Origin of the sequence: Natronohydrobacter thiooxidans, from assembly GCF_001884735.1 — a bacterium.
GTDB lineage: Bacteria > Pseudomonadota > Alphaproteobacteria > Rhodobacterales > Rhodobacteraceae > Roseinatronobacter > Roseinatronobacter thiooxidans_A.
In genome coordinates this window covers 170262-225360 of sequence record NZ_MJAP01000012.1, presented here as the reverse complement: position 1 = coordinate 225360, position 55099 = coordinate 170262, and the positions used below count along the sequence as shown (strand labels likewise).

Genomic DNA, 55099 nt, shown 5'->3' with positions numbered 1-55099 from the left:
ACGACCGTGCCCCCCAGGCCGGGAATGGCCCCGATCAGCGCGCCGATGCCGGAACAGCGCAGCGTCAGCCACCAGTTGCGGGCCACATCGCGGATCCCGTCGAACCAGCCCGCGCCAAGCGTCGTATGCTCCGAGATCGAGCGGTCGCGGCGCAACAGATCCACGATCTCCGGCACGGCAAAAAGTCCGAGGCCGATGATGACAAGCGGGATGCCATCATAGAGATAGTCCACCCCGAAAACCATGCGGAACTCGCCTGTGGCCGGTGCCCCGCCAATCGAGCCGATGATCAGCCCGAGCGCACAGGCGGCCACGCCCTTGACCAGCGATTTGCCCGCGAGCACGCCGACCATGGACAGGCCAAAGACCGAAAGCATGAACAGTTCCGCTGAACTGAAGGCAAGGATCACAGGTCGCGCGATCAGCACGAACCCGGTCAGAACCACCGCCCCGATCAGCCCACCGACAAGCGAGGCGAAAAAGGCTGCCGAAAGCGCGCGAGCAGCCTCGCCGCGCTTGGCCATCGGGAAGCCATCCAGAACTGTGGCCTGAGAAGCCGAGGAGCCGGGTATCCCCATCAGTACCGAGGCGAAAGTATCCGAGGTCGGGATCACCGCAACCAGCCCGATCAGCATGGCCAGCGCCATGGTTGTTTCCATTCCGTACAGGAACGGGATCATCAACGAGAGCCCCGCAATCCCGCCGAGGCCCGGAAAGACCCCGATCATCAGACCGACAATGACGCCGATCATCATGTAACCCAGATGTTGCAGGGTCAGGATATTGGCGAGAGCTGTAAGGAAGACATCAATCATGGCTGGCCCCTGCCGTCAGAAATGGGACAGGCGCGGGCAATGGCCCTGCGCGGTCACGGGAAGGAAGAAAATGCCCCCGGAACACGATGGCTCCGGGGGCGTGGGACGATTACTCGCCAAGGCGCACGTTATACTCGGTGGCCAGCATATCGACCACCATTGCCCGCACTTCCGGGTCGATCGTGGTGCCTGCCTGGAACAGGGCGTCAGCCGCACCATCCGTTACCTGCTCATAGCTGCCAAGCGCGGCCTCGAATGTCTCCAGATATTCGGGATCGTTGAACACATCGCGCCAGGCCTGACGATAGGTCTCGACCAGCTCATCCGACGCGCCTTCGGGCAGGGCGACCATTTTCTGTGCCGCGAAACCAGCGATGTTGAAGGCGCGGTAAGCGTCATACATCGGGCCGGACGGGGCCTCGCCATGCACCATCTCATAGACTTCCTCCAGGATCGGCAGATCCGGGAAGGTCGGGTCACGCTGCATGACACCATCGGCATCCAGAACACCCCAGGACATCAGCGGAACGGCTTTGCCTTCCTCGACCAGCGGGGTCACGTTGTTGATGAAGGCCGAAGAGGTCTGGTAGTCGATATTGACCTCGCCGCGCTCGAAGGCCAGCCGCCCGTCACCGCGCCCGCCAAACCCGAACACATAGTTCACGTCGAAACCCAGCAGCCTGAAGGCCAGCATCGGCACCAGATCAAGCGAGGTTGCGCCCTGACTTGCATAAACCAGCCGCTGACCCTGCAGCTTCGCGACATCCTCGATGCTTTCCACCCCGGTCGAGGGCGAGACATAGGCCACGCCGCCCGTCGGGCCGACCATGACCACCGACCAGTCCTGATATTCGTAGCGTACACGCGGATCGCCCAGCAGATAGGGGAATTGCGTCGATCCGGAGGTGCCAAGGATCGTCAGCCCGTCGGGCCGTGCGCGCTGTGCGAAGAGATTGGTGCCGCGCGTCGAGCCGCCACCGGGTTCATTGACCACGACCACCGTCGGATTGCCCGGAAGATGCCGCGACAGGAACGGAGCATTGAAGCGCGCCCATGTATCAGAGCCGCCACCAGTTCCGAACGGAATGATCCACTCGATGGTCCGCCCCGAGAAATCCACCTGAGCCTGTGCGGGGGCGCCCAGCGTGAGGGTTGCCGATGCCGCCGCGAATAGTCCCAGCGCCCCGCGCCGGGTGAGTGATTTTACTGTCATGTTGACCTCCCAAGTCATATTGCGCACAGTGAACTCAGAGCCTCCAAACCCTGCCATGCACTGTGCGTATAGCAGCGGAACCTGTCAACAAGCTGTCAGGACCGAAAACCAGTCCGGCTCTGTCGGGGAATGCCGGTGCGAATTGTACTGATCGAAGACAATGCGATTCTGGCACGCGCGCTGATTCAGGCGCTGCAGGAAGCCGGGCATGCCGTGGACTGGCTTGAGGACGGGCAGGATGCAGATCGTTTTCTGGCCCAGACCGGGGCCGATCTCGCGATCCTCGACGTGAACCTGCCCAGCCTGGGAGGGCTGGAGGTTCTGCGTCGGCTGCGCGCGCGCGGCGACACCTATCCCGTGCTGATGCTGACGGCGCAGGGGCAGGTTCAGGACCGGGTTGCGGGGCTGGATGCCGGGGCCGACGATTATCTGGTGAAACCCTTCGAGATCTCCGAACTCCATGCCCGCCTGCGCGCGCTTGCGCGCCGCCCGTCAGAGGCGCGGCGGGATATCGAGACCATCGGCGCTGTCAGTTTCGACCGCGCCGCGCGCAGCTTGTCCGGCCATGACGGGGTCATCAGCCTGTCGCGCCGCGAATTGTCCCTCTTCGAGGCCTTCGCCGACAATCCCGGACGCGTGCTCTCGAAAGAGCAGCTCGGGGAACGGATTTATGGCGTTGGCGCCGATATCGACGCGAATGCCGTCGAATTGCTGGTGTCGCGGCTGCGGCGCAAACTGGACGGGCATGGGCTGACCATCCGCACCCTGCGCGGGCTGGGTTACCTCGTGCAGATCGGGGACGCATGAGGCGCGGCAGGCTGACCCCCCGCAAGCGCTTCGCCGGGTCGCTCCGGCTCCGGCTCTACATCCTTGTCATGTTGCCCTTGGTGCTCGTCGCGCTGATGGCGGGCGGAATTCGCTACTGGCAGGCGCAGGATATGTCGCGGATGCTCTATGACGATGCGCTGAAGGTCGTGGCGCATGCCGTCGCGCGCGAAGTCATCATCACCCAGGGCGATGTTGTCTCGGATGCGCTGCTGAATTCGCTGGTGGGCGTCATGGGCGATCCGATCTTCTACAATGTCTCGGCAGCCGATGGGCGCATTCTGGCGGGCTATACCGACACGCCCGAAGATATCATCCCCGATGATCTGCGCGGCGGCGAGCCGTATTTCTTCGACTTCACCTATATCGGCAAACCCGTCCGCGCGGTCGTGCTGCGCGAATTCATTGCCGATCCGTTCTTTGACGGCTGGACGACCGTGCTGGTCTGGCAGACCACGACCCAGCGCCGCGCCCTGAGCATGGTCATATTGCAGCAGGCACTGGCCATTCTTGCGGTGGTTCTTGTCACCGCCTCGGTTGCGGTCTGGCTCGGGATCACGCAAGGCTTGCGCCCGCTGATCGACCTGAAGGAAGCGGTTTCCCTGCGCAGCCCGTCAGAGCTTGGCCCGATCCGGCGCACCGTGCCCAATGAAGTGCGGCCTCTGGTGGCAACTATGAATTCGCTTTTCACGCGGTTGCAGACCGAGATGCAGCGCCGCAATGCCTTCATCGCCAATGCCGCGCATCAGATCCGCAATCCGGTTGCGGCCATCCAGTCGCAGGCAGAAACCGCACTGACGGCCCGGACAGAAGAACAGCGACAGGCGCGGCTGCGAGATCTCTACGAATCCGCAAGCGATCTGTCGCGCCTCAGCCAGCAACTGCTCAGCCTTGAGGTCGCCGACCATGTGAGCAGTGAAAATAACGACATCGTGGATTTCACCACGCTTGTGGCAGAGATCGCGCGCAGATTCGCCCCCAAGGCGCTGTCTGAGGGGGTCGAAATTCACCTCAGCGCGCCGGAACAGCCCCTATGCGTCTCCGGCAATGCCATCCTGCTGCGCGAAGCTACCGAAAATCTCATCGACAATTCCCTGCGCTACGGCGCTGTCAGGGATGGCGAGATCCGCCTGACACTGGAGCGCGACGCGCAGACCGTCACTCTGCTGGTCGAGGATGACGGGCCGGGCATCCCAGAGAAGCTGCCGAACAGGTGTTTGAACGTTTCGTGCGCCTGCCGCAACAGGGCGGGCAGAAGGTGCAGAAATCCGGCTGCGGTCTGGGGCTGGCCATCGTGCGTTCCGTTGCGGCCACACATGGCGGAACGGCTTATGTCCGGCACAGCGACACCGGATGCTGTTTCGCGCTGGTCCTGCCGCTGGCGCCGCAGCCTTCGGGCGAGCGCGGCCCGGCAGATGCGGTTTCCGAAGCGGTCTGAACCCCCGGGCCGCCATAACTGCCCGAAATTTGGGCATTCGCTTCGCCGGTCCGACAGAAGAACCGGGCATGCTCTTGTGCACCCGCCCGGAACGTGGCCCTCGTGGGTGCAGAAAGGCGACAGCAGATGAAACTCCATATTGTCATTGTCGAACCGGATGAAACCCGCGCGCGGCTTGTGATCGACAGTCTGCAACCGCTGGGTCATCGTGTGACGATCATCAGCGAAGGGGCGGGGCTCGCGCGCCGCGTGCGCGAGATCGCGCCGGATATCGTACTGATCGACATGGCCAACCCGTCGCGCGACACGCTGGAGGAAATGGCCCTTGCCGCAGGCCCGATGGATCGGCCCGTGGCCTTTTTCGTGGATCGCACCGATGGCGATCTGACGCGGCAGGCCATCGAGGCGGGCGTCTCGGCCTATGTCATCGACGGGCTGCAGCCAGAGCGCGTGGCCGCCGTGATGGATGCGGCAATCGCGCGTTTCCAGATGTTCCAGCGCATGCGGCTGGAACTGGAAACGACCCGCCGCGCGCTGGAAGAACGCAAGCTGATTGACCGCGCCAAGGGCATCCTGATGAAAGCCCGCGGGATCAGCGAGGATGAAGCCTATGCGCTGATGCGCAAGACAGCGATGGATCAGGGCCGCAAGGTCGCCGATGTTGCGGGCGCGATTGTCACGGCAGCGGGGCTCTTGTCATGAATGTCATGCCCCTGCGTCTGGCTTTCGTGCCGCTTCTTGACATGGCCCCGCTCGCGATTGCCCATGAACTGGGCTTTGCCCGCAGCGAGGGGCTGGCGCTAGAGCTCATCCCGGCCCCCTCCTGGTCCAGCCTGCGCGACATGCTGCTCTGGGGCCAGATCGAGGCCGCGCATATCCTCGCGCCCCTGCCGGTCGCGATGGCGCTGGGGCTGGGCGGGGCGGTTGCGCGGGTCGATATCCTGCAGAACCTGTCGATGAACGGTGTCGTGGTCGCGGTCTCGGCAAAGCTGGCGGATGCGTTACGCGTGGCAGGGCATGGGTTCGGATTCGAAGATGCCCGGATCGCGGCCGCAGATCTGGCACAGATCGCCCCGGCATGCCTGCGGATCGGGGTGCCCTTTCCCTTCTCGACACAGGCGATGCTGGTTGATTACTGGCTGCGCGGCACCGGGATCGGCTATGAACTCTGCACCATCCCGCCCCCGCGCATGGCCGATGCCCTTGGCGCCGGAGAGATAGATGCCTTCTGCGTGGGTGAGCCCTGGGGCTCGGTCGCCGTCGAAACCGGTGCCGGGGCGCTCTTGCTGCCCAGCCGCGCAATCTGGGCAGCCGCCCCGGAAAAAGTGCTTGCCGCGCGCCACGACTGGATCGAGGAAAACCCCGCAGCGACGGGCGCGCTGATGCGCGCGGTCTGGCGGGCGGGGAAATGGCTGGCCGATCCCGGCAACCGGCAGACCGCGTCGGAACTTCTCGCGCGGCCCGAATATGTCAACGCCCCGCCCGAATTGCTCGACCGGGCCCTGCGTGGCGAAATGATCGTCACGCCGCGCGGCGAGTTGCGCAAGGTCTCGGGCATGATCCGCTTCCATGAAGGCGCGGCCAGTTTTCCATGGCGGTCGCAAGCGGCATGGTTCGCCACGCAACTGGCGGAACGCCACGGGCTGGAACCGGGCGCGAGCATGCGTTCCGCCAAGGCGATCTGCCGTACCGATCTCTACCGTCAATACCTGCGCGGGGTCGGGGCCGATCTACCCGGCGCGTCCGAAAAGCTGGAAGGTGCGCTTTCCCATCCCATGGCCGTTGCATCCGAACGCGGCACGATGATTCTGCCCTCGGATCGTTTTTTTGATGGTCAGGTTTTCGACCCGACCCTGCCTGAACGCTGAAATTCTGGGCAGATCGCGCAACCGTTACGGAAATAATGCTGCATCTGCAAAGAGCCTTTGACCTGCGGCGCAAAGCAGCGCATCACTAGGGCATCCGGCAAAGGGGTCGGATGACACGAAGGACGGAAAGCTGCGCCCGCCGCGCTTTGCCATCTGACTTCGCACTGACGCGATTTCCCACATCGTCATGACAGATGCGCTCTCACGCGCTGTCCCATCCGTTGACCCCGTTGCAGGCGCTGGCCTGCCCATGTCGGAGACCACCTGAAATGCCGAATTCCCCCAAGTCGTCCATCCTCTCCCGCCGCAGCTTTCTGCGCGCCACGACGGGCGCTGCGGCAACACTCGCTGCAGCCAAAGCCCTGATCCCCGGTGGCGCATGGGCCACCAGTGCTGCCCCCGAAGTGCGCGGCGCGACGCTGGGCTATATCGCGCTGACCGACAGCGCCCCTCTGATCATCGCCGAGGTGAAGGGCTTCTACCAGAAATACGGTCTTGATCAGATGAAGATCGAGAAACAGGCAAGCTGGGGTGCCACGCGCGATAATATGGCGCTGGGATCGGCACGCGGCGGCATCGATGGCGGCCATATCCTGCGGCCCAAGGTGTTTCAGTACTCCCTTGGCACCGTGATGCAGAACAACCAGCCGACGCCGATGTACAACCTGCTCAGCCTCAATGAGGATTGTCAGGGCATTTCGGTCGCGCAGGAATATGCCGATACGCAGGTCGCACTCGACAGCGGCGCGTTGCGTGACGCTTTCGCGGCCAAGCGCGCGGCGGGCGAAGAGGTGACGGCGGCCATGACCTTCCCCGGTGGCACGCATGACCTGTGGCTGCGCTACTGGTTGGCTGCAGGTGGCATCGACCCGAACACTGATGTCAGCGTGATCGTTGTGCCGCCCCCGCAGATGGTGGCCAATATGCGCGTGGGCAACATGGATTGCTTCTGCGTGGGCGAGCCGTGGAATGAGCAACTGGTCAATCAGGGTATTGGCTTCACCGCCCTGACCACCGGCGAATTGTGGGCAAACCACCCCGAGAAGGTTCTGGGGATGCGCGCCGATTGGGTCGATGCCAATCCCAACGCGACCAAGGCGATCCTGATGGCGGTGATGGAGGCGCAGATCTGGTGCGACGACATGGCCAACAAGGAAGAACTGGCCCAGATCGTCGGGCGTCGCCAGTGGTATAACGTGCCGCCCGCCGATATTCTGGGCCGCCTGCGCGGCGATGTGAATTACGGCAACGGGCGGATGGAAACCGAAACCGGTCTTGAAATGAAATTCTGGGGCGAGAACGGGGCGACGTCTTTCCCGTGGAAGAGCCTCGACAAGTGGTTCATCACCGAGAATATCCGCTGGGGCTATCAGCCTGCCGATCTCGATATCGCTTCGGTGGTCGAGAATACCAATCGCTCGGATCTGTGGCTGGACGCCGCGCGTGAACTTGGTGTCGATACCGCCGGTCTGTCCGACAGCCGCGGGGTGGAGACCTTCTTCGACGGCAAGAGCTTCGATCCCGAAAACCCGTCCGCCTATCTCGACAGCCTGTCGATCAAGGCCATGGTGTAAGGAGGCGAAATCATGTCAGCAGTCACCCAAATGAAACCGCAGGCGCCTGCGCCCAAGGCCAGTGCGACGATTTCCACGCTGCCAGAGCGGCCCCGCAAGGGGCTGGCTCTGCCGGGCTGGGCTAACTCGCTTGCGGTCAATACCCTGCCGCCGCTGGTGGTGGTGCTTGTCATCCTCGCCGTCTGGCAGATCGCCTTTTCGGCTCCGGGCTCCAATCTTCCCACTCCCACCACTGTCTGGGCGGAATCCTCGGATCTGATCCTGGAGCCCTTCTATGTCTATGGCTCGCAGGATATCGGTCTTGGATGGCGGGTTCTGACCTCGCTGGAGCGCGTCGCCTATGGCTTCGGCTTTGCGGCCCTGATCGGGATCGTGGTGGGCGCGGTCATCGGCCAGTCGGTCTGGATGATGCGCGGGCTGGACCCGATCTTTCAGGTGCTGCGCACGGTGCCGCCGCTGGCATGGCTGCCCATCAGCCTGGCGGCCTTCATGGACAGCCGCCCCTCGGCCATTTTCGTGATCTTCATCACCGCAATCTGGCCCGTCATCATCAATACCGCTGCCGGGGTGCGCAATATCCCGCAGGATTATCGCAATGTGGCGCAGGTGCTGCGGCTCAACCATATCGAGTTTTTCTTCAAGATCATGGTGCCCGCCGCCGCGCCCTATATCTTCTCGGGGCTGCGCATCGGGGTCGGGCTGTCCTGGCTGGCCATCGTCGCCGCCGAGATGCTGACCGGCGGTGTCGGTATCGGCTTCTTCATCTGGGATGCGTGGAATTCCTCGCGCCTGACCGACATCATCGTGGCGCTGGTCTATATCGGCGTGGTCGGCCTGCTGCTGGACAAACTGGTTGGCTTCATCGGGCGCGTTGTCACCCGTGGCACATCGGAGGCATGAACATGGGCTATCTGAATATCTCTCACGTCGACAAGACCTTCGTCACCGGTTCCAAGCGCGCCGAAGTGCTGCGCGACATCCGGCTGGATATCGCGCAGGGCGAGTTTGTCAGCATCATCGGCCATTCCGGTTGCGGCAAATCCACATTACTGAATCTGATCGCCGGACTGACCGATGTGACCAAGGGCGGCATCAAGCTTGACGGGTTCGAGGTCAAGGCTCCGGGGCCGGATCGGGCGGTGGTTTTTCAGAACCACAGCCTGCTGCCCTGGCTGACAGTCTATGACAATGTGAAGCTCGCCGTTGAAAAAGTATTTCGCGGAGTGAAAAACAAAGCCGAACGGCATGAGTGGATCTTGCACAATCTCGATCTTGTGCAAATGCGCCATGCCGCCGACAAACGGCCCGGTGAAATCTCTGGCGGGATGCGCCAGCGGGTTGGGATTGCGCGGGCCTTGGCGATGGAGCCGAAAGTGCTCTTGCTCGATGAACCCTTCGGCGCGCTCGATGCGCTGACACGGGCGCATCTGCAGGATGCGGTGATGGATATTCACGCCCGCCTTGGCAATACGATGATCATGATCACCCATGATGTGGATGAGGCCGTGCTGCTGGCCGACCGGATCGTGATGATGACCAACGGCCCCGCCGCCACCATCGGCGAGGTGCTGGACGTCAACTTGCCGCGCCCGCGTGAACGCATCTCTGCCGCCACCGACCCCACCTATCTGAAAGCCCGTCAGGCGGTGCTGCGTTTCCTCTACGAGCGGCATCGCTTCGTGGAAGCGGCGGAGTAAGGAAGATGTTGAGTTACAATGGCTTAGGCGCAGATCTTCAACTGCGCAACGGAAGCGGCTACTCTGCCGCCATCCCGGCTGCCGAGGCGATCTGCCGGAAAGCGGACTCGACCCGTGCCTCAAAACCCGGCTTGTTCGGAGCGAAGGGGGTGAGCATTTCCTTGGTCACGCCTGCGGCCTGTGCCGCGCGGAAGATGCGCTTGCGGCGCAGCAGGAATTGCGATGCCGCAACCGGATCGCCAAAATCGGCCACGTTGACGGCCCATGCGCTTTCATACGCCGTCCATTCGGGGGAAAGGGCGTCAGGGGTGTCGTCAAATCTGTGGTCGTTCGGCGGCATATCGCTTGCATTCTCGGGCGTTGGCTCTTCTCAGAGATATAACCCGCAAGCGGTCGTTTCGCAAAACATAAACGAGGATGTGAAGCCGACCGTCCAGAAATCTGCGCGTCCTGAATCTTTCTTCACCGTAATCATAGCGGTCATCAAGGAACACTTGCGCGGTCGTCCAGTCGAACCTGGCAGCATCAGCGAAATGCAATCCGCGCGAAGCGAGGTTCAGCGTGGCTTTTTCCTCGTCCCACTCAAGAATTGGCGTCATGCGCGCTCTGTCCCCACTACAATTAGTGCAGTTTACCACGCGGCGTCATTGAGTCGCAAATTGTATAACCATGTAGGTATGTTGGGGATAAACCCACGCACCATGCCCCAATGGCAGATGCCGGGAGCGATCCAATGAAACAGAAACTCGTCATCATCGGCGCGGGCATGGCCTCGGGCCGGGCGCTGGAGCATATCCTTGCGCAAGACCCGGATGGCTGGGACATCACGCTGTTCAATGCAGAGCCGCGCGGGAACTATAATCGCATCATGCTCTCGCCAGTCCTGTCGGGCGAAAAGACCTATGCGGAGATCGTCACCCATGACGATGATTTCTACGCGCAGCACAACATCACCTGCCGCTTTGGCGAAAGCGTGGTGCGGATCGACCGCGAGAACAAGATCGTCCATTCCAATGCGGGTGATGCCGCATATGACAAGCTTCTGATCGCCACCGGTTCCGCGCCCTTCATCATTCCGGTTCCGGGGCATGATCTGCCCGGCGTGGTGAGCTATCGCGATCTGGACGACACCAATGCGATGATCGCGGCCTCGGACAAGCCCGGCAGGTCAGCGGTTGTCATCGGCGGCGGGCTACTGGGGCTGGAGGCGGCGGCGGGGCTACGCTTGCGCGGTATGGATGTGACGGTCATCCATCTGATGGGCCATCTGATGGAGCGCCAGCTTGATCCAGCGGCGGGCTATCTGCTGCAGAAGGATCTGGAAGCGCGCGGGATCCGCGTGCATTGCAAGGGCGCGACCAAGGCCATTCTGGGCAAGGATCGTGTCGAGGCGGTGCTGCTGGAGGATGGCACCACCTATCCCGCCGATCTGGTCTGTATGGCCGTGGGTATCCGGCCCGAAACCCGCATTGCCACCGATGCCGCGCTGGAAGTGGCGCGCGGGGTGGTGGTGAATGATCAGATGGTGACATCGGATCCCGATATTCTGGCCGTGGGCGAATGTGTCGAACATGACAGCCAGCTTTTCGGTCTTGTGGCCCCGCTCTATGATCAGGCGAAGGTCGTGGCGGCCTCGCTTCTGGGGCAGGATGCGGCCTTTCAGCCGGTGCAGACCGCGACCAAGCTGAAAGTGACCGGCGTCGATCTGTTCAGCGCGGGCGATTTCGCGGATGGGCCGGGGCGCGAGGATATCGTGTTCCGCGACCCTGCGCGCGGGGTCTACAAACGGCTGGTCATTGAAAATGACCGCTTGATCGGGGCAGTCATGTATGGCGACACCGCTGACGGGTCGTGGTTCTTCGGGCTGATCAAGGATGGCACCGATATTGCACCGATGCGCGACACGCTGATCTTTGGCCCCGCCTATCAGGGAGGGACCAGCGCGGACCCTCTGGCAGCCGTTGCAGCCTTGCCGCCTGAGGCGGAAATCTGTGGCTGTAACGGCATTTGCAAAGGCACGATTGTTGCGGCCATCGAAGGCGGTGCCAGCACGCTGGCGGATATCAAGGCGCAGACCAAGGCGAGCGCCTCCTGCGGCACCTGCACCGGGCTGGTGGAGCAGGTGCTGGCCAGTACGCTGGGCGATGACTTCCAGATGCCTGCGGCGCAACCCGTCTGCGGCTGCACCGATCTGACGCATGAGGATGTCCGCCGCCTGATCAAGGCGCGCGAGCTGAAATCCATGCCGGCGGTGATGCAGGAACTGGGGTGGAAAACCTCTTGCGGCTGTCATGTCTGCCGCCCGGCGCTGAATTTCTACCTTCTGGCCGACTGGCCGCTGGACTATACCGATGATGCGCAAAGCCGGTTCGTGAACGAGCGCAACCATGCCAATATCCAGAAGGACGGCACCTATTCCGTGGTCCCGCGCATGTGGGGCGGCATGACCAACCCGCGCGAATTGCGCGCGATTGCCGATGCGGCAGAGAAATACGATGTGCCTGCGGTGAAGGTGACGGGCGGGCAGCGGGTCGATCTCTTGGGCGTGAAGAAAGAAGACCTGCCGCATATCTGGGCCGATCTGAACGCGGCGGGGCTGGTATCCGGCCATGCCTATTCCAAGGGGCTGCGCACAGTGAAAACCTGCGTGGGCACCGATTTCTGCCGCTTTGGCACGCAGGATTCGACCGGTCTGGGGATCAAGCTGGAACAGCGGCTCTGGGGATCATGGACGCCGCATAAGGTGAAGCTGGCGGTATCCGGCTGCCCGAGAAATTGCGCTGAGGCCACCTGTAAGGATGTGGGCATCGTCTGCGTGGATTCGGGCTATGAAATCGGCGTTGGCGGGGCCGCCGGGATGGACCTGAAAGAGGTCGAGCGACTGGCCAAGGTGGCGAGCGAGGAAGAGGCCATCGATCTGACCGTGGCCTTTGTCCAGCTTTACCGTGAACACGCCAAATATCTGGACCGGCCCTATAAATGGCTCGCCAAGGTCGGGCTGGACTGGGTGCGCGCGCAGGTCGTCGAGGATCTGGAGAACCGCGCGGCGCTGATCGCACGCTTCGATCTGTCGCAATCGGTCTATCAGCGCGACCCCTGGGCAGAGCGCGCGACGCCACAGGCACAGGCCGGTTTCGCGGCGCTGGCCGATCTGACACGGGAGGCTGCGGAATGAGCTGGCTGGATATTGGCGCACTGGAGGAGATCCCGCAACGTGGCGCGCGTGTGGTGAAAACCGTGCATGGCTGCGTCGCGGTGTTTCGCACCGGCGATGATCAGGTCTTTGCGATCGATGACCGCTGCCCGCATAAGGGAGGGCCGCTCTCGGAAGGGATCGTGCATGGCAATGCGGTGACTTGTCCCTTGCATAACTGGGTGTTCTCGCTGGAAACGGGTCTCGCGCAGGGCGCGGATGAGGGGGCAGTGAACACCTATCCCGCGCGCGTGGAGGGGGGGCGTATCCTGCTGGAGGCGGCGCGGCTGATCCGGGGGGCTGCTGCATGAGCGTGCGCTCTACCTGCCCCTATTGCGGTGTGGGCTGCGGGATCATTGCGGCACCCGACGGGGCAGGGGGGGCGCAGATCACCGGCGATCCGGAGCATCCGGCCAATCTGGGGCGGCTTTGCTCCAAGGGCTCGGCGCTGGCGCAGACATTGGGGCTGGAGGAGCGGGTGCTTGCGCCCCTGATCGGCGGGCGGGTGTCAGATTGGGACCGCGCGCTGGATCTGGTGGCGGACCGGTTCACTGATGCGCTGGCGCAATACGGGCCGGATTCGGTTGCCTTTTACCTGTCGGGGCAGATGCTGACCGAGGATTATTACGTTGCCAACAAGCTGATCAAGGGCTTCATGGGCAGCGCGAATGTGGATACGAATTCGCGGCTGTGCATGGCGTCTTCGGTGGCGGGGCACCGCCGCGCCTTTGGCAGCGATACCGTGCCGGGCAGCTATGAGGATCTGGAAGAGGCCGATCTGGTCGTGCTGGTGGGCAGCAATCTGGCGTGGTGCCATCCGGTGCTCTATCAGCGGCTGGTGGCGGCCAAGGCCCGGCGCGGCACCCGCGTTGTGGTCGTGGATCCGCGCCGCACGGCGAGTTGCGATATTGCGGATCTGCATCTCGCGTTGCGGCCCGGCTCTGACGCGGCGCTGTTCAATGCGCTTCTGGTGGCGCTGGCGGATCGCGGCGCCGTGGATCGCGACTATGTTGCACAGCATGTCAGCGGGTTTGACGCGGCGCTGGCAGAGGCGCGAGGATCAAACCCTGCGCTGACCGGGCTTGCGCGAGGCGATATCGAAACTTTCCTTGACTGGTTCACCAGCACCGAGCGCGTGGTGACGGTCTATTCTCAGGGGATCAATCAGTCCGAGAGCGGCACCGACAAGGTGAATGCGATTCTGAACTGTCATCTGGCCTCGGGGCGGATCGGGCGGCCGGGGATGGGGCCGTTTTCGGTGACGGGCCAGCCCAACGCGATGGGGGGGCGCGAAGTGGGTGGGCTGGCCAATATGCTGGCCTGTCATCTGGAGATCGAAAACCCTGTGCATCGCGCGGCGGTCCAGCGGTTCTGGGACAGCCCGCGCATGCCGCAGGCGCCGGGGCTGAAAGCGGTCGAGATGTTTGACGCGGTGGCGCGAGGCCAGATCAAGGCGCTGTGGATCATCCACACCAACCCGGCGGTGTCGATGCCCGATGCTGATGCTGTTGCCCGCGCGATCAAGGGCTGCGATTTCGTTGTGGTCAGTGACATCACCCAGACCGATACGACACGTCTGGCCGATGTGGTGCTGCCCGCTGCCGCATGGGGCGAGAAATCGGGAACGGTCACCAATTCCGACCGCACCATCAGCCGCCAGCGTGCGTTTTTGCCTGCCCCCGGACAGGCGCGGGAGGACTGGCGGATGCTGGCGGATGTCGCGCGGCGTATGGGCTGGGCGGATGCCTTTGGCTGGCAGGATGTCTCTGAGATTTTTGCCGAATATGCCGCGCTTTCCGGTGTGGCGGGCGCCTTGGGGCGCGATTTCGACATTTCGGGGCTGGCGGATGCTGATTATGACCGGCTTGAGCCGACCCGCTGGCCGGTCAGCGCGCGCAAACAGGGGGGGCGCTTCTTTGCCGAGGGTGGGTTCTACACCCCGGATGCGCGCGCGCGGATGCTGCCGGTCCTGCCGCGCCTGCCGGTTGCGAAAACCGCACCGCGCTATCCTTTCGTGCTGAACACGGGCCGTATCCGTGACCAGTGGCATACGATGACGCGTTCGGGCCTTGCGCCCCGGCTGAACCAGCATATTGCCGAACCCTTTATCGAGATAAACCCTGCGGACGCTGCGGCGCAGGGGCTGGAGCCGGACACGCTGGCGCGCGTCACCAGCCCGCAGGGGCAGGCGATCCTGCGGGTTGCGATCACCGACCGGGTGCAGCGCGGACAGGTTTTCGCGCCGATGCACTGGACCGGCGAGACCGCGCCCATGGGCCGGGTCGATGCGCTGGTCGCGGCGGTCACCGACCCGATCTCGGGGCAGCCCGAGAGCAAGGCATCCGTCGTCGCGCTCGCGCCGCTGGCACCGGTCTGGTACGGGTTTGCGGTGTCTGCGCAGCCCCTGACCCCGAAAGCCGCCTATTGGGCGCGCGCCCGGACCGAGGGGGGGTGGCGCTGCGAACTGGCAGGGACAGAGGCGCCCTCACAGTGGGAAGCCTATGGGCGCGCGCTGTTCAACCTGCCCGACGCCACCTGCCTGAGCGTCGAGGACCGTATCCGGGGCACCTATCGGCTGGCCTTCATGGACGGGCGGGGGGTGCTGGCGGCGCTGTTTGTCGCCCCGGACCCGGTGACGCTGGCGCGGGGGCATGTGGCCGCACAGATCGGGACCGAGGGGGCGGGGCTGCTGGCCGGTCGGCCCGCGCAGGGCATGGCCGATCCCGGCCCCACGGTCTGCGCCTGTCTGAATGTGGGGCGAAACACCATCTGCGACGCGATTGCCACGCAGGGGCTGAGCACGGTTGATCAGATCGGCGCGGCCTTGCAGGCGGGCACAAGCTGCGGATCGTGCAGGCCGGAACTGGCGGCGCTCTTGGCAACCCGGCTGGAGGCGGCGGAATGAGTCTGGCGCCCTATATCCATGCCATGGGGCGCGGGCCGGGGCGGGCGCGCAATCTGGATGCGGCCGAGGCCGAGGCGGCGATGCGCCTGATCCTGTCGGGCAGGGCGGATCCGCATGCCATCGGTGCGCTGTTGATGCTGATGCGCTACCGGGGGGAGACGCCGGGTGAGATCGCGGGCTTCGCCCGTGCTGCGCGCGCGGTTTTGCCCGTATTGCCGCAGGTCGATCTGGACTGGCCCAGCTATGCCGCCGGGCGCACGCGCGGGCTGCCCTGGTTCCTGCTGGCGGCGCGGCTGGTCGCGCAGACCGGGGCGCGGGTGCTGATCCATGGCTGGAATTCACACCAGTCGGATGGGGCGGATGTGCGCTCTGCGCTGGCCTTGGCCGGGATTGCGCGGGCGGAGAGTCTGGACGAGGTGGGGGCCTTGCTGGAGCGCGACGGGATTGCCTATCTGCCGATAGAATGTTTCGCGCCGCGTCTGCTGGAACTGCTGCGTCTACGCGAGGTGCTGGGGCTGCGCTCCTGCATCAACACGGTTTGCCGGATGCTGAACCCGGCTGCGGCGCCGGCGGCGGTGCAGGGGGTTTTCCACCCGCCCTATCTGGGGCTGCAACAGGCGGCGGGAGCGGTTCTGGGCCAGCCCCGGCTATGTATCCTGAAAGGGGGCGGGGGCGAGTTCGAGCGCAACCCGTCCAAAGCCGTGACGCTGCATCGGCTGAGAGATGCGCAGCCCAGCGAGACCGTGCTGGCCCCGATCCTGCCCGAGGCGCAGCGCCTGTCGGATTTGCCGCATCCGCCGCAGGCGCTGGCGGAACTGTGGTCCGGGCGCCTGCGGGATCCCTTTGCGCAGGCCATTGTGACCGGAACGGCGCAGGCCGCACTGCTGGCGCTGGCGTCGGGCGAGGATGCCGAAACACTCTGGAAAACGCGCCCGCCTTCTCTTGCGGCCTGAACAGGAGCACGCCGATGAAAACCTTTCCCATGTTTCTGCAGATGGCCGGGCGCCATGTCGTGATTGTTGGCGGTGGCGAGCAGGCGGCGCAGAAAGCGCGGTTGATGCTGAAGACCGAGGCGCGGCTGGTGCTGGTGGCGCCTGAACTGGATGCGGAGCTTCAGGCGCTTGTGGCCGAGGGACGGGCAGAGCAGGTGAGCGCCCTTTCGGTCGAGGTGTTTCGCGGGGCCGCGCTGGTTTTTGTCGCGACGGGCTGTGTGGGGCTGGATTATGCCGCGCATGCTCTGGCCAAGGAAGCGGGCGCGATGGTCAATGTGGTGGACCGGCCCGCGCTTTGTGATGCGACCACGCCCTCGATCGTGGATCGTGATCCGGTTGTGGTCGCGATTTCGACCGAAGGCACGGCGCCGGTGCTTGCACGCCAGATCCGCGCGCGGATCGAGACCATGCTGGAGCCCTCGCTGGGGGAGCTTGCGGCGCTTGCCGGTCGGCTGCGCGGGCAGGTCAGCCGCCAGATCCCGCAGCGCGCGCGGCGGTTCTTCTGGGATTGGGTGTTCAATGCGGCGCCGCGTCAGGCCATGGCGCGGGGCGCGGGGCGCGAGGCGTTGAGGCTGGTCAAGGAGCGGCTGAACGGGGCGGGCGCGGGTTCCGTGCAAGGGGCGATTGCGCTGGTGGGGGCCGGGCCGGGGGCGGCGGATCTGCTGACTCTGCGCGCGCTGCGGCTGCTGCAGGAGGCCGATATCATCTATTATGACCGCCTTGTGGACCCGGCGGTGCTGGAACTGGCGCGGCGCGATGCCGAGCGGGTCTTTGTCGGCAAGGACGTGGGCGCGAATTCCTGGCCGCAGGACCGGATCAATACGGTGATTGTCGCGGCGGCGCGTCAGGGGAAACGGGTCGTGCGGCTGAAATCGGGCGATCCCGGCGTCTTTGGCCGCGTGACAGAGGAACTGGAGGTCGCGCGCGCGGCGGGTATCGCGGTCGAGATCGTGCCCGGTGTCACCGCCGCGAGTGCCGCCGCCGCAAGTCTGGGGCGTGGTCTGACCGAGCGGGGCCAGACGGACCGGCTGCTGCTGGCGACGGCGAGTTGCAAACCGGGCGATCCCGAGCCCGATTGGGCGGGCATGCTGCAGCCCGGCACGACACTTGCGGTCTATATGGGGGTGCAGAAGGCGGCGGCGATTGTGGCGCGGATGCAGGCGGCGGGGGCACCGATGCAGATCGAGGCCGAGATCGTCGCCAGTGCCTCGACCGCGCAGGAACGGATCATCCGCTGCCCGCTTGCGGAATTGCCCGAGGCGTTGCAACGGGCGGGGATCACCAATCCGGCGGTTATTTTCCTGCGCTGGCCGAAGGGGCTGTCGGGCAAGGCACTGGCTGTCGCTGCCGCATAGCGTGGTTGGCTGGTGAAGCGCCGCCGGGCTATTCGAGCAATCCGAAGCGGTGCATCTTGTTATAGAGCGTCTTGCGCGAGATCCCAAGATAGGCCGCCGTATCACCACGCCGGAACCGGTTCTTGCGCAACGCATCGAGCAACCAGTCGCGTTCGGTGACGGATTGGCGCGTGCTTTCGGACATATCCGGCTCTGCGGCAGATCTCTGACCGATGGCGGCTGAGATCTGCGCGGAACCTATCGTCATGTGTTCGGCGTCAAGCGCGGCGCGGTCGATGACGGCGCGCAGCTCGGGGATGTTTCCGGGCCAGGGATAGGCCAGAAGCAGGCGGTAGCCATCTGCGGAAATCTGCTGCCCGTGCCCCAGTATCGCCAGACGATGCCGGGCGAGGGCGGGCACATCTTCGGGCCGTTCGCGCAGGGGCGGGATTTCGACCCGGCCTGCCTGCATACGGCGGGTCAGTGCCGGGATCAGCCCGTTTGTGGCGTCCATGCCTGTCGTGCAGATCAGGATCAGGCGGGCATTGGTCGCGGCGCCGGTTGCACTGCGCGGCGTGTCATCCGACATCTGCGCGTCCTCTTCCAGCCAGTCGGCCAGTCGGCGCTGCAATTCAGGTGGCAGGGTTTCGGCATTCTCGATGACCACCGTGCTGCCGGGTCGCGCGAGATAGCCCTGACGCCGCGTGCCATCGCCGAAAAGGGTTGCTTCGGGATGGGTGCCCGGACTGCCCGCGCGCAGCGTCAGAAGCGGACCCTCGCGCCGCGACAGCGGATGCAAGGCGCGTGCAAGGGTCGTGCGGCCAAGACCCGCTTCGCCGCAGATCAGCACCGGGATGCGGCTGGGCGCGAGCCGGGTGATCTGTTCCAGCACCGCGATCACGAATTCCGACTGCCCGACAACGCCGCCGATCCGGGCCGTGCGGGCCAGTTCGCGTGATTGCACTGTATTTGCCTGTTTGAGCAGACCAAAGGCCTTGAAGGCCGAGGTGCGTTCGGTCACGGACATTTCCAGCGGCATCCGGTCCAGTGTCGAGCCGCCCACATATCCGTCGGCGCGCGCCTCGTCACAGACGCGGAACATGTCATCGGGGCTGATGATCGGCCCGCCTTCGACAAAACAGAGCATGTCGGGCGCTTTGCTGCGGACCTGAACGAAAATCCGACGCGCGCGATCTGCGGCTTCGGCGATGGTGAAGCTTTGGGCCACGGCCTGCACCCCGCCCGCGTTCCAGCCGAAATTCAGGCAGATCATGTCCACCTTGGTCGCGATAAGCTGCGCGATTTCGGCGCGGGTCTTGGCATAGCCGAAAGTCATCAGCCCTGCCTCGCGCGCCAGCGCCAGCATCCGGGCCTCGCGGGCAAAACCGAGACCCGCCTCTTCCAGTCGGTGGCGGAACTGGCCGTCGAAATGGATGGCGGAGGGGAAATTCGTGATCCCCTGATAGCCTGTCTCGCAGACCTGCGCCACGATCTGCTCGGGGCTGGTGGCGGGATCGAAGCAGCAGGCCCCGAACAGCACCGGCACATCCACGCGGTCCAGAATCTCGCGCCGGGCGAAAGTATCGGTGAACTGGTTGGAATTGTTCAGCGGCAGGAGTGCGGCCAGCGAGGCCGCGCCCATGACCCGGAACCGCCCGGCATTCAGGGCAAGCAGGAAATCCGCCCCACCGCGCACGGCGGCTTCGGCGGTCATGCCGACCCCGATGGCGCCGCCGACCAGCAGGCTTGCATTGCCGGGCGAGCGTTTGCGCAGCAGTTCCTGCAGCGCCGCAGGTTGCGCCTGTGCTGTTGCTCCGGTTCTGGGGGTGGCGTTCTCAGCCATAGCGGACCAGTCCGTCTGCGGCGGCGCGGGCGGCGTCAAACTCGTGGCCATAGGCTTCGGGGCAGAAGAGGCGCAGAGGTCCGGGCGCGCGGCTACGCAGGGTGCTCAGTGCTGCTACGGCTTTCTGCCCGGCGGTCGCGCGGTTGCGCCAATCCGACGACGGCGGGCCGGGATGGATGACCAGATCGCGGATCCCCAGTGCCAGCAGACGCTGCGCATTCTCGGTCGAGGTGGCAAAGCCGGTCACGGAAAACCCTTCGAGCATGAACTGGCGCAATATTTCCGCTTCGCGTTCGACGCCCAGACCGGCGCTTTCAAAGCCGCGCGCGGCGGTTCCGTCCACCAGCTGAACCGTGGGGAAATTCGTGACAGCGCTGATGCCTGCGGATTTCAGCAGCCGCGTGGCATCGCGCAGGCGCAGGAAGGGATCGACGCAAAGCAGCGCTGCGATCTGCGGGGCGGCGCATGTTTCGCGGGGAGCCGTGGTTTCGGACGCGCTGCCAAGAGCGTCGAAGAGCGCGCCATTGATGTCAAGGACAGGCAGGATCGACACCAGATCCCGCTGTGCGGCGGGCAGCCTGTCGAGCCAGGGAGCGAAAATCTGTGGCGGAGGGGAATCATCCCCGCAGGCCGGGCCAGCGCGACCGGCCAGGATCAGCAAATCCGGCAGGCGGTCTTGCGCGTTTTCGTGAAGGGCGTTACTCATTTTTACCCAATATCGGCTGGAATTGGCTGTGGCAAGAGCTCATTCGACTCGTCAATATAGAGAAAACCAGAGCGATAAAGATCGCCGCCGCCGCGATGGAGGGCCCATGGGCTTGCGGGGCGTGCTGAGGAGGAAAACGTGTCTCTGCAATTCATTCTGACCGTCACCCTCAATGGGCTGACGCTGGCGGCGCTGTACTTTATTGTCGCCAGTGGCTTCTCGTTGATCTTCGGGTTGATGCGCACTGTCAACATGGCGCATGGCTCGCTTTACATGGTCGGTGCCTATGTCGGCTTCGCGGTCTATGATCCGCTTTATGCCTCGGATGTCTGGGCGTCGCATGCCTGGCTGATCGGTGTTGTGGCCGGTATTCTGGCCGCCGCGCTTGTGGGCCTGTTGATGCAGGTGGTCCTTCTGGGCTGGATGCAGGGGCAGGAACTGCGGCAGGCGCTGGTCACGATCGGCCTGTCGATCATCATTGCCGATCAGTTGCTGTTCCTGTTCGGCGGCAATCCGTTCCGTTTCTTCACGCCGGAGTTGCTGTTTGGCCCGACGGAACTGCCTGTCATCGGGCGCTATCCGATCTTCCGGCTGTTTCAGGTGGTGCTTGCGATTGCCGTGGGGATCGGGCTGTGGCTGCTTCTGAACAAGACCAAGCTGGGGATTGTCGTGCGTGCCGGTGTCGATGACCGGCAGATGCTGGCCGCCTGCGGGGTCAATGTGCCCCTGGTCGCGGCCACGGTCTTTGCCCTTGGTGCGGCTCTGGCGGGTCTGGGCGGCGTGATCGGGGCCACGGCGCAGCCGATGGCGCTGGGGGTCGATGCGCGCTTTCTGCTGATGTCGCTGGTGGTGGTGATCGTGGGTGGCATGGGCTCGATTGGCGGCACGGCACTTGGCGCGCTGCTGATCGGTCTGGCCGAGCAATGGGGGCAGGTGCTGTTTCCGACCTATTCGGTGATCCTGACCTTTGTGATCATGGCCACCGTGCTTGCCGTCTGGCCACAGGGTCTGTTGGGGAGGAAACCGACATGATCATGATGACCACGCGCCAATGGCTGGCAACTGCCGCCGGTGTGGCGATCCTGCTGTCGCTGCCGCTGTTTCTGCCGAATTTCTGGCTGGTGAATATCTTCGGGCGGGCCATGGTTTACGGTGTTGTCGCCCTGTCGCTGACCTTTCTGGCGCATTATGGCGGGTTCGTCTCGCTGGCGCAGACCATGTTGGCGGGGGTTGCAGGCTATGCGGTTGCGATGATGGCCCCTACGGCCATTCCGCTGGGACCGATGGCCATGCCCTATTATGCCGCCATTCCGCTGGCCGTGCTGGCCGCGACTATTGCCGGGGCCATCGTGGGGATGATCGCGGTCAATACCCGCGAGATATACCTCTTGATGATCACGCTGGCGCTGGCCGTCGGGTTCAGCCTGTTCGCGCAGTCCAATATCACCTGGTTCCGGGGCTATGAAGGGATCCGCAATATCGTCGGCCCCGAGATCATGGGGCTGCCCTTCCGCGCGCCGCTTGTCTTCTATTATGTGGCGCTGGGTGTGGCCGTGTCGATGTTCCTGCTGGTGCTGTATGTCGTGCGCACGCCCTTCGGGCTGGTCCTGCAGGCCATCCGCGATTCGGACCGGCGCGCGGCGGCCATCGGCTATTATGTCGGTCTGCACCGCATTGCCTCTTTCGCGCTGGCGGGCTTCATCGCGGGCTGGGGAGGCGTGCTGATCACCTTCTACAATATCGGGATCACCCCCAGTTCCATCGGGCTATGGGCCACGGTTGCCGTGCTGATCATGGCCGTGATCGGGGGCTTGGGCCATCCGCTGGGCGCGTTCATCGGTGCGCTGATCTATACGGTGATGGATACATTCGCCTCTTCGATCATCGGGCATGACCGGTTCAACACGCTGATCGGGGTGGTGTTTCTGGCGATTGTCCTTCTGTCGCCGGATGGCGTCTGGGGCTTTGGCAAACGCCTGACTGCAGCGGTAGGAAAAGCACCGCAGAGGACTGTGGACAGGGAGAAGACTTCCTGACCTGACAGGCGGTACTGCGACCCGACCGCCTGTCGAGCTGAGTGAAGGGTTCAAGATATCTTTGCCGGGAGGAGGAAGCCCGGCGCAACACGGAGGAGACCACTAATGTTGATTTCTCGCAGGAAAACTGTCGCCTGGGCGATGGGTACAGTTGCGGCGATGTTTGCCGTCACGGGTGCGCTGGCGCAGGATGGCCCGATCCGTATCGGGTCGATCACGACGCTGGAAGGCCCTTTTGCCACCGGGGGCCAGGATGCTTATCGCGCCATGGAAATGGCTTTCGAGGCGATCGACTACACGGTTGGCGGGCGGCAGATCGAATGGATCCGCGAATCCTCGAATGCGACGCCCGATGTGGCGCTGGCACGGGCCCGCAAACTGATCGAGCAGGATGACGTTGATATCATCATCGGCCCGCTTTCGGGGGCAGAGGGCATCGCGCTGCGCGACTATTCGCGCACGTTGGAAGGCAAGACAATCGTCAACGGCTCGTCCGGGGCGGCGGATACCACGCTGCGCGATCCTTCGCCTAATTTCTTCCGCTTCAACACCGAAGGCACGCAATGGATGGCCGGTCTGGGCACTTATGCCTATGAGGAAATGGGCTCGCGCCATGTGGCCCTTGTCGCGGCGGATTATGCGTTCCCCTATGCGCAGGTTTTCGGCTTCATGCATGAATACTGCGAATTGGGCGGGGCTGTGACCAAGCTCTGGTCGCCGCTGAACACGACCGATTTCTCGTCGATCATCGCGCAATTCCCGTCCGATGTGGATGCGGTGGTGCTGATTCAAGGTGGCACGGACGCTCTGGCCTTCCTGACGCAGTATGCCGAAGTGGGTGGCGATCTGCCGATCATCGGCGGCTCGATCACTGCCGACCAGACGCTGCTGTCCGCGCGCGGCCCGCATCAGAGCCTGATGGAAGGCATGGTGGCCGCAGGTCCGATTGCCGATCTGAACGAAGATCCGAACTGGCAGGATTTCGTCGCGCGCTATCGCGAGCGCTGGGGCTCTGAAGGGTTCGACTCGCCCTCGATCCATGCGGTGAACTACTACACCAACACCATCGCCGTGATTCAGGCGCTGGAGGAAGTGGGTGGCGATCTGTCGGACAATCAGCAGGCTTTCCAGGCTGCGCTGGCCTCGGCTGAGTTCACGGCCCCGACCGGTGCGAATGTCGCTCTTGACCATAACCGGCAGGCGATCTCGGATATCTTCCTGACCCGTATCGTCAATGACGGCGGCACCATGCGGACCGAAGCCTTTGGCCGCACCGAGAATGTCAGCCAGACACTCGGCATGGAGCAGGAAGCTTTCCTCGCGCTCGGTTCGCCCTCTCGCGACAATCCCGATTGCCCGCCTGCGCGCTGATCGGATCATGCCTGCCCCCGGTGAAGGGATCGGGGGCAGGCGCTTCAAGACAGGAATTCTGATGTCTGCGTCACCCTCTCATTCTTCTGACCTGCCCGCCCTGACGCTGGAAGGCGTGGGCCGCCGGTTTGGCGCGCTCCGGGCGGTCAGTGACGTGACCCTGCGGATCGAACAGGGCGAACGCCGCGCGATTCTGGGACCGAACGGCGCGGGCAAAACCACGCTTTTCAACACGATCTGCGGCGACTACCCGCCCACATCGGGCAAGATCACCTTTTTCGGCACTGATATTTCGCAGCTCAAACCGCATCGGCGCGCGCGCCTTGGTATTGGACGCACCTATCAGAGCTCGACCCTGTTCAGCGGTCTGACGGTGCGGGAAAACCTGTATCTGGCGGTGCGCGCGATGAAACCGGGGCGGTTTTCGTTGCTCAAGGCCGGGAAGGGCAGCGCTGATCTGGTGCGCGTGCAGGAACTGGCGCAGCAGGTGCGGGTGGATCATATCCTTGATACGCGCATTGATGCGGTGTCGCATGGCCAGCGCCGACAGGTCGAGATCGGCATGGCACTGGCCGGTAGCCCGCGGCTGCTGATGCTGGATGAACCCGCTGCCGGACTATCCGCCGCCGAGCGCCCGGAACTGGTGGCGCTGATGGCGGAGCTGCCGCGCGATCTGACGCTGATCCTGATCGAGCATGACATGGATGTGGCACTGGCCAATTCCGAGAAAGTGACCGTGATGAAGGACGGCGAAGTGGTGGTCGAGTCCACCTCCGACAAGGTGGCCGATGATCCGATGGTGCAGGCAATCTATCTCGGGGAGGGGCATTGATGCGCGGTGCTCTGGAAATTCGCGATATGCATGTGCGCTTCGGCAAGGCGACGATCCTGCAGGGCGTCAGCCTGTCGGTCGGTGAGAAGCCGGTTTCGGTGATCGGGCGCAACGGCATGGGCAAGACCACGATGTGCTCGGCGCTGATGGGCATGGTTGCGGCCAGCGGCAGTGCGAAGCTTGACGGCAAGGAGATTCTGGGCCTTGGCACGGGCAAGGTTGCGCGCAGTGGCATGGCGATTGTGCCGCAGGGGCGGCGGGTCTTTCCCTCGCTTTCGGTGCATGAGCATCTGCGACTGGTCGCGCAGCGCGGCAACCCGCCCTGGACCATCGAGCGGGTCTATGACACCTTTCCGCGTCTGGCCGAGCGGCGCAAGAACGGGGGCAACCAGCTTTCGGGCGGCGAACAGCAGATGCTGGCCATTTCGCGTGCGCTGTTGATGAATCCGCGTCTGGTGATCATGGACGAGCCCTCGGAAGGGCTGGCACCGGTGATCGTGGATCATCTGATCGAAGTGCTGCGCACCATCGCGCAGGAAGGCATGGGGCTGTTGCTGATCGAGCAGAACCTGCGCGTTGCCACCTCGGTCGCGGATGAGGTGTCGATCATGGTGACGGGGCGGATCGCGGCGACGGTCGGCTCTGCTGAACTGGCGCGCGACCGCGAGTTGAAGAACCGCTATCTGGGGGTCAGCCATGGCCATTAGACGCGTCTATGTGATCGGCACCTGCGACACCAAAGAGGATGAATTGTCCTATGCCTGCGAACGTGTCCGGGCCATGGGGGCGGTGCCGGTGCTGGTGGATGTGGGCACGCGCGGGGCTGGCGCGCGCGCCGATGTCACGGCGACCGAGGTCGCTTCCTGTCACCCCGATGGGGCCGGGGCCGTGCTGGGGCTGGAGGACCGGGGCGCAGCCATCACAGCGATGGCGGATGCGCTGACGCGCTGGCTGCTGGCGCGCGAGGATATCGGAGCGGTGCTGGGCCTTGGCGGATCGGGCAACACAGCGCTTGTGACGCAGGCCATGCGGGCCTTGCCCGTGGGTGTGCCGAAGCTGATGCTGTCGACCGTGGCCTCGGGGCAGGTGGCGCAATATGTGGGCGCCACGGATCTGGGCATGATGCCGTCGGTCACGGATGTGGCCGGTCTGAACGCGATCAGCCGCCGCGTCATCGCCAATGCGGCCCATGCTGCGGCGGGCATGGCGCTTAATCCGGTGACGGAGGACAAGGGCGATCTGCCGGGTGTGGGGATAACCATGTTCGGCGTCACAACCGCCTGTGTTGATCATCTGCGCGCGGCGCTGGCCGGTCAGGCCGAACCTTTCGTCTTTCATGCCACCGGAACCGGCGGCGCGGCGATGGAGAAGCTCGCGGAATCCGGTTTGCTGGCGGGTGTGCTGGATGTCACGGCCACGGAGATTGCCGATCATCTGGTGGGCGGTGTCATGCCCTGTTCGGCGGATCGCTACGGCGTGATCGCGCGGACCGGGCTGCCATGGGTCGGGTCGGTGGGCGCGGTCGATATGGTCAATTTCAATGGCCGCGACACGGTGCCGGAACGGTTCAAGGCGCGCAATCTGCTGGTGCATAATCCGCAGATCACGCTCATGCGCACCACGCCCGAGGAAAACGTGCAGATCGCGCATTTCCTGACCGAGCGGTTGAACCGCTGCGATGGCCCGGTTGCGTTGTTTCTTCCGCTGAACGGGGTTTCGGCGGTGGATGCGCCCGGCCAGCCCTTCCACGACCCGGCGGCCAATGACGCGCTTTTTGCCGCGATACGCGAGACCTTCCGTCCCGGCCCCAGGCGGCAGCTCATTGAACTCCCTCTGCATGTCAACGATCCGGCTTTCGCGCAGGCGATGGCCGCCGAATTTCTCAGGATGCTCTCATGAACCAGATCCGAACCCCTCATCGCGACCGTGCCACATTGATGCGCCGTTTTCAGGACATGGCGGCGCGTCGCGTCCCGATCATTGGCGGGGGCGCCGGAACCGGGCTGTCCGCCAAGAGCGAGGAGAATGGCGGCATCGATCTGATCGTGATCTACAATTCCGGACGCTACCGGATGGCGGGGCGTGGGTCGCTGGCAGGGCTGCTGGCCTATGGCAATGCCAATGAAATCGTCGTCGATATGGCGCGCGAGGTCTTGCCTGTGGTGCGCAGCACGCCGGTTCTGGCCGGGGTGAACGGGACCGATCCTTTTGTGATGATGGAGCAGCATCTGGACCGGCTGAAGGCGATGGGGCTGGCCGGGGTGCAGAATTTCCCGACCGTGGGGCTGATTGACGGGGTGTTTCGTCAGAATCTGGAAGAAACCGGCATGAGCTATGCGCTGGAAGTGGACATGATCCGCATGGCGCATGAACGTGACATGCTGACCACGCCCTATGTCTTTTCCGCATCCGAGGCCGTGGCCATGGCCGAGGCCGGGGCGGATATTCTGGTGATGCATATGGGTCTGACCTCTGGCGGGACAATCGGCGCCGAAACGGTCCGGTCGCTGGATGATTGCGTGAAGGATATCGATGAATGGGGCAAGGCGGCATTGAAGGTGCGCCCCGATATCCTGATCATCTGTCACGGCGGTCCTATCGCCACGCCCGAGGATGCGTCCTATGTGTTGCGCAGCGCGCGGCATTGCCATGGATTCTATGGCGCAAGCTCGATGGAGCGGTTGCCGACCGAGATCGCGCTCAGCGAAACCACCCGCGCTTTCAAGGCGTTGACTTTCTGAGGAGGCTCTCATGACGGAAGCATTGGCGACAACCATCATCCCGGCACCTGTAGAGCAGGTCTGGGCGGTGTTGCGCGCGTTCAACGCGATGCCGGTCTGGAATCCGGCTGTCACTGACAGCGAGATCGAAGGCGGGCGCGATGCGGATAGCGTGGGCTGTATCCGGGCCTTTCATCTTGCGGATGGCACCTTCGTGCGCGAACGGCTGATGGAACTGGACGACAGCCGCTATGTGCTGCGCTACAATTTCGAGACCCCGGCCTTTCCGATCGAGAATTACCTCGCGACGCTTGAACTGATCCCGGTGACAAATGGAAATACGACCTTTGTGCGCTGGCATGCCAGTTTCGATGAAGCCCCGCAGGATGCCGGGAAATATTCTGTGCTGATCTCGACAGAGGTTTTCGCCAAGGGATTGCATGCGCTGGCCGGGTATATCGCGACCCAGCCTGCGCCGCCTGTTGCGGATGCGCGCTGGCAGGGATTGCGGCCTGCCAAGGTCTTTACCTCCAGCGTGATCCGGGCGCCGCTGGCCGATGTCTGGGAAAAGATGCGTGATTTTGCGGGCATGAAGCACTGGCACGAGGATATCCCCTCGATGGAGATGATCGGCGGTGTGCGGTCCGACAAGGTGTCCGGCGTGCGCGATTTCATCTTTGGCGAGGGGAAGCTGCATGAGCAACTGACGCTGCTTTCCGACCAGGATCATGCGTTTCGCTACCGGATTCTGAAAAGTCCGATGCTCTGGCTGAACTACCATGCCGGCGCGCGGCTTTACCCGCTGACCGACCGCAATCAGACTTTTGCGGTCTGGACCGCCGATTGGGTTGCCGCGCCCGAGGATGATCAGGAACTGATCCCGAATGTGCATGAGAATGTTTTTCAGAAGGCGTTTGATACGCTGGATGCGCAGTTGCGGCGGTAGAAATCCGGTCCGGCGTCACATCCGCCCCAGACGGTTTTCATCATCGACGAGTTCGAGTGCACAGCCCGCGCCGGTCCAGCGCCAGAGGATGATGTTCAGGTTGCTCTCGGATGCACCCTTGGCGAAGCTGCGCGTGAGCAGGCCCGCGAAGCCCTCCGCGATGAGGGTTCGCGCGAAATCCTGGGTGGGAACGGGGCGGCCATCGAGCATTTTGGCGCGCCAGCCGGGATCGGCGAGTATCTGTGCCGACAGATCGTAGCTGGCGAGTGCATCCGCGTTGCCGGTATCGAAGATCGGGCCGATATCTGCCCTGTAGGACACGAGAGTTGTGGGCTGCAGGCTGCCAACCTGATTTGCCTCGCGCAATGCGGTGGCAGGATCAAGGGCGGTGTAGAGCGCGGGCGTTCCTTTGGGGTTGAAGCGACCGCCATGAAGTGCCGCACCGCGCCCCGAGAGCGGCTCGCGCGCATAGACAGGGTTCAGGGCGCGGAAGAGCGGCCCGGTATAGCGCCCATCACGCAGAGGCATCAGGCGAAAATGCCTGCATCGACAGCATCAATATATTCCAGCACCTGCTGCGCCTTGCCTTCCTGCACAAGCTGCATTGCCGTGCGTCCGTCAAAGCCGGGCAGCGGCTCGGACCGGTACCAGGCATAGGCCATGAGTTCCGAGCCGAAGCGCGGTTCGACCTTGTTGAGGATCTCCACCAGTTCGCGCAGGCGGCGCTGGGTCTTGTCCGAGCTGATCCGGGTGCGCCGCTGCAAGGCATCCTTGCCGAGCCCCACGGTCAGCGCGACTTCCTCGGCGGATGTGCGCAGGGCCGCAGCGATCTTGCGCGGCTCGAATTGTCCAGCTTCGGCGAAATTTGCGATATGCATGGCACGGGTCCAATCGGTCATTATGTCGCAATATAGCGTAATAATGACCGATATTCAAGCAGTGCAGCTGCAGCGGCCTATTTGTTCCCGTCAATCCATTTCGACATCAGCGCCTTGTCGCGAAAGCACTCATCCGGCACGGCGCGGCGTTTGATGCGGGCAAGGCGTTCGGCGAAAGCGACCTGCCGGGACGAGGGCAGGGCGTCAAGCGCTGCGGCAGGTTTCAGCTTTGCCTGTGCGTCGATCCATGCGCTGAGGGCGCGAAGGTCCTGCTGCACCTCCCACGGCAGAAGCGTTTGGTTGCGCAGGGCCAGCGCCCGCGCATAGGCAATTTGCCGCGGCGTGGCAGGCGGGGCGAATGTGGTGTCTTCCATAAGGGTTCTCCCTTTCCGGCATATGTTCGGAATATAGAACATAAGGAGAACAAAATCAAGTCATCCGGCGGGCCGGTTTCGCTTAGACATAACTCGGACCCCAGGCGAGATTGCTGCGCCTTGCGGTGTCAGGCGTCCTGGGTTGCCAGAATCTGGCCGAGATTGTCCTCGATACAAGCGGCCAGCGCATGGACCTTCTCGGCGACTGTCTGGCCGAGCGGTGTCAGATCGTATTCGACATGCGGCGGGACGACCGGATAGGCGGTTCGCTGGATGAAGCCGTCTTCCTCCAGCACGCGCAGGGTTTGCGCCAGCATGCGTTCCGACACGCCACCGATCCGGCGGCGCAGGTTGCTGAAACGATGGGTGCCGTCCTGCAGCGCGATCAGGACCAGCACGCCCCAGCGACTGGTCACATGATTCAATACCCGGCGCGACGGGCATTTCTCGCTGAGGACATCCGGTTTTCTGTCAATCAGGCTGATATCGGACATTTTCTTACACTTACATTTTTGTGCGTACTTCCTTTTGATAAGTATTCCGTTATCTAGCCCCTGTCAACGCAACAAGAGGTGCATTCATGACCATTGCCATCACCGGCGCCAGCGGCCAGCTTGGCCGCCTTGCCATTGCCCATCTCAAGACCCTTGCCGACCCGGCCCAGATCGTGGCGCTGGCGCGCGACCCCGGCAAAGTCGCCGATCTGGGGGTTCCGGCACGGGCCTTTGACTATACCGACCCTGACGGGATGGTTGCCGCGCTTCAGGGTGTCACGACGCTGGCGCTGATTTCCTCCAGTGATTTCAATGACCGCATTGGCCAGCATCGCAATGTGATCGAGGCGGCCAAGGCTGCAGGGGTCGGGCGGATCCTCTATACCTCGATTCTGAAAGCTGACCGCTCGCCGCTTCTGATTGCAGTGGATCATGCGGCGACCGAAGAGATTATCGCGGCCTCTGGCCTGCAGGCGACGATCCTGCGCAATGGGTGGTATACCGAGAACTGGACCGCCAATCTTGGCGGGGCCATCGGTGCCGGGGCGCTGATCGGCTCGGCCGGTGACGCCCGCTTCACGCCCGCGACCCGTGCTGATTACGCGCAGGCGCTGGCAGTGGCTGCGGCTGATCCGGCGCATGCGGGCAAGGTCTATGAGCTGGCCGGGGATGAAGGCTTCACCCTGACCGAGCTTGCGGCAGAGGTGTCGCGGCAAACCGGCAAGCCCCTGCCCTATAATGATCTGCCGGGTGATGTCTATCAGGGCATCCTTGAAAGTCTGGGCCTGCCATCCGGTTTCGCGCAATTGCTGGTCGATGCGGATGTGAAGGCCGGAGACGGATGGCTGGCGGATGACAGCGGCACATTGTCCGGCTTGCTGAACCGGCCCACGGTACGGTTGAGCGACGCAGTGGCTGTCGCGCTGGCCTGATCCTGCGGGGGTGCGGGCGTTGATCTGACGGATCGCAGGGCCAGATGGGCCGCGATTGCAGAGGGAGGCGCCCGCCCTTTCGCCCCTTCTGAACAAGTTTGAGCGACGCGGGCAAGCCGCGTCTGCTCATGTCCTGTCAGACGTCGAAAAAGACCGTCTCGTGCTCGCCCTGAAGGTGAATATCGAAACGATAGACCGGTTTGCCATCCTGCAGGCCGCGCTTTGCGATCAGGGTCGGGCGGCGGTTCTGCCATTCGATCAGATTCAGGACCGGATCGGCGGCATTGGCGTCGCTCTCGTCGTCAAAATAGAGCCTTGTGTTCAGGCCGACATTGATGCCGCGCGCCACGATCCACAGATTCAGATGGGGTGCCTGAACGCTGCCGTTCCGGCCCGGCACAGATCCTGGCTTGACCGTCTCGAAACCCCATTGCCCGGTATCGAAATCGGTGATCACACGGCCCCAGCCGCGAAACCCGTCCTCGACCGGCCCGCCGCCTTCGGGATGGGCGTAATGGCCTTGCGCATTGGCCTGCCAGATTTCGATCAGTACATCCTTGACCGGCGAGCCGGTGCCGTCGATCACCAGCCCCTCGACCCGGATGCGTTCGCCCTCGGCATTCCGTCCGGCGATGTCCCAGCCCAGTTCCTGCCGGTAGATGTCAAACCCGGCAGCACCCGGCGCAAGCCCGATATGCACATAGGGCCCGGCGGTCTGCGAGGCGGTTTCGCGCAGGTAGTTCAGCGTCTGCGGCATGGCTCAGTTTCCTTCCAGACGATTTTCGAACAGGGTGGAGCGGCGCCCGCGCAGCACGATGTCGAATTTGTAGGCGATGGAATCCAGCGGGATGGTGGCGTTCAGGTCAAGCTTCGCCACAAGCTGTTCAATCGCTTGCGGGTCCGGGATGGTCTGAACAATCGGGCAGATCGGGATCAGGGGATCGCCTTCGAAATAGCATTGCGTGATCAGCCGCTGGACAAAGGCCGCGCCGAAGACTGACACATGAATATGCGCCGGACGCCAGTTATTCACCATGTTGCGCCATGGATAGGCACCGGGCTTGACGGTGCGGAAGAAGAAATAGCCGTTCTCGTCGGTCAGGGTCCGACCGCAGCCGCCGAAATTCGGGTCGATCGGCGCAAGATAGGTGTCCTTGCGGTGCCGGTAGCGCCCGCCCGCATTGGCCTGCCAGATTTCCACCAGGGTCCGGGGCAGGGGGCGTGCATTCTCGTCCAGAACCCGCCCGTGCAGGATGATGCGCTCGCCGATGGGGCTTTCGCCGGGGCGGGCATAATTGCTGATCAGATCATTGTCGCCGGGGTCGATATCGCCATGGCCAAAGCGCGGGCCGGTGATTTCGCTGGCTGTATTCTCCAGCGAGATCAATGCCTGACGCGGGCTGCGCGCGACGCTGGTCTTGTAGCCGGGCGTGTAGGCGGGCGGGTGCAGTGTCCGGTCACGCTGGTAATATTCTGCGGGCTGTCTCATTGCGTAGCCTCCATTTCCGCATAGGTCTGTTTGGCAAGCTTGATGGCATGGTTCGCCTTTGGCACGCCGGCATAGATCGCCACATGAAGAAACGCCTGCATCACATCCTCTTTCGCGGCGCCGGTCCGGAGAGTGGCACGGATATGCATCGGGATCTCTTCGAAATTTCCGGTCGCGGCGAGAAGCGCGAGTGTCAGCATCGAGCGTTCGCGTTGCGTGATCGTGGTGTCTGCCCAGACCGTGCCCCAGGCGCTTTCGGTGATAAGCCGCTGGAAGGGCGCATCAAAGTCGGTCTTGGCGGCTTCGGCCCTGTCGACATGGGCATCCCCCAGAACCGCGCGGCGCGTGGCCATTCCATCGGCGTGACGGTCAGACATTCGAATGCTCCTTCAGGAATGGCGACAGGATCGCGGCATAGGCGCGCGGGTCTTCGACACAGGGCAGATGTCCTGTGCCGGGGATGACATGGCACTGGCTGCCCGGAATGCGCCGCGCCGTGTCCGCGACCAGTTCGGGCGGGCTGGCGCCGTCCATTTCCCCTGCGATGGCCAATACAGGTAAATTCAGGCGCGCAGTCTGTTCTGTCAGATCAGCTTGCGCGATGGCGGCGCAGCAGGAGAGGTATCCGGCTTGCGGCGTGCGCGACAGCATTGCGCCCCATAGGGTGGCCTCGGCTCCGTGCCGGAAGGCCGGGCCGAACCAGCGGTCCAGAATGGTGCTTTCCATCGCCTGCAGGTCTTGCGCCCTGATCGCGGCAATCCGTGTGGCCCACATCTCCGGCGTGCCCATCCGCGCCGCCGTGTTCGACAGAACCAGCGCGCGTACAAGGTCGGGGCGGGTGGCGGCAAGTTGCTGGCCGATCATGCCGCCGATGGAGAGGCCGACAAACAGGACAGGGCCAAGATCGAGCGCCTCGATCAGCGCTTCGGCATCCTGGGCCAGATCGGCGATTGTCCAACCCCCCGCGGGGCATTCGGACAGGCCATGCCCGCGCTTGTCGTAACGCACATAGCGCAGCCCTGTCGGCAGATATGGCAGCACCGCGTCCCAGAGCCGCAGATCCGTGCCCAGCGAATTGGCGAACAACACGGCAGGCGCGTCTGGCGGCCCTTCTGCCACCACATGTAGCGTGACATCATTTACCCGGATCGCCTGCATCAATAGGGCAATCCCACATAGTTTTCGGCCATGGCCTGCTGCGCGCTTTTATTGGTGCGCAGAAATTCCAGCTCGGCCAGCTGCATCTTGAGGTCAAATTCCGACTGGTCCGGATAGCGGTGCATGAGCGATGAAAACCACCAGCTGAAACGCTCGGCCTTCCAGATGCGGGCAAGGGCCTTTTCCGAATAGCTGTCAATTCCGGCGGTCGAGTCGTTTTCGTAATAGTCGCACAGCCCCTGATACAGATAATGCACATCCGAGGCCGCCGTGTTCAGCCCCTTGGCCCCGGTGGGCGGCACGATATGCGCGGCATCCCCGCAGAGAAACAGTCGGCCCCAGCGCATGGGTTCGGTCACGAAGGAGCGCAGCGGCGCGATGGATTTCTCGATGCTGGGCCCCGTGACCAGTTTCTCGGCCTGATCCGCCGGGATGCGCCGCTTCAGTTCCTGCCAGAAGTCCTCATCACTCCAGTCTTCGGGTTTGTCGCTGAGCGCGCATTGGATGTAATAGCGGCTCAGGTTCTCGTTGCGCATGGAGCACAGCGCGAAACCGCGCGGCGAATTTGCGTAGATCAGTTCCTCCGCGACCGGAGGTGTCTGGCTGAGGATGCCAAGCCAGCCGAAAGGATAGATCTTCTCGTATTCGCGCCGGACCGTCAGCGGGATGGACTGACGGCTGACCCCGTGAAACCCGTCGCAACCGGCGATGAAATCGCAGTCAATGCGATGCTGCTGGCCTTGGGATGTATAGGTGACATGGGGCGCGTCCGTATCGGCCCCGTGGATCACCACATCCTCGACCTGAAACTCGATATGCCCGCCTGCAGCGTCGCGCGCGGCATAGAGGTCGCGTGTCACTTCGGTCTGGCCATAGACGATGACCGGTGTCCCGGTATGTTCGGTAAAATCGATGCGGAACATGGAATTGTCGTAAGAGATCAATGTGCCATCATGCACATAGCCTTCGGCGTGCAGCCTGTCTGCGCAACCCGCCTGTTCCAGAAGCTTGACCAGCCCTTGTTCAAGCACACCTGCCCTGATCCGTCCCAGCACATGTTCCTTTGTCTGGCGCTCCAGCACGATGCTGTCGATGCCGCGCAGATGCAGCAATTGCGACAATAGCAGCCCTGAGGGGCCCCCGCCGATGATTGCGACTCTGGTTTTCATATCGTGCCTCTTTCTCGCCTCTGCTCTTTCATTTACATAACGGTGTTGCTAATAAAATTGAAAATTCGTGCTGTTAGTTATCGAAAAGGGAAAGTATTGGAGCGCCGTATCAAGTTCCGACATCTTGAGATCTTCACCGCTGTTGCGCGCGCTGCGAGTCTGAAACGCGCGGCAGAGCGTCTGAACCTGACCCAACCGGCGGTTTCCAAGACCCTGAAAGAGCTTGAGGACATCACCGGGCATGTGCTTGCGGAACGCAGTCGCGCGGGTTTGCGGCTGACCCCGGAGGGCGAGGTGTTCCTGCAATATGCAGAGCAATCCACGGCGGCCATCCGCCACGGGCTGCGAAGCCTGCAAGGGGCAGGACAGGCGGCCAGCCGGTTGCGGATCGGGGCCTTGCCCAGTGTGGCGGGTGCCATCCTGCCCGCTGCCGCGCGCAGTTTCGCCGCAGCCAATCCCGATACCTTGCTGGAAGTTACCGAAGGGCCGCATCTTGACCTGATCGCGCGGCTGCGCTCTGGCGGGCTTGATCTGGTGCTGGGGCGGCTGGGACGGCCTGAAAGCATGGCCGGCCTGTCATTTCAGCAGCTCTATACCGAAGAAGTCGTCATCGTTGCGCGACCGGACAGTCCGGCAGTTTCGATTGACAGTTTTGCGGATCTGGACGGGTTTCTGGTGCTCTATCCACCGCGGGAAACCGCGATCCGGCCCCTTGTCGCGCGGATGCTGATTGCGCAGGGGGTTGCACTCTTCCCCAACCGGATCGAGTCGGCCTCTTCGGCTTTCGGGCGCGCGCTGACGCTCGCCGAGCCGAATGTGGTCTGGTTCATCAGCCTTGGGGTTGTCGCAGACGATCTTGCCAAGGGTAATCTGGTGCAGCTTGCTTTGCCGACGGCCCCCACGCGCGGGGCGGTCGGGATCATGAGCCGCGCGAATGAGGTGATTCCAGCCCCGGCGCGGGCCTTTTCGAGGCATCTGGCTACGCAGATCAGGGGGCGGGTCTGAACCGCGTCGGGCGACGTCGCAGCAGCACGTTCTGTCGCAGGCGGGTGGCGATCCTCATCGCATCATGGGGATTGCCCGCAGACCTTAGCTCTGCGCTTTTGACAAAGGCAGAAACCCGGCATCCTGCGCCATGTCGAGTTCCGTCAGATCTGCGAGCGAAGCAAGGTTGAAGGCATCCAGGAATCTATCGGTGGTGATGAAGCTGTGCGGGGCTCCCCGGCGCGGGGCGCGGGGGCCGGGCGCGATCAGCCCGCTCTCTGACAGGCGGCCGATTGCGTCGCGACTGACCTCGCGTCCCAGAAGCTCGCGCAGATCGTCGCGCGTCGCGGGCTGGTGCAGGGCGATGGCGACCAGCACGGTCAGGTCGCGCTCGCTGAGGTTCAGTGCCTGATCCTGCACATCCGCAGCGGCACGGATCACCGGCCCAAAGGCCGGGCGGGTTCGCATGGCCCAGGCAGTGCCGTGCTGCACGATCTCATAGGGCCGGTCCGCCAGATCCGCCGCCAGATCCGTCAGCAACAGATCGACCGACGCCCCCTGTCCCACGATGCGCGCCAGATCCGCGCGCTCGACAGGCCGGGCAGAGGCGAAAAGCACGGCCTCGATCCGCTGCATCCAGACCCGCCAGCGCAGATCGGGCGGCAGGTCGGAGAGGTCGCGGTCAAACTCGGCGGTCATGGTCAGAGCCCATAGAGGCGGAAGCTGTCGCGCCCGGTCAGTTCGCGCAGGGCGCCAAGCTCTACCAGCCGGTCGCAGAAGCGCCGTGCCGCCCGGTCCGACATCATGGGCACCAATGCGCGCGAGGGCGCGAGGGCATCGTGCGTGAGGAACTGGGCCAGCGCCTGATCCGCGCCGCGCGCCCGCAGTTTGGGCCGGATCGCCTTCAGAATGGCGGCGCGGCGGGTCAGATCCATTGCAGTGGCAAGTGCTGTGCGGCTGCTGCGGATGATGGCTTGCGCGCAGGCAAGGCGCAGATCATCGGCGCCAAGACGCAGATCCCGGCGCGACAGATGTCGGCCCAGAAGCGGGACCACATGCCGCCAGCCGAGCGCTTGGGCCAGTGCGGCATCGGCGAGCATCAGCGCGGTCGTTTCGCCGCGCGCGATATCCGCCATCACGGCCTGCACGACCTGCGCCGCCCGCGTGATGGCGCTTTGCTTGGCAGGTAGGGTCCATGATTCCAGTTGTGTTACGCTCAGTTGCGGCAGGGCGCGGTGCAGATTGGCGGCGCTGACCGGGCGTTCGACAGCGCGCAGCCATGCCAGCGCAATGGCCCCGGCCGGTCCCGGCGTTTCCCCCGGCCGCAAAAGGTGGACTTCATCGCGCATCTGCGCAGGGGATTCCGGGCGTCCGGTCAGCCGGGCCCCGTGTTCCGCTGCCTGCAGCGCAAGCCGCGCGCGCCATAAGGGCTGGGGCAAGCCTGCATCCTGCTGGGCAAGGTGCAGCATGGCCAATGCGGCCCCTGCGCCGAAGCTGGCCGCATCCAGCCCGTCCGGGCGGGCGTCCTGTACCCAGTCGGGCAGATGTGGCGCGAGAGAGGCAGCATGGGTCATGGGCGGGACGCTACGCAACTGCGGCGGTTCTTGCAATGATCTACCTTGTGAAGCGCCGTAACCGGCTGCGCAATCATGCTTGCCCATGGCGCTTGAATGGCTTTTAGTGCGTCTGGTTGTGGCAGCTTTGCGTCTCGCGGGACCGCGTGTTGCGAGCGGCGTCCACCAGCACCTATCAATCGACGGAGGAGACCCGATGACCGAGACAAAAGCCATCCAGTTCGACGCGCCCGGTGGCCCGGAAGTGCTGAAGCTGGTGACCCTTCCGCTGGGGGAACCGGGACCGGGGCAGGTGCGGGTGCGCCATCACGCTTGCGGGTTGAACTTTATCGACATCTACCAACGTGCGGGCACCTATCCGCTGCCTTTGCCCCATGTGCTTGGCATGGAGGGTGCGGGTGTGGTCGAGGCCCTGGGGGAAGGTGTCACGCATCTGGCGGTGGGTGACCGGGTGGCCTATGCCAGTGCACCGCCGGGGGCTTATTGCGAGGCGCGGGTGATGAACGCGGCGCAGGTGTGCCGCCTGCCCGAGAGCATTGATTTCCGCACCGGTGCCGCGATGATGCTGCAGGGCCTGACCGTGCAGTATCTGTTCGAGCGCACTGTGCCGCTGAAAGCGGGCGATACGGTTCTGTTTCATGCTGCCGCTGGCGGTGTTGGCCTGATCGCCTGCCAATGGGCGCGCGCCAAGGGGATCCGGCTGATCGGCACCGCCGGGACGGATGAGAAATGCGCGCTTGCCAAGGAGCATGGCGCGTCCGAGGTGATCAATTACGAGCGCGAAGATTTCGTGGCGCGGGTTCGTGAGTTGACGGATGGGCGCGGGGTTGATGTGGTGATGGATTCCATCGGTGCCGCGACCTTCGAGCGGTCGCTCGACAGTCTGCGCCCGCTGGGCATGCTGATCAGTTTTGGCAATGCCTCGGGCAAGGTGCCGCCCTTCGATCTGGGGATTCTGAGTGCGAAAGGGTCGTTGCAAGTGACACGGCCCACGCTGTTTACTCATATCGCGGATCATGCGACCTGTCAGGCCATGGCGGCGGAACTGTTCGAAATGGTCGAAAGCGGCAAGGTGCAGATCCGCATCGGACAGGATTATGCGCTCGCCGATGTTGCGCAGGCGCATCGCGACATGGAAGCGCGCGTGACGACAGGAAGTTCGGTTCTGATTCCGTGACGAGCGGGTCAGAGCAGGGCTGACAATTCCTCTGCCGCGCGCTTTAGGCGCGGCAGATGGGTATAGCCTTGCTCGACCGAGATGCGCTGCGTTGGTCCCTGAAAGGCGATTGTCGCCGGCATCCGGCCATGTTGGTCGCGGAGCGGCATGGCGAAGGCGATCACGCCTTCGAGGAATTCCTCGTTATCGACGGCAAAACCCTGCTCGCGGATCTTCATGATCTCGGCGCGCAGGGCTTCGGGATCGGTGATCGTGTTGGGGGTCAGCCGCGTCAGATCGGCATTGCGCAGATAGCTGCCCAGACGCAGATTGCTGAGCGTGGAGAGATAGAGCTTGCCGCCCGCCGTGCAGTAGAATGGCACCTGCGTGCCGACCGAGAATTGCACGCGCAGGGGCCATTCGGTTTCGACCCGGTCAAGATAGACCATCGCCTCGCGGTCCGGGATGGCGAAATTGCAGGTTTCGCCGATATCCTTGGCGAGCGCGCGCATGATTGCCAGACGCGGTGTGCGCATCCGCATCGAGGACATGGTGGCCATGGCCAGGGAGCGCGTGCGCGGTCCTACGGAATAGGCACGCCCATCGGGTTCGCGCTGCAGATAGCCCTCTGTTTCGAGCGTCTGAAACAAACGGTGCAGTGTGGCCTTTGGCAGATCGGTTGTGTCCGCGAGGTCGGTCGGCGTGACCGGCCCGCCCCGCCGGACAACTTCTTCCAGCAAGGTCAGCAACCGCAGGGTCGTCGGGATCCGTTCGCTGCGATCCACGTCATCCTCCGAGGTTGTGGTCTGATGCGTCATGGCCAGCGCTCACCTTCTTCGCCTCGTCAGGGTCAGATCAATATCAGTGATAGCCAGGGAACGAAAGCCACCAGCATCCGGAGGCCGATCAGGGCGACGATATCGGGAAGAATATATGCCAGAAGCTGCATATAAGGCATGCCCGTTACGCCGGTCACGACATAGAGGCTCAGGCGATAGGGCGGCGTGATGAGGCCAATGGGCCCGCCGATCCGCGCCGAGTTCTGCCACGAACCGGCAGCATACAACCCGCAAGCGCAGATACGGGCCATGCCAAGCCCGTCGCGCGGCCAAGCCAGACAAGCATAGACACAAGCCGACAGGCGCTGCGCAATGCCCGAGAGGTTGAGCAGATCGCGGGTCAGCTTGAACCCAAAGTCGCGCTGATGGTTGCGCGCTTTGCCCATGGGCTTCGCCGATAGTGCAGATGGATCCTGCGGATATTGCGCGGAGAAACGATCGAATCTTTCAGTGAAACATTTATTGCATACCTGCCGGGGACTCGCTAAACTGTGGCGATGTCACCCGCCTTTGCCCAGACCCTTGTCATGCGCCTTGAATCGCTGCCTGCGCAGCTTCAGAAAGCTGCGCGCTGGGTGGCGGCGAACCCGCAGGAGGTGGCGCTGCTGTCGATGCGCGAACAGGCGAAGCGGGCTGGTGTGCAGCCTGCGACCATGACGCGGCTGGCGCAGGCGCTGGGATATGACGGCTATGAGGGCTTGCGCGAAGGGCATCGCGCGGCGCTGCGGCAGGCGCCCGGTCTGGCGGGGCAGGCGGCGCGCCGTGCTTCCTTGCACGCGGAGTCCTCGGAACTCGCGGCGCAGGAGATGTTGCGCAATTGCGGGGCGCAGGTTGCTGGGCTGGCCGCAGGCGATCTGCCGCAGGCGATGGTGCGCGCGGCGGGGATGATCGCGCAGGCGCGTCAGGTCTATTGTCTGGGGATGCGTTCCAGTCATGCCGTGGCCTGGCATGTCTCATACGCATTGTCGCTGATCAGCGACCGGGCGCGGTTGCTGGACGGCATTGGCGGCACTGGTTTCGATGCGCTGGCGCAGGCGCAGGCGGGGGATGTGCTGTTTGTCTGCGGAGTTGCGCCCTATACGCGCGCGGTGGTCGAGGTTGTGGTACAGGCCCGTGCGCGGGGTTTGCAGGTCGTGGCGCTGACCGACACGGGGCTCTCGCCATTGATCTGTCCGGACGGTGTGGCAATGATCGTGCCCATTGCGAGCGCGTCCTTCCTGCACAGCATGGCCCCGGCCTTTGCGCTGGCGGAAGTGCTGGTGGCGCTGGTCGCGCGCGGCGATGACCCGGCTGTGCTGGCCCGGCTGGCGGGGCTGGACCGGCAGCTTGCGGCTTTCAACACCTATCATCCTGATATCATCTGAGGTTTGCTCATGACACGTCTGTTGCATCGTTCCATTCACACGCCGCCGCGCCGCGCGGTCGCGGCCTCTGGCCTGTGCTTCACCGATGCGGAGGGGAAGTCGTATATCGACGCCTCCGGCGGGGCGGCGGTGTCCTGTCTGGGGCATGGCCACCCGGAGGTGATCGCGGCTTTGCATGACCAGTTGGACCGGCTGGCCTATGCGCATACCGGGTTCTTCACCACGGATGTGGCGGAAGATCTGGCCGATGAACTTATCACTGACGCGCCCGCAGGGTTGAGCCATGTCTATCTGGTCTCTGGCGGGTCCGAGGCGGTGGAGGCGGCGCTGAAAATGGCGCGGCAGTATTTCACCGAGACCGGCCAGCCCGAGCGCCGCCACATCATCGCGCGGCGACAGAGCTACCACGGCAATACGCTGGGGGCGCTGGCGGCGGGCGGCAATGAATGGCGGCGGGCGCAGTTCAAACCCTTGCTGATGGAGGCGCATCACATCGCGCCCTGCTTCGCCTATCGCGAACAGCGCGATGGTGAGACGGATGCCGATTATGCGGCGCGCGCGGCGGGCGAGCTGGAGGCGAAGATCCTGGACCTGGGGCCCGAGACGGTCGCGGCCTTCATCGCCGAGCCTGTGGTGGGGGCAACGGCGGGGGCGGTGCCTGCAGTGGCGGATTACTTCCGGCGCATCCGGGCGATCTGCGACCGCTATGGGGTGCTGCTGATCCTGGACGAGGTGATGTGCGGGATGGGGCGGACGGGATATCGCTATGCCTGCGAACATGACGGCATAGCGCCCGACCTGCTGACCATAGCAAAGGGTCTGGGCGGGGGCTACCAGCCCATCGGCGCGACCTTGTTGAGCCAGCGGATCTACGATGCCTTTGCCAATGGCACCGGGTTTTTCCAGCATGGGCACACTTATATGGGGCATCCGATGGCGGCAGCGGCGGGGTTGGCGGTGCAGCGGGTGATCCGGCGCGACAGGTTGCTGGAGAATGTGCAGGCTATGGGCGCGCATCTGCGGGCCGAACTGTCTGCAGCTTTCGGGCAGCATGCGCATGTCGGCGATATCCGGGGGCGCGGGTTGTTTCAGGCCATCGAGTTGGTGGCCGATCGCGACAGCAAGGCACCTTTTGATCCTGCGCGCAAACTCCATGCGAAGATCAAGGCAGAAGCGATGGCGCGCGGGCTGATGGTCTATCCGATGGGGGGTACGATTGACGGGGTGCAAGGCGATCACGTGCTGCTCGCGCCGCCTTTCATTGTCGCCCCGGCCGATCTCGCGGAAATCACCGGGCGGCTGGCCGAGGCTGTTGATGCCGCACTGCGGGCGTGACCTTTGCGTCTGCGCGGCACCGAAGCGCGGCTGAGCGAATAGCGGCGCTGGATATGCTGGAAGGTGAAGATGTGCCGACGCTGAACTACTTCGACACCCCAAGAGCACGCAGGACAATATGGATCAGTTCGACCGCCCTGTCTTCTGAGTAGACAACAGGACAGATCGGGGCGGGCAAGACCTGCTCCGATCTTGACGGTATCTCGACCATCAAGCGTGCAGGGGAGCGCGCGGAGGTGTTTTCCCGGGAGGAACCAGATGCTGATGACCCGCATCAAGGCCGGAGGCCCTGCAATAGAAGAGCAAGGCATACTTGTGGCCTTTATCGTGTTCATGATCGCCTTTTCGCTGATGTCAGACAGGTTTCTGTCGGCGGGCAATATCATGTCCGTATTTCGTCAATCTGCCATTATCGGGGTCATGGAGCCCGGCGCATGGCCTGTTACAAGGCGATGCATGACGCGCCCAAGCCTTCGGTCGCGGTGATCGAAGCGCTGGACTATCCCGATTGCATCGGGGCCTATTGGGGCGAAGTGAACACCACCATCCACAAGGGATTCGGCATGTCGGGCGCCCTGACCAATGGGGTGATGCGGGATCTGGGTGATATGGCCGCAGGATTTCCCGTTATCGCGGGCAGTGTGGGGCCCAGTCATGGCTTCGTGCATGTGCGCAGCCTGGGCGAACCCGTCACCGTGTTCGGGCTGCGCGTGGCGCAGGGTGATCTGATCCATGCCGACCGGCACGGCGCAGTGGTCATCCCACCCGCTGCCCTGCCAGAGCTGCAGTCGGGTATCGAAAAATTGCTTGCGACCGAGAAGCTGATCCTCGATCCTGCACGCATGCCGGGCTTTGATTTCAAAGCTTTCGGGGCCGCCTGGACCGCTTTTGAGAAGGCCCGCACCTGAACAGGGCCGGGCCAATTGCGGGGACTGACCCACAGTGCCCATTCTACACGATGAGAGAGCATCCCGAATGACGACTGCGTTTCTGGACCATATGCGCGCAACGCTTGCCGAAATCGAGGCCGACGGGCTGTTCAAGCGCGAGCGAATGATCGCGACCCCGCAATCGACCCGCGTGCAGGTGGGCGGGCGCGAGGTGATAAATCTATGCGCCAACAATTATCTTGGTCTGGCCAATCATCCCGCGCTGATCGACGCCGCCATCGCGGCCATGCAGGCGCATGGGTTCGGCATGGCCTCGGTGCGGTTCATCTGCGGCACGCAAGAATTGCATCGCGCGCTGGAGGCGCGTTTGGCGAAATATCTGGACATGGATGACAGTATCCTGTTTGCGGCCTGTTTCGATGCCAATGGCGCGCTGTTCGAGCCGCTGCTGGGGCGTGAGGATGCCGTGGTCTCGGACGCGCTCAACCATGCCAGCATCATCGACGGCATACGTCTGTGCAAGGCGCGGCGCTACCGCTATGCCAATTCCGATATGGATGATCTGGAAGCGCAGTTGCGGGCCGCCCGCGCGGATGGCGCGCGCCATATCATGATCGCCACCGATGGCGTATTCTCGATGGACGGCTATCTTGCCCGCCTGCCCGAGATCCGCGCGCTGGCAGAGCGCTATGATGCGCTGGTCATGGTTGATGACTGCCATGCCACGGGCTTCATGGGGCCGCAGGGGCGCGGCACGCCTGCGCATCTGGGGGTGCGGGCTGACATTCTGACCGGCACTTTGGGCAAGGCCCTGGGCGGTGCCTTGGGGGGCTATATCGCCGGTCCGCAGCCCGTGATTGACCTGTTGCGCCAGCGCGCGCGGCCCTATCTGTTTTCCAATGCGCTGCCGCCCGCAATTGTCGCGGCCGGGATCGCGGCGCTGGATATCGTCGAGGGGGCGGATGATCTGCGTGCGCAGCTATTCGACAATGCGGCCTATTGGCGGGCAGGGCTGGCTGCGGCGGGGTTTGATTTGCTGCCCGGCGAGCACCCGATCATCCCGGTCATGCTCTATGACGCGCATAAGGCGCAGGCAATGGCGGCGCGCTTGTTCGATCTGGGCGTCTATGTCTCGCCGTTCTTCTTTCCCGTTGTGCCCAAGGGGCAGGCACGCATCCGCACACAGATGAATGCCGCCTTGACGCGCAAGGATCTGGATCAGGCACTGGCGGCTTTTGCACAGGCCGGACACGACACAGGGATCTTGTCATGATGAAAGCACTGGAGAAATCCCGCCCCGAGGTCGGACTATGGCAAGTCACCGCGCCGGTGCCGCAGATCAGTCCCGACGATGTGTTGATCCGTATCGCCAAGACCGGCATTTGCGGCACCGATATCCATATCTGGAACTGGGACGACTGGGCGCAACGCACGGTTCCCGTGCCCTTGATCACGGGCCATGAATTCGCAGGCGAGATCGTGGAACTGGGCCGCAATGTGACCGGGTTGGAAATTGGCCAACGCTGCTCCGGCGAAGGCCATCTGATCGGGCGCGACAGCCGCCAGTCACGCGCAGGCAAGTTCCATCTGGACCCCGCCACACGCGGCATCGGTGTCAATGAACCGGGCGCATTTGCCGAATATCTGCGCCTGCCTGCCTTCAATGTCGTGCCGCTGCCCGACGCGATTGACGACGAAATCGGCGCGATCCTTGATCCTCTGGGCAATGCAGTCCACACGGCACTGAGCTATGATCTGGTGGGCGAGGATGTGCTGATCACCGGCGCGGGCCCCATCGGGATCATGGCGGCGGCTGTCGCGCGCCATGTCGGCGCCCGCCATGTGGTCATTACCGATGTGAATCCGGTGCGGCTGGATCTGGCCGCAAAAGTGGCGGATGTGATGCCGGTCAATGTGATGCAGGAAGATCTGGCCGCAGTGAAAGCGCGCCTGAAAATGCGCGAAGGCTTTGACGTCGGGCTGGAAATGTCGGGCAACCAGCAGGCACTGGATCAGATGGTGGAAAATCTGGTCATGGGCGGGCGCATCGCACTTCTGGGCATCCCGCCGGGCAAAAGCCCCGTGGACTGGTCGCGCATCGTCTTCAAGGCGATCACGATCAAGGGCGTCTATGGGCGCGAGATTTTCGAGACTTGGTACAAGATGATTGCCATGCTGGAAAACGGATTGAATATCCGCCCCGTCATCACCCATCGCATGGCCGCCAAAGACTTCGCGCAGGGCTTCGAGATCATGCGCAGCGGCAATTCCGGCAAAATCGTGCTGGATTGGCGATAGGTGAAGGGTCAAGATCAAACGGCCATGAATCCCCGCGCGCCCGGCTACAGGGGAGAGCTTTCGCCCTGAACCCCGGAGAAGCGGGGATGCTGTCAGATGGTCCGCGCCATCCTGTCCCTTGATCGCGGATTGCCTGCGGAACCGTTGGGACCGCAGGAACAATAAGGTTCCTTCGTGCGTTCATCAGACAGACGAAGGAGGCACGGCCGATGCGCATCGCTCAAGTGGCGCCGCTTTTCGAGACGGTTCCACCGGTCGCCTATGGCGGCACCGAACGGGTTATAGCAACCCTGTGTGACGGGCTCGTGGCCTTGGGGCATGAGGTGACGCTTTTCGCCGCTGCAGGCTCCGCAACCTTGGGAAAACTGGTGGAATGCCGATCTTGCGGCATGCGTCAGGATCCTGCCGCGAAAGTGTCAGCGATTGCGGCGCATCTGGCCATGTTGGACGAAGTGCGCAAGCAGCAGGCTGCGTTCGATGTTATCCATTGCCACCTCTCGCATTTCCAGCATTTCCCGTTCTTCCAGGATTTCGCGTCCAAGACCTTGACCACACCGCATGGCAGGCTCGACTATGCCGACCTGCCTGCCGCGCTCGCCCGCTGGCCGGACATGCCCATGAGTTCGATTTCCCTTGCACAGCGTGGCCCGCTTGCACAGGCGAACTGGGTCGCCAACATTTACCACGGCATCCCGCGTGATCGTTACCAGCCTGCTCCAATGCCTCAGGCGCCGAGCAGTGCCGGGTATCTTGCCTTCATGGGCCGCTTGTCTCGGGACAAGCGGGCGGACAGGGCTATTGCCATCGCCAAAGCTGCAGATCTTCCCCTGAAACTCGCTGCAAAATTCGACGAAGATGATCGGATTTGGTACCGGCAAGAGATCGAGCCGCATCTTGATGGCTCGAAGATCGAGTATGTGGGCGAGATCTCCGAATCCGGAAAAACGGAATTTCTGCTCAACGCCGCGGCGCTGCTGTTCCCGATCGATTGGCCCGAGCCCTTCGGTCTTGTCGTCATCGAGGCCATGGCGCATGGAACCCCTGTAATTGCATGGCGCAATGGCGCGATGGCGGAAATCATCGATGAGGGGGTTTCGGGCTTCGTCGTGGACTCACTTGAACAGGCGGTCCAAGTGCTGCCGCGCGCCCTCGCACTGGACCGAAAAGAAGTCCGCAGGTGCTTTGAACGCCGCTTTGCCGCGTCGAGGATGGTCGATGAATATGTCGCTGTCTATTCCCGTCTGGCGCGTGTCTGCGCACCCGCGAGCGTATCTCTCTGATGGCTAGAAAGGAGGCCGCACATGGCTGATGCGCCATGCGAATTCGACGAGCACATGATCGACCCGCTTGCTGCGGTGGCCGAGAGCGAAGAAGATGCCCCGAGTTTCAGCGCCAGCCAGGCCGCTCTGAAAGAGGCTGATTGTTTCTTGCTGGCTGGGCGTCAAGGCGACATTGTCGGCTTCGCCGACGGCTTTTTTTGCAAAGATACACGCCTTTTGTCGCGCTTCGTGCTGCAGATTGGCGGGCGTCGCCCGGTGTTGCTTGGATCTGCCTTGTCGAGCGATCATGTGTATTTCGAGGCAAACCTGACCAATCCGGGCATCGCTTTTGCGGATGGCGGCAGGCTGCAACAAGGCAGTATTCATCTAAACCGCAAACGCTTCCTGAGAAATGAACGTATCTTCGAGCGGATCACTGTGACGAATTACGGGGATGCTCCGGTCGACCTGCCGCTTGCCTTCCAGATCGCCGCAGATTTCCGCGACATATTCGAGGTGCGTGGCATGACCCGCCGGGCACGGGGGCAATTATTGCCCATCAGATCGGGCAGCCACCATATCGCTTTTGCCTACGAAGGGCTGGATGACAATAGCCGCGGTCTGACGCTGAGCTTTTCGCAACCCGTTACCGTGGCTGGTGAAGGGAGCGAGATCCATTTTGGCATGCATCTGCCGCGCGGCGCGCGCAGGCTTCTCTACATCGAAGCGGGGGCAGAGCGGACCGCACCGGGCCGGATACGTCATCGCAGACACCAGGCCGCTGCCCATCGGGCGATGAAGATGAAGCGCCAGAGCGGTGCGTCTGTGCAAACATCCGGCCCGCTCTTCAACGAGTGGCTGAGCCGGACACGTGCCGATATTGCACTTCTCTCCACTGACCTGAAAACCGGCCTGTATCCCTCGGCCGGCATTCCGTGGTTCTCCTCGCCTTTCGGGCGGGACGGTATCATAACTGCACTCGCTATCCTCTGGCTTGATCCTGCTCTGGCGCGCGGGGTCCTGCGCTTTCTGGCTGCGACACAGGCGCAGGAACATGACGATTTTTCAGAGGCAGAACCGGGAAAAATCCTGCACGAGACGAGGCAGGGGGAAATGGCGCAGACGCGCGAGGTGCCCTTTGCGCGGTATTACGGAGGGGTCGACACGACGCCGCTATTCGTGCACCTGGCCGCAGAATATGCCCGTCGAACGGCTGATGATGCCTTCATCGACGCGCTTTGGCCCGCTTTGCGAAGCGCAATTTCGTGGATTGAAACCAAACGCGCGGAAAACCCGAACGGTCTGGTGTCCTATATGCGGGGAACGGGGCTGATCAATCAGGGCTGGAAGGACAGCCCTGATGCAGTGTTTCATGCTGACGGCACGCTTGCGAAAGGGCCGATCAGTCTCGTCGAGGTTCAGGGCTACGCCTATCTTGCGCTGACCGGTATGGCGGAAATGGCGGCACGACGCGGCGAGCAGGAGTATCATGCGAAATTGCTGGCCAGTGCCGAAACGCTGCGCCAGACGGTCGAGCGCTGCTTCTGGATGCCGGACAAGGAATTCTACGCGTTGGCGCTGGACGGGGACGCCCGCCAATGTGCGGTTCGGACGACCAATGCGGGGCATCTGCTCTACTCGGGACTACCCTCGGAGCAGCGCGGTCAGGCGCTGGCGCGGGCCTTTGATAGATCCGATTTCCAGACAGGCTGGGGGTTGCGCACCGTCGCAATCGGTGAAGCGCGCTTCAACCCTCTCTCGTATCACAACGGATCGGTCTGGCCACATGATACTGCGATCTGCACTGTCGGCATCACGCTCTATGACCAGCCCGACTATGCGGCGCGCGCGCTCGCCCGCCTGTTCGAGGCGTCGTTTCATTTCGGCAAGAGCGTGCCCGAGTTGTTCTGCGGCTTTGCGCGGGTCTCTGGGGAGGGGCCGGTGGCCTATCCCGTAGCCTGCGCCCCGCAAGCCTGGGCGGCGGCGGCGGCGTTCATGTTGCTCAAGACCACTTTGGGCATCGAGATTGACGCCCCCGCGCGCGATGTTCGCGTCGTTGCACCAAGACTGCCTGCAGGGATCGACCAGCTTACGATCAAGAATCTGGATATCTGCGGGGCGCAACTCAGTATCGATTTCCAACGCAAGGACGATCAGGTGGCTTGCGCTGTCAATCGTTCCGGCTGCTCGGCGCGCCCTACGCTGGTCTATCATCTCAACTGACGGCTTTGCCAAGGGCAGGAACAAACTGGCTTTTCCGTGGTTGGACGGTGATCGGAGCATCGAGGTGAATTTCCGACAGACGGCGCCTCTCACACCACCCGTTCGGCGCTTCGATGCTCCGTGGACCAAAGACAGATCAGAGCAGGAAAAGATGAGCGTGCAGGACAATAACACCGAGCATGGCCCTTACCATCCGGTCACCTTTGAGCGATTGCCAGGCAGGTTCGACAAACTGCGGAAACTTATTCGTGGGGGCTGGCTGTGGACTGGCCGCGCGGGTGGCGTTCCCGAAGAAAATGCAGCGCCAGCAGACCAGTTGCATGGCATGCGGCCGGGCGCGTCCGGGGAAGGCCCTGCGGGTGTTGGAGAGGCGCCAAACCGGAATCTGTGGGATCTGGCGCGTCTGCGCAACCTCATCAAGCATGATCTGGCTGGAACGGATATGATACTTGTGTCCAACCGCGAGCCCTACATGCATTCCATGCAACCCGATGGTATCCGCTGCGAGATGCCCGCCGGTGGGCTGGTCTCTGCGCTGGAGCCGATTGCGCGCGGCTGCGGCGGGACATGGATTGCGCATGGCAGCGGATCGGCGGACCGAGAAACGGTGGATGCCAATGACCGGCTAAGGGTTCCGCCCGGCGAGCCGAGCTACACGTTGCGCCGCGTCTGGCTCAGTGAGGAAGAAGAGAAAGGATATTATCTTGGCTATGCCAATGAAAGCCTCTGGCCACTATGCCACAATGCCTTTGTCCGGCCGGTTTTTCGTCAGCAGGACTGGGAACATTACCGCACCGTCAATGCCCGGTTTGCTGATGCTGTAGCGCAGGAAGCGCGCTCCGAAGCCCCGATGGTCATTGTGCAGGACTATCATTTTGCCTTGCTGCCCCGCATGATCCGCGAACGTCTGCCCAATGCCACAATCGTCACTTTCTGGCATATTCCCTGGCCCAATGCGGAAGTATTCGGCATCTGTCCTCATGCTGCCGAGCTTCTGGACGGGCTTCTGGGATCGGATATTATCGGCTTTCAGGTTCCGCTGTTCCGCATCAATCTGATTGATTGCGTCGAGCGCACGCTCGAAAGCAGGGTCAGCCGTGAAGACTGGTCAGTGCGATATGGCGGCAAGACATCGCGTAACTGCACCTATCCCATTTCCATAGCATGGCCCGCCCGGTCAGAACCTGTGGCCGTCCCCGCGCTCAGTGCGCGAAAATCCCTCGACATGAAAGCCGACGCGAAGCTGATACTGGCCGTTGGGCGGCTTGACTATACCAAGGGCATTCCGGAATTTCTGGCGGCTTTTGAAGACCTGCTTCTGCGCTATCCCGAATGGCGTGGCAGGATACATCTGTATTATGTTGCTGCCCCCAGCCGGGGCGGGGTCGAATCCTATCGCAACCTGCGCAGGCAGTGCCTGAAGATCAGCGCGGCGATTAACGCACGTTTCGAGACTGAAGACTACAAGCCCCTGCAGTTCATGGACGAGCATTTCGCCCGCGATGATCTCCGCGCATTATACCGCGAAGCCGATATTTGCGCCGTGCCCTCGCTGCATGACGGCATGAATCTGGTGGCGAAGGAGTTTGTCGCCGAGCGGGAAAACTCCGATGGTGTCTTGATCCTCTCGCGCTTTGCAGGTGCCGCGCAAGAGCTGCCGGAAGCGCTGGCGGTCAATCCGTTTGACATTGCGCAGCTCGCTTCGACACTCAAGGCCGCGCTTGAAATGCCGCTGGTCGAACAGGGGGAACGGATGCACCGCATGCGCGAAACCGTGCGCAACAAGAACATTTATCGTTGGGCGGGGCGAATGCTGGAGGATGCCGTGCGCCTGCGCAGTCGCAAGCGGCTGCTGAAGGTGCGCACGGCGGCACAGGAACGCGGGCGCCGCCGGAACCTGCGCACCCAGCCCGACCCAGCCACACTCAACAGAGCGCGGAATGATGCAAACACCCCCGATCCCTGAGCTTTCTGAACTGGCCCTGTTTCTGGATATTGACGGCACGCTGGTCGAGCATGCCGCCCATCCTGATGGCGTCAGGGTCGCACCGGATCTGCCGGATATCCTGCAGGAACTGAACCGCGCTCTCGACGGTGCGATGGCCTTTGTGACAGGGCGAAATCTGGCGATGGTGGAGCGGCTGTTCGGAGCGACCGGCTTCGCCGCCGCCGGAACTTTTGGAATCGAATTGTTACTGGGTGATGAATTTGAAAGCGGGCAGGCGGCTGCCGCCGAAGTGGCGCCGGTGTTTTCAGAGTTGGAGGCCAGTTTTCTGCATCGCGACGGTGTTTATTTCGAGCACAAGGGCCCCGTCCTTGCAATCCATACGCGCGCCGCACCCGAGGCCTTGCCGGCAGTCATCAGGGCCTGTCGGAACGCCCTGTCCCGACTGCCCTGCGGCTATCGGCTGGTCGAAGGCCATGCAGGGGTCGAATTGCTGCCCGAAAAAGCTTTGAAAAGTGCCGCGATTGCCTGGTTCATGTCGCGCCCACCCTTCCGCGGACGAAAGCCGGTCTTTCTGGGCGATGACACCTCGGATGAAGCGGGTTTCGAATGGGTGAACCGCAACAACGGCATCTCCGTGCGGGTCGGACGACAGAAGCCAAGTTCGGCCTGTTTCGGGCTGGCAACAGTTGGCGATGTGCATGACTGGCTCAGACGCCTGACGCAGGCCATTTGAATGCAACCTCTTCCATTTGACGCAGGTGCCGCAATGGGATCTGCACAGCAATTTGCAGGCTTCCGCAGCCTGGCAAATTCATGCGCCCAAGTGGAGACTCGCGTGGAACAATGCAGCGCTGTGCTGGTTCTGAGTTGTTGCTTGACCACGCCGCGGCTTTGAAGAGCCGTGGTGCAAAATACAAGAAGGAGAAGCTCATGCCCGCCAAGGATAAGGCCCTTGACGACCTTTTCGTCGATACACTGCGCGACATCTATTATGCAGAGCGCAAGATAGTGAAGGCGCTACCGAAGATGCAACGCGCTGCGCAATCAGAAAAGCTGGCTGCCGCCTTTGAACACCACCGCGAAGAGACGGAAACCCATATCGAGCGACTGCAGAAAGTCTTCGAACTGGTGGGCAAGGCCCCGCGCGGCAAGACCTGCGAGGCCATCGAGGGCATCATCGCCGAGGGCGAGGAAATCATGGAAGAGTTCAAGGGCTCTGCCGCGCTCGATGCCGGGCTGATTTCGGCGGCACAGGCGGTCGAGCATTACGAGATCGCCCGCTATGGCACATTGCATCGCTGGGCTACCGAACTGGACATGAAAGACGCCGCCAAACTGCTCAGCGAGACCCTGAAGGAGGAATCGGCGACGGATGAAAAGCTCACCAAGCTTGCGGAGAGCACGGTGAACGCAGAGGCGCTGTGACGCGCGCCAGGCGACAAGCTGTTGTTGCAGTGCCCGGCAGGATATGCGCTGCTCCCTGACAGCAGGCAGTCATTGCCCTGCACTTGTGCCGCGCTGATGGGCCTCGGCAGTGGCTGCTCAGGTGTTCCAGACCACAGCGCCCCAGATCAGCCCTGCGCCAAAGGCCGACAGCAGGGCCGGGCCCGACCGCAAGGCCCGGCCCTCTGCCGCGTGGCATGACAGCGCCAGTGGCATGGTCGCGGCGGAGGAATTGCCGTGGCGCTCAAGCGTGCCCAGCCAGTCCGCGCCGTCCAGACCCAGGCTTTGGCCCACCTTGTCGAGGATCCGCCGGTTGGCCTGATGCGCGACCCAGGTGCGGATGTCAGCCGCTGTCAGTCCCGCCTCGGTCAATGCCTCACGGGCCGAGTCAACCATGCCACTCACCGCCCGCGTGAAGACGGCCCGCCCGTCCGGCATCTGCATGGCCAGCCCGCCCGCGCCCGTGGCATCATAGGGCAGGCGCGAGCCGCCCCGGGGAATGCGGATCATGCCATGCCCGGCACCGTCCGAGCGCAATACCGTGGCGACCGGCCCCTGCCGGGGATCATCCGTCGGCGCCAGAACCACTGCGCCAGCGGCATCGGCAAAGAGCGCCCTTGTGGTGATGTCATCGGCGGCCATGCGGCGCGACAGGATATTCGCGGCGATCACCAGCACCGGCTGCCCGGTCATGCGCACATGCCCGGCCCCCAGCGCCAGCGCATGCAGGAAACCCGCGCAGGCCCCGGCAAGATCCACCGCGCCGCAATCAAGACCCAGGTGATGCACGACCAGCGGTGCGGTGGGCGGCAGCAGATGATCGGGGGTCGAGGTCGCCAGCAGCAAAAGCCCCGGCCGCAGCCCGGTGGCCTGCAAGGCCATGCGCCCGGCGGGTATTGCCAGATCGCTCACCGCCTGACCGGGCGCGGCGTAATGGCGGCTGCGAATGCCGCTGCGCTGTTCGATCCAGCCGGGGGCGAGGCCGAACTCGGCCTCAATCTCGGCATTCTCCACGCGCCGTTCGGGCAGGAAATGCCCGAAACCGGCCATGGCTACGCCGCGCTCATCCCAGCGCATCGGCGGCCTCCAGAATGGCGTCATGGCAGGCCCGGAGTTCGGTCCGCGTGCTGCAATAGGGCGGCAGCAGGTAGACGGTGTTGCCCAAGGGCCGGATCAGCAGGTTTCGCCCGGTGAAGAAGCGCAAAAGGCCGGGGCCGAGATCCGAGAGATACCCCCCCGCGCCGATCTCTGCCGCAAGTATGGTGCCCAGTTGCCGCGCGCCGGTGATCTTCGGATGCGCCTGCAGCCGGGCCAGCCCCTCGGTCTGCACTGCGGCCACCGCCTCGATGCGCGCCTGCACCGGTTCGCGCGCCCAGAGTTCCAGATTGGCCACCCCCGCCGCGCAGGCGATGGGATTGGCGGTATAGCTGGAGGAATGGAAAAAGGTGCGCCGCCGGTCCGTCGACCAATGCGACTGGAATATCTCCTCGCGGCACAGCGTCACCGCCAGCGGCAGATGCCCGCCGGTAATGCCCTTGGACAGACACAGGATATCCGGCACCACGCCTGCATGATCGCAGGCCAGAAAGCGCCCGGTGCGGCCCCAGCCGGTCATGACCTCATCGGCGATCAGCAACACGCCATGCCGGGCACAGATCGCGGCCATTTCTGCCAGCAGGGCAGGGGGGTAGAACAGCATCCCGCCCGCCCCAAGCGCCAGCGGCTCGATCAGCAGCGCCGCCGTTTCCGGCTTGCGGGCGACAGCCTCCAGCGCATCCAGCGTGTCCTGCTCGCGCCCCGGCGCGGGGAAGGGGATACGATCAACCGCGTAGAGCAAAGGGTCATAGGGTTGGGTGAATGCGCCGCGTTCGCCCGCCGACATGGTGCCCACCGTGTCGCCATGATAGCCGTGTTCCATCACCACGATACGATGGCGGGTCTCGCCGCGATGGCGAAAATGGCCAAGCGCCATTTTCAGCGCCACCTCGACGGCGGTAGAGCCGCTGTCGGAAAAGAAGATCCGCGCCAGTGCGTCGGGCAGATGCGTCATCAGTTGTTCGGCAAAGCGCTCGGCGGGTTCATGGGTATGGCCGGCGAAGATCACCTGATCCAGCCGCCCCGCCTGGTCGCGGATGGCCTGCACGATATGCGGGTGGCAATGGCCATGCGTCACCACCCACCACGAGGAAATCGCGTCGAAAACCCGCGTCCCTTTGGCGTCGGTCAGCCATGCGCCCGAGGCGCTGGTGATGGCGCGCATCTGCGGAAACAGCGCATGCTGGGTGAACGGGTGCCAGATCGGGCCGGGCTTCATGGCAGTTCGAACCTGTCGGCGGGAAAGCAGGCGTCAAAGGCCGCACGCAGGCTGTCCGGTGTCAGCCGTTGCAGGATCGGCAGGCGGCCGAGATGACGGGTTGCGCCCATGCGGCAGATCGTGGCCTCGACCTCGCGCGCCTCTGGCCCGATGAAGACCACACCATGCAGCGGCACGCCCGCCCGGTGCAGGGCGGCGATGGACAGAAGGCTGTGGTTGATGGTGCCAAGCGCCGTGCGTGCACACAGGATCACCGGCAATTGCCAGCGCGCAAAGACATCAAGAAACGTCGCCTGCGCGTTCAGCGGCACCATCAACCCGCCCGCGCCCTCGATCACCAGCGGGCCTGCGAGTGGTGGGGCCAGCGCCTGCTCATCAATCGTGATCCCCTCTGCTGCCGCCGCAATATGGGGCGAGGCGGGCAGGGCCAGACGGTAGGCTTCGGGCAGCACCGGCTGGCCGGACAGGCGGGCGACGGTCTGGCTGTCGGTCTCGTCCACCAGCCCGGCCTGCACCGGTTTCCAGTAGCGCGCACCAAGCCGCGCGGTCAGACCGGCGGCAAAGACCGTCTTGCCTATGCCGGTATCCGTGCCGGTGACGATGAAAGCGGTCATGCGAGCACCTCTTGCAGCGCGGCAAAGGCGGCGGGCAGCGCCGCCGCATCAGGGTT

56 protein-coding genes and 1 pseudogene (2 of these 57 only partly in view) are annotated in these 55099 nt (G+C 63.4%); 33 read left to right on the top strand and 24 right to left on the bottom strand.

Annotated features, from left to right (window positions below; translation table 11 throughout):
• Window positions 1-815, bottom strand: the start of a protein-coding gene (locus BG457_RS08865) for a tripartite tricarboxylate transporter permease (protein WP_071796716.1). The gene continues 1192 nt to the left of window position 1, outside the view; the window shows 815 of its 2007 coding nt (coding positions 1-815); it begins with the start codon at window positions 813-815; its stop codon lies off the left edge, out of view.
• Between the two features lie 109 nt (window positions 816-924).
• On the bottom strand, window positions 925-2028 hold the full coding sequence (locus BG457_RS08860) for a Bug family tripartite tricarboxylate transporter substrate binding protein (RefSeq protein ID WP_071796869.1): 1104 nt from the start codon (window positions 2026-2028) through the stop codon (window positions 925-927).
• 135 nt (window positions 2029-2163) lie between these two features.
• On the opposite strand from BG457_RS08860, the gene BG457_RS08855 reads away from it, so the two are divergent.
• From BG457_RS08855 to BG457_RS08825, 7 genes are all read left to right on the top strand, one after another.
• Window positions 2164-2835: a response regulator transcription factor gene (locus tag BG457_RS08855; RefSeq protein WP_071796868.1), complete on the top strand. Its 672-nt coding sequence runs from the start codon at window positions 2164-2166 to the stop codon at window positions 2833-2835.
• Complete coding sequence (locus BG457_RS08850) at window positions 2832-4421, top strand: sensor histidine kinase (protein ID WP_084657554.1); 1590 nt, start codon at window positions 2832-2834, stop codon at window positions 4419-4421. The genes BG457_RS08855 and BG457_RS08850 overlap by 4 nt, the downstream gene beginning before the upstream one ends.
• Complete coding sequence (locus tag BG457_RS08845) at window positions 4418-4993, top strand: ANTAR domain-containing response regulator (protein WP_071796715.1); 576 nt, start codon at window positions 4418-4420, stop codon at window positions 4991-4993. Before BG457_RS08850 ends, BG457_RS08845 begins: the two co-directional genes overlap by 4 nt.
• On the top strand, window positions 4990-6159 hold the full coding sequence (locus tag BG457_RS08840; protein ID WP_071796714.1) for a CmpA/NrtA family ABC transporter substrate-binding protein: 1170 nt from the start codon (window positions 4990-4992) through the stop codon (window positions 6157-6159). Before BG457_RS08845 ends, BG457_RS08840 begins: the two co-directional genes overlap by 4 nt.
• A 269-nt stretch (window positions 6160-6428) precedes the next feature.
• Window positions 6429-7733, top strand: a complete 1305-nt coding sequence (locus BG457_RS08835; RefSeq protein WP_071796713.1) for a CmpA/NrtA family ABC transporter substrate-binding protein — start codon at window positions 6429-6431, stop codon at window positions 7731-7733.
• Window positions 7734-7745: 12 nt separating this feature from the next.
• Window positions 7746-8633 carry a nitrate ABC transporter permease gene (gene ntrB, locus BG457_RS08830; RefSeq protein ID WP_071796712.1) on the top strand — a complete coding sequence of 296 codons (888 nt, stop codon included), beginning with the start codon at window positions 7746-7748 and terminating at the stop codon, window positions 8631-8633.
• A 2-nt stretch (window positions 8634-8635) separates the two neighbouring features.
• Complete coding sequence (locus BG457_RS08825; RefSeq protein WP_217649504.1) at window positions 8636-9430, top strand: ABC transporter ATP-binding protein; 795 nt, start codon at window positions 8636-8638, stop codon at window positions 9428-9430.
• 58 nt (window positions 9431-9488) lie between these two features.
• On the opposite strand, the gene BG457_RS08820 is transcribed toward BG457_RS08825, so the two are convergent.
• On the bottom strand, window positions 9489-9683 hold the full coding sequence (locus BG457_RS08820) for a hypothetical protein (RefSeq protein WP_139257623.1): 195 nt from the start codon (window positions 9681-9683) through the stop codon (window positions 9489-9491).
• Between the two features lie 61 nt (window positions 9684-9744).
• The gene (locus tag BG457_RS08815) at window positions 9745-10029 is read right to left on the bottom strand and encodes a BrnT family toxin (RefSeq protein WP_071796709.1); all 285 of its coding nucleotides are present in this window, start codon (window positions 10027-10029) and stop codon (window positions 9745-9747) included.
• A 134-nt stretch (window positions 10030-10163) separates the two neighbouring features.
• Between BG457_RS08815 and nirB the strand changes: the two genes are divergently transcribed.
• The 5 genes from nirB to cysG are packed head-to-tail and all read left to right on the top strand — an operon-like array spanning window position 10164 to window position 17875.
• Window positions 10164-12605 carry a nitrite reductase large subunit NirB gene (gene nirB, locus BG457_RS08810; protein WP_071796867.1) on the top strand — a complete coding sequence of 814 codons (2442 nt, stop codon included), beginning with the start codon at window positions 10164-10166 and terminating at the stop codon, window positions 12603-12605.
• Window positions 12602-12934 carry a nitrite reductase small subunit NirD gene (gene nirD, locus BG457_RS08805; protein ID WP_071796708.1) on the top strand — a complete coding sequence of 111 codons (333 nt, stop codon included), beginning with the start codon at window positions 12602-12604 and terminating at the stop codon, window positions 12932-12934. The genes nirB and nirD overlap by 4 nt, the downstream gene beginning before the upstream one ends.
• Complete coding sequence (locus BG457_RS08800; protein WP_071796707.1) at window positions 12931-15528, top strand: nitrate reductase; 2598 nt, start codon at window positions 12931-12933, stop codon at window positions 15526-15528. The genes nirD and BG457_RS08800 overlap by 4 nt, the downstream gene beginning before the upstream one ends.
• On the top strand, window positions 15525-16481 hold the full coding sequence (locus BG457_RS08795; protein ID WP_071796706.1) for a glycosyl transferase family protein: 957 nt from the start codon (window positions 15525-15527) through the stop codon (window positions 16479-16481). The genes BG457_RS08800 and BG457_RS08795 overlap by 4 nt, the downstream gene beginning before the upstream one ends.
• A gap of 14 nt (window positions 16482-16495) precedes the next feature.
• On the top strand, window positions 16496-17875 hold the full coding sequence (gene cysG / locus BG457_RS08790; RefSeq protein ID WP_071796705.1) for a siroheme synthase CysG: 1380 nt from the start codon (window positions 16496-16498) through the stop codon (window positions 17873-17875).
• A 28-nt stretch (window positions 17876-17903) separates the two neighbouring features.
• On the opposite strand, the gene BG457_RS08785 is transcribed toward cysG, so the two are convergent.
• Both BG457_RS08785 and BG457_RS08780 read right to left on the bottom strand, forming a co-directional pair.
• The gene (locus BG457_RS08785) at window positions 17904-19697 is read right to left on the bottom strand and encodes a phosphoenolpyruvate hydrolase family protein (RefSeq protein ID WP_175546771.1); all 1794 of its coding nucleotides are present in this window, start codon (window positions 19695-19697) and stop codon (window positions 17904-17906) included.
• Window positions 19690-20403 (bottom strand): phosphoenolpyruvate hydrolase family protein, encoded by a 714-nt coding sequence (locus BG457_RS08780; RefSeq protein WP_071796703.1) that lies wholly within the window; start codon window positions 20401-20403, stop codon window positions 19690-19692. The genes BG457_RS08785 and BG457_RS08780 overlap by 8 nt, the downstream gene beginning before the upstream one ends.
• A 138-nt stretch (window positions 20404-20541) precedes the next feature.
• On the opposite strand from BG457_RS08780, the gene BG457_RS08775 reads away from it, so the two are divergent.
• The 8 genes from BG457_RS08775 to BG457_RS08740 all read left to right on the top strand — a co-directional run bounded on the left by BG457_RS08775 (window position 20542) and on the right by BG457_RS08740 (window position 28308).
• Window positions 20542-21435 (top strand): branched-chain amino acid ABC transporter permease, encoded by an 894-nt coding sequence (locus tag BG457_RS08775; RefSeq protein ID WP_071796702.1) that lies wholly within the window; start codon window positions 20542-20544, stop codon window positions 21433-21435.
• Window positions 21432-22439 (top strand): branched-chain amino acid ABC transporter permease, encoded by a 1008-nt coding sequence (locus BG457_RS08770; RefSeq protein ID WP_217649503.1) that lies wholly within the window; start codon window positions 21432-21434, stop codon window positions 22437-22439. Before BG457_RS08775 ends, BG457_RS08770 begins: the two co-directional genes overlap by 4 nt.
• Window positions 22440-22544: 105 nt before the next feature.
• The gene (locus BG457_RS08765) at window positions 22545-23810 is read left to right on the top strand and encodes an ABC transporter substrate-binding protein (protein WP_071796701.1); all 1266 of its coding nucleotides are present in this window, start codon (window positions 22545-22547) and stop codon (window positions 23808-23810) included.
• A gap of 61 nt (window positions 23811-23871) precedes the next feature.
• Entirely contained in the window at window positions 23872-24642 is a 771-nt protein-coding gene (locus tag BG457_RS08760) for an ABC transporter ATP-binding protein (protein WP_071796865.1), read from the top strand.
• Entirely contained in the window at window positions 24642-25349 is a 708-nt protein-coding gene (locus BG457_RS20235; protein ID WP_071796700.1) for an ABC transporter ATP-binding protein, read from the top strand. Before BG457_RS08760 ends, BG457_RS20235 begins: the two co-directional genes overlap by 1 nt.
• Window positions 25339-26541, top strand: coding sequence for a Tm-1-like ATP-binding domain-containing protein (locus BG457_RS20230; protein ID WP_071796699.1), 1203 nt, complete (start codon window positions 25339-25341; stop codon window positions 26539-26541). Before BG457_RS20235 ends, BG457_RS20230 begins: the two co-directional genes overlap by 11 nt.
• The gene (locus tag BG457_RS08745; protein ID WP_071796698.1) at window positions 26538-27383 is read left to right on the top strand and encodes a phosphoenolpyruvate hydrolase family protein; all 846 of its coding nucleotides are present in this window, start codon (window positions 26538-26540) and stop codon (window positions 27381-27383) included. The genes BG457_RS20230 and BG457_RS08745 overlap by 4 nt, the downstream gene beginning before the upstream one ends.
• 10 nt (window positions 27384-27393) lie before the next feature.
• Complete coding sequence (locus BG457_RS08740; RefSeq protein ID WP_071796697.1) at window positions 27394-28308, top strand: SRPBCC family protein; 915 nt, start codon at window positions 27394-27396, stop codon at window positions 28306-28308.
• A gap of 15 nt (window positions 28309-28323) precedes the next feature.
• Here BG457_RS08740 and BG457_RS08735 read toward each other — a convergent pair whose 3' ends face one another.
• From BG457_RS08735 to BG457_RS08720, 4 genes are all read right to left on the bottom strand, one after another.
• Window positions 28324-28836: an RES family NAD+ phosphorylase gene (locus tag BG457_RS08735; protein ID WP_071796696.1), complete on the bottom strand. Its 513-nt coding sequence runs from the start codon at window positions 28834-28836 to the stop codon at window positions 28324-28326.
• A complete protein-coding gene (locus BG457_RS08730) occupies window positions 28836-29186 on the bottom strand; it encodes an MbcA/ParS/Xre antitoxin family protein (RefSeq protein ID WP_071796864.1) in 351 nt (116 codons plus the stop codon). The genes BG457_RS08735 and BG457_RS08730 overlap by 1 nt, the downstream gene beginning before the upstream one ends.
• 77 nt (window positions 29187-29263) lie before the next feature.
• The gene (locus BG457_RS08725; RefSeq protein WP_071796695.1) at window positions 29264-29560 is read right to left on the bottom strand and encodes a hypothetical protein; all 297 of its coding nucleotides are present in this window, start codon (window positions 29558-29560) and stop codon (window positions 29264-29266) included.
• Between the two features lie 128 nt (window positions 29561-29688).
• A complete protein-coding gene (locus tag BG457_RS08720; RefSeq protein ID WP_071796694.1) occupies window positions 29689-30054 on the bottom strand; it encodes a winged helix-turn-helix transcriptional regulator in 366 nt (121 codons plus the stop codon).
• 86 nt (window positions 30055-30140) lie between these two features.
• Between BG457_RS08720 and BG457_RS08715 the strand changes: the two genes are divergently transcribed.
• The gene (locus BG457_RS08715; protein WP_071796693.1) at window positions 30141-30986 is read left to right on the top strand and encodes an SDR family oxidoreductase; all 846 of its coding nucleotides are present in this window, start codon (window positions 30141-30143) and stop codon (window positions 30984-30986) included.
• Window positions 30987-31122: 136 nt separating this feature from the next.
• Here BG457_RS08715 and pcaG read toward each other — a convergent pair whose 3' ends face one another.
• From pcaG to pobA, 5 genes are read right to left on the bottom strand one after another with little or no spacing between them, the layout of a single operon-like run.
• Window positions 31123-31743 carry a protocatechuate 3,4-dioxygenase subunit alpha gene (gene pcaG, locus BG457_RS08710; RefSeq protein WP_071796692.1) on the bottom strand — a complete coding sequence of 207 codons (621 nt, stop codon included), beginning with the start codon at window positions 31741-31743 and terminating at the stop codon, window positions 31123-31125.
• Between the two features lie 3 nt (window positions 31744-31746).
• A complete protein-coding gene (pcaH, locus tag BG457_RS08705; protein WP_071796691.1) occupies window positions 31747-32475 on the bottom strand; it encodes a protocatechuate 3,4-dioxygenase subunit beta in 729 nt (242 codons plus the stop codon).
• Window positions 32472-32852 carry a 4-carboxymuconolactone decarboxylase gene (gene pcaC / locus BG457_RS08700; protein ID WP_071796690.1) on the bottom strand — a complete coding sequence of 127 codons (381 nt, stop codon included), beginning with the start codon at window positions 32850-32852 and terminating at the stop codon, window positions 32472-32474. The genes pcaH and pcaC overlap by 4 nt, the downstream gene beginning before the upstream one ends.
• The gene (gene pcaD / locus BG457_RS08695) at window positions 32845-33633 is read right to left on the bottom strand and encodes a 3-oxoadipate enol-lactonase (RefSeq protein WP_071796689.1); all 789 of its coding nucleotides are present in this window, start codon (window positions 33631-33633) and stop codon (window positions 32845-32847) included. The genes pcaC and pcaD overlap by 8 nt, the downstream gene beginning before the upstream one ends.
• On the bottom strand, window positions 33633-34802 hold the full coding sequence (gene pobA, locus BG457_RS08690) for a 4-hydroxybenzoate 3-monooxygenase (RefSeq protein ID WP_071796688.1): 1170 nt from the start codon (window positions 34800-34802) through the stop codon (window positions 33633-33635). Before pobA ends, pcaD begins: the two co-directional genes overlap by 1 nt.
• A 96-nt stretch (window positions 34803-34898) precedes the next feature.
• On the opposite strand from pobA, the gene pcaQ reads away from it, so the two are divergent.
• Window positions 34899-35807 (top strand): pca operon transcription factor PcaQ, encoded by a 909-nt coding sequence (gene pcaQ / locus BG457_RS08685; protein WP_071796687.1) that lies wholly within the window; start codon window positions 34899-34901, stop codon window positions 35805-35807.
• An 84-nt stretch (window positions 35808-35891) separates the two neighbouring features.
• Here pcaQ and scpB read toward each other — a convergent pair whose 3' ends face one another.
• Both scpB and BG457_RS08675 read right to left on the bottom strand, forming a co-directional pair.
• Window positions 35892-36485, bottom strand: coding sequence for an SMC-Scp complex subunit ScpB (scpB, locus tag BG457_RS08680; RefSeq protein ID WP_071796686.1), 594 nt, complete (start codon window positions 36483-36485; stop codon window positions 35892-35894).
• Window positions 36486-36487: 2 nt separating this feature from the next.
• The gene (locus BG457_RS08675) at window positions 36488-37360 is read right to left on the bottom strand and encodes a DUF1403 family protein (protein ID WP_071796685.1); all 873 of its coding nucleotides are present in this window, start codon (window positions 37358-37360) and stop codon (window positions 36488-36490) included.
• Between the two features lie 196 nt (window positions 37361-37556).
• Between BG457_RS08675 and BG457_RS08670 the strand changes: the two genes are divergently transcribed.
• On the top strand, window positions 37557-38537 hold the full coding sequence (locus tag BG457_RS08670) for a quinone oxidoreductase family protein (RefSeq protein WP_071796684.1): 981 nt from the start codon (window positions 37557-37559) through the stop codon (window positions 38535-38537).
• Between the two features lie 8 nt (window positions 38538-38545).
• On the opposite strand, the gene BG457_RS08665 is transcribed toward BG457_RS08670, so the two are convergent.
• Both BG457_RS08665 and BG457_RS08660 read right to left on the bottom strand, forming a co-directional pair.
• Entirely contained in the window at window positions 38546-39334 is a 789-nt protein-coding gene (locus BG457_RS08665; protein WP_071796683.1) for an IclR family transcriptional regulator, read from the bottom strand.
• 32 nt (window positions 39335-39366) lie between these two features.
• Window positions 39367-39741, bottom strand: coding sequence for a hypothetical protein (locus BG457_RS08660; RefSeq protein WP_071796682.1), 375 nt, complete (start codon window positions 39739-39741; stop codon window positions 39367-39369).
• A gap of 141 nt (window positions 39742-39882) precedes the next feature.
• On the opposite strand from BG457_RS08660, the gene BG457_RS08655 reads away from it, so the two are divergent.
• From BG457_RS08655 to BG457_RS08625, 7 genes and pseudogenes are all read left to right on the top strand, one after another.
• The gene (locus BG457_RS08655) at window positions 39883-40719 is read left to right on the top strand and encodes a MurR/RpiR family transcriptional regulator (protein ID WP_217649502.1); all 837 of its coding nucleotides are present in this window, start codon (window positions 39883-39885) and stop codon (window positions 40717-40719) included.
• A gap of 9 nt (window positions 40720-40728) precedes the next feature.
• Window positions 40729-42054, top strand: coding sequence for an aspartate aminotransferase family protein (locus BG457_RS08650; RefSeq protein ID WP_071796680.1), 1326 nt, complete (start codon window positions 40729-40731; stop codon window positions 42052-42054).
• Window positions 42055-42479: 425 nt separating this feature from the next.
• Window positions 42480-42962, top strand: a pseudogene (locus tag BG457_RS08645) (RraA family protein); the annotation flags it as partial.
• Between the two features lie 67 nt (window positions 42963-43029).
• Window positions 43030-44217: a glycine C-acetyltransferase gene (locus BG457_RS08640; RefSeq protein ID WP_071796679.1), complete on the top strand. Its 1188-nt coding sequence runs from the start codon at window positions 43030-43032 to the stop codon at window positions 44215-44217.
• Window positions 44217-45242 carry an L-threonine 3-dehydrogenase gene (tdh, locus tag BG457_RS08635; protein WP_425434919.1) on the top strand — a complete coding sequence of 342 codons (1026 nt, stop codon included), beginning with the start codon at window positions 44217-44219 and terminating at the stop codon, window positions 45240-45242. The genes BG457_RS08640 and tdh overlap by 1 nt, the downstream gene beginning before the upstream one ends.
• Window positions 45243-45451: 209 nt before the next feature.
• Complete coding sequence (locus tag BG457_RS08630; RefSeq protein ID WP_071796677.1) at window positions 45452-46522, top strand: glycosyltransferase family 4 protein; 1071 nt, start codon at window positions 45452-45454, stop codon at window positions 46520-46522.
• 21 nt (window positions 46523-46543) lie between these two features.
• Complete coding sequence (locus BG457_RS08625; RefSeq protein ID WP_071796676.1) at window positions 46544-48724, top strand: amylo-alpha-1,6-glucosidase; 2181 nt, start codon at window positions 46544-46546, stop codon at window positions 48722-48724.
• Window positions 48725-48860: 136 nt separating this feature from the next.
• On the opposite strand, the gene BG457_RS20225 is transcribed toward BG457_RS08625, so the two are convergent.
• Window positions 48861-49148: a hypothetical protein gene (locus BG457_RS20225; RefSeq protein ID WP_175546765.1), complete on the bottom strand. Its 288-nt coding sequence runs from the start codon at window positions 49146-49148 to the stop codon at window positions 48861-48863.
• Window positions 49149-49166: 18 nt separating this feature from the next.
• Between BG457_RS20225 and BG457_RS08620 the strand changes: the two genes are divergently transcribed.
• The 3 genes from BG457_RS08620 to BG457_RS08610 all read left to right on the top strand — a co-directional run bounded on the left by BG457_RS08620 (window position 49167) and on the right by BG457_RS08610 (window position 52097).
• Window positions 49167-50690, top strand: a complete 1524-nt coding sequence (locus BG457_RS08620; protein ID WP_217649501.1) for an alpha,alpha-trehalose-phosphate synthase (UDP-forming) — start codon at window positions 49167-49169, stop codon at window positions 50688-50690.
• Window positions 50665-51405 (top strand): trehalose-phosphatase, encoded by a 741-nt coding sequence (gene otsB, locus BG457_RS08615; RefSeq protein ID WP_071796674.1) that lies wholly within the window; start codon window positions 50665-50667, stop codon window positions 51403-51405. Before BG457_RS08620 ends, otsB begins: the two co-directional genes overlap by 26 nt.
• Before the next feature lie 197 nt (window positions 51406-51602).
• Window positions 51603-52097, top strand: a complete 495-nt coding sequence (locus tag BG457_RS08610) for a YciE/YciF ferroxidase family protein (RefSeq protein WP_071796863.1) — start codon at window positions 51603-51605, stop codon at window positions 52095-52097.
• 117 nt (window positions 52098-52214) lie between these two features.
• Here BG457_RS08610 and BG457_RS08605 read toward each other — a convergent pair whose 3' ends face one another.
• The 4 genes in view from BG457_RS08605 to BG457_RS08590 are tightly spaced (each overlapping or abutting the next) and all read right to left on the bottom strand, a layout consistent with a single transcriptional unit that may run on beyond the window.
• Window positions 52215-53192: a beta-ketoacyl-ACP synthase 3 gene (locus BG457_RS08605; RefSeq protein ID WP_071796673.1), complete on the bottom strand. Its 978-nt coding sequence runs from the start codon at window positions 53190-53192 to the stop codon at window positions 52215-52217.
• Window positions 53179-54429, bottom strand: coding sequence for an adenosylmethionine--8-amino-7-oxononanoate transaminase (locus tag BG457_RS08600; RefSeq protein ID WP_071796672.1), 1251 nt, complete (start codon window positions 54427-54429; stop codon window positions 53179-53181). The genes BG457_RS08605 and BG457_RS08600 overlap by 14 nt, the downstream gene beginning before the upstream one ends.
• Entirely contained in the window at window positions 54426-55043 is a 618-nt protein-coding gene (bioD, locus tag BG457_RS08595; RefSeq protein WP_071796671.1) for a dethiobiotin synthase, read from the bottom strand. The genes BG457_RS08600 and bioD overlap by 4 nt, the downstream gene beginning before the upstream one ends.
• Window positions 55040-55099, bottom strand: the 3' portion of a protein-coding gene (locus tag BG457_RS08590) for an 8-amino-7-oxononanoate synthase (protein ID WP_071796670.1). Its footprint extends 1065 nt past the window's final position; only the last 60 of its 1125 coding nucleotides appear in the window; its start codon lies beyond the right edge, outside the window; its stop codon occupies window positions 55040-55042. Before BG457_RS08590 ends, bioD begins: the two co-directional genes overlap by 4 nt.

What these genes read in the sequence shown, in the direction of transcription:
- BG457_RS08675 (WP_071796685.1), bottom strand. Translation starts at nt 37,360, where the DNA reads ATGACCCATGCTGCCTCTCTCGCGCCACATCTGCCCGACTGGGTACAG.
- BG457_RS08740 (WP_071796697.1), top strand. Translation starts at nt 27,394, where the DNA reads ATGACGGAAGCATTGGCGACAACCATCATCCCGGCACCTGTAGAGCAG.
- BG457_RS08655 (WP_217649502.1), top strand. Translation starts at nt 39,883, where the DNA reads ATGCGCCTTGAATCGCTGCCTGCGCAGCTTCAGAAAGCTGCGCGCTGG.
- BG457_RS08605 (WP_071796673.1), bottom strand. Translation starts at nt 53,192, where the DNA reads ATGCGCTGGGATGAGCGCGGCGTAGCCATGGCCGGTTTCGGGCATTTC.
- BG457_RS08800 (WP_071796707.1), top strand. Translation starts at nt 12,931, where the DNA reads ATGAGCGTGCGCTCTACCTGCCCCTATTGCGGTGTGGGCTGCGGGATC.
- otsB (WP_071796674.1), top strand. Translation starts at nt 50,665, where the DNA reads ATGATGCAAACACCCCCGATCCCTGAGCTTTCTGAACTGGCCCTGTTT.
- pcaH (WP_071796691.1), bottom strand. Translation starts at nt 32,475, where the DNA reads ATGAGACAGCCCGCAGAATATTACCAGCGTGACCGGACACTGCACCCG.
- BG457_RS08815 (WP_071796709.1), bottom strand. Translation starts at nt 10,029, where the DNA reads ATGACGCCAATTCTTGAGTGGGACGAGGAAAAAGCCACGCTGAACCTC.
- BG457_RS08620 (WP_217649501.1), top strand. Translation starts at nt 49,167, where the DNA reads ATGATACTTGTGTCCAACCGCGAGCCCTACATGCATTCCATGCAACCC.
- BG457_RS08670 (WP_071796684.1), top strand. Translation starts at nt 37,557, where the DNA reads ATGACCGAGACAAAAGCCATCCAGTTCGACGCGCCCGGTGGCCCGGAA.
- BG457_RS08640 (WP_071796679.1), top strand. Translation starts at nt 43,030, where the DNA reads ATGACGACTGCGTTTCTGGACCATATGCGCGCAACGCTTGCCGAAATC.
- nirD (WP_071796708.1), top strand. Translation starts at nt 12,602, where the DNA reads ATGAGCTGGCTGGATATTGGCGCACTGGAGGAGATCCCGCAACGTGGC.
- BG457_RS20225 (WP_175546765.1), bottom strand. Translation starts at nt 49,148, where the DNA reads ATGCTTGATGAGGTTGCGCAGACGCGCCAGATCCCACAGATTCCGGTT.
- BG457_RS08630 (WP_071796677.1), top strand. Translation starts at nt 45,452, where the DNA reads ATGCGCATCGCTCAAGTGGCGCCGCTTTTCGAGACGGTTCCACCGGTC.
- pcaD (WP_071796689.1), bottom strand. Translation starts at nt 33,633, where the DNA reads ATGCAGGCGATCCGGGTAAATGATGTCACGCTACATGTGGTGGCAGAA.
- BG457_RS08715 (WP_071796693.1), top strand. Translation starts at nt 30,141, where the DNA reads ATGACCATTGCCATCACCGGCGCCAGCGGCCAGCTTGGCCGCCTTGCC.
- BG457_RS08625 (WP_071796676.1), top strand. Translation starts at nt 46,544, where the DNA reads ATGGCTGATGCGCCATGCGAATTCGACGAGCACATGATCGACCCGCTT.
- scpB (WP_071796686.1), bottom strand. Translation starts at nt 36,485, where the DNA reads ATGACCGCCGAGTTTGACCGCGACCTCTCCGACCTGCCGCCCGATCTG.
- BG457_RS20235 (WP_071796700.1), top strand. Translation starts at nt 24,642, where the DNA reads ATGCGCGGTGCTCTGGAAATTCGCGATATGCATGTGCGCTTCGGCAAG.
- pcaC (WP_071796690.1), bottom strand. Translation starts at nt 32,852, where the DNA reads ATGTCTGACCGTCACGCCGATGGAATGGCCACGCGCCGCGCGGTTCTG.
- BG457_RS08730 (WP_071796864.1), bottom strand. Translation starts at nt 29,186, where the DNA reads ATGCATATCGCAAATTTCGCCGAAGCTGGACAATTCGAGCCGCGCAAG.
- BG457_RS08785 (WP_175546771.1), bottom strand. Translation starts at nt 19,697, where the DNA reads ATGGCTGAGAACGCCACCCCCAGAACCGGAGCAACAGCACAGGCGCAA.
- BG457_RS08735 (WP_071796696.1), bottom strand. Translation starts at nt 28,836, where the DNA reads ATGCCTCTGCGTGATGGGCGCTATACCGGGCCGCTCTTCCGCGCCCTG.
- BG457_RS08825 (WP_217649504.1), top strand. Translation starts at nt 8,636, where the DNA reads ATGGGCTATCTGAATATCTCTCACGTCGACAAGACCTTCGTCACCGGT.
- BG457_RS08665 (WP_071796683.1), bottom strand. Translation starts at nt 39,334, where the DNA reads ATGACGCATCAGACCACAACCTCGGAGGATGACGTGGATCGCAGCGAA.
- BG457_RS08850 (WP_084657554.1), top strand. Translation starts at nt 2,832, where the DNA reads ATGAGGCGCGGCAGGCTGACCCCCCGCAAGCGCTTCGCCGGGTCGCTC.
- pobA (WP_071796688.1), bottom strand. Translation starts at nt 34,802, where the DNA reads ATGAAAACCAGAGTCGCAATCATCGGCGGGGGCCCCTCAGGGCTGCTA.
- BG457_RS08780 (WP_071796703.1), bottom strand. Translation starts at nt 20,403, where the DNA reads ATGAGTAACGCCCTTCACGAAAACGCGCAAGACCGCCTGCCGGATTTG.
- BG457_RS08860 (WP_071796869.1), bottom strand. Translation starts at nt 2,028, where the DNA reads ATGACAGTAAAATCACTCACCCGGCGCGGGGCGCTGGGACTATTCGCG.
- ntrB (WP_071796712.1), top strand. Translation starts at nt 7,746, where the DNA reads ATGTCAGCAGTCACCCAAATGAAACCGCAGGCGCCTGCGCCCAAGGCC.
- BG457_RS08835 (WP_071796713.1), top strand. Translation starts at nt 6,429, where the DNA reads ATGCCGAATTCCCCCAAGTCGTCCATCCTCTCCCGCCGCAGCTTTCTG.
- BG457_RS08795 (WP_071796706.1), top strand. Translation starts at nt 15,525, where the DNA reads ATGAGTCTGGCGCCCTATATCCATGCCATGGGGCGCGGGCCGGGGCGG.
- BG457_RS08770 (WP_217649503.1), top strand. Translation starts at nt 21,432, where the DNA reads ATGATCATGATGACCACGCGCCAATGGCTGGCAACTGCCGCCGGTGTG.
- BG457_RS08765 (WP_071796701.1), top strand. Translation starts at nt 22,545, where the DNA reads ATGTTGATTTCTCGCAGGAAAACTGTCGCCTGGGCGATGGGTACAGTT.
- BG457_RS08720 (WP_071796694.1), bottom strand. Translation starts at nt 30,054, where the DNA reads ATGTCCGATATCAGCCTGATTGACAGAAAACCGGATGTCCTCAGCGAG.
- bioD (WP_071796671.1), bottom strand. Translation starts at nt 55,043, where the DNA reads ATGACCGCTTTCATCGTCACCGGCACGGATACCGGCATAGGCAAGACG.
- BG457_RS08610 (WP_071796863.1), top strand. Translation starts at nt 51,603, where the DNA reads ATGCCCGCCAAGGATAAGGCCCTTGACGACCTTTTCGTCGATACACTG.
- BG457_RS08660 (WP_071796682.1), bottom strand. Translation starts at nt 39,741, where the DNA reads ATGGGCAAAGCGCGCAACCATCAGCGCGACTTTGGGTTCAAGCTGACC.
- tdh (WP_425434919.1), top strand. Translation starts at nt 44,217, where the DNA reads ATGAAAGCACTGGAGAAATCCCGCCCCGAGGTCGGACTATGGCAAGTC.
- BG457_RS08760 (WP_071796865.1), top strand. Translation starts at nt 23,872, where the DNA reads ATGTCTGCGTCACCCTCTCATTCTTCTGACCTGCCCGCCCTGACGCTG.
- BG457_RS08725 (WP_071796695.1), bottom strand. Translation starts at nt 29,560, where the DNA reads ATGGAAGACACCACATTCGCCCCGCCTGCCACGCCGCGGCAAATTGCC.
- BG457_RS08650 (WP_071796680.1), top strand. Translation starts at nt 40,729, where the DNA reads ATGACACGTCTGTTGCATCGTTCCATTCACACGCCGCCGCGCCGCGCG.
- BG457_RS08745 (WP_071796698.1), top strand. Translation starts at nt 26,538, where the DNA reads ATGAACCAGATCCGAACCCCTCATCGCGACCGTGCCACATTGATGCGC.
- nirB (WP_071796867.1), top strand. Translation starts at nt 10,164, where the DNA reads ATGAAACAGAAACTCGTCATCATCGGCGCGGGCATGGCCTCGGGCCGG.
- BG457_RS08840 (WP_071796714.1), top strand. Translation starts at nt 4,990, where the DNA reads ATGAATGTCATGCCCCTGCGTCTGGCTTTCGTGCCGCTTCTTGACATG.
- pcaG (WP_071796692.1), bottom strand. Translation starts at nt 31,743, where the DNA reads ATGCCGCAGACGCTGAACTACCTGCGCGAAACCGCCTCGCAGACCGCC.
- BG457_RS08845 (WP_071796715.1), top strand. Translation starts at nt 4,418, where the DNA reads ATGAAACTCCATATTGTCATTGTCGAACCGGATGAAACCCGCGCGCGG.
- BG457_RS20230 (WP_071796699.1), top strand. Translation starts at nt 25,339, where the DNA reads ATGGCCATTAGACGCGTCTATGTGATCGGCACCTGCGACACCAAAGAG.
- cysG (WP_071796705.1), top strand. Translation starts at nt 16,496, where the DNA reads ATGAAAACCTTTCCCATGTTTCTGCAGATGGCCGGGCGCCATGTCGTG.
- BG457_RS08600 (WP_071796672.1), bottom strand. Translation starts at nt 54,429, where the DNA reads ATGAAGCCCGGCCCGATCTGGCACCCGTTCACCCAGCATGCGCTGTTT.